Origin of the sequence: Streptomyces sp. NBC_01241, assembly GCF_041435435.1 — a bacterium.
In the GTDB taxonomy this organism is placed as follows: Bacteria; Actinomycetota; Actinomycetes; order Streptomycetales; family Streptomycetaceae; genus Streptomyces.
Window position 1 is genome coordinate 8,145,478 of record NZ_CP108494.1, and the last position, 57,671, is coordinate 8,203,148.

A 57,671-nucleotide genomic window follows, 5' to 3' on the forward strand; every position below is an offset into this window, starting at 1 on the left:
TCGTCGGTTTGGCTCAAGGCCATACAAAAAAGGGTGAAGGGTAGGCCCGCACACAAAGCCACGAGAAGGGGGTGCCGGGCACCCCACCGCTGCAACCGTGTGGGATGCTGCTGGCCGCCAAGAGCGCGATCGACGCCCCTGAATCCCTTCAGTACTGCCCGACGAATACTTGTCATGGCCGCGATCCTAAGGGCGGCCCGCAGGCATCGATACCAGGGACTGCCGCCTCGGGGAAGGTCATTCGGTTGAAGTCGCTTGGCGCCTGCCCTCAAGGGACGACTACCTTCGGGCACCCATGCCTCTGTGCTGCCCCGGCTGGCCTTTCCCGACCAGCCGGGGTCTTGCTTGGTTGGAGCTTCTCAGCCGATGATGGCGACAGGGGCGTCCCAGGCGTTGCGGTCGACTGTGATGGTGTAACCGCCCCGCGTTTCCTTGCTATTTACCATGTACTGGTGGCCGCGGCTGTGGTTGGTGTACTGAGCGGGGTTCCACGGCCAGTCGGTGGTGGTCGTGTTCTTTTTGTCCCACAGCGCGTACCAGAGGTTGCCTGGCAGGTCCGTCTTGTTCGGGGCGGTGGCGATGGCCTTGGCACTGGAGCTGCTGAAGCCGTAGAGGCCGCCACGGTAGGTTGAGTTCCGCAGCGTTTTGGTGAAGGAGCGCACGTAGGTGAGGGTGGCGTCGTTGCACGCCTTGTCGGTGATGTCGTACGACTCCATGTTCAGGTAGATCGGGCTGCCGGCTTTCATCCCGAGGGCTGATGCCTTGGCCACCGCGTCCTTCGCGTTACTCGCACCGAGGGAGGCTGCCGTGGAAGCGGTGAATCTTTCCGGGTTTGCGCTCTTCTGGCAGGGCGGCTGCGCGCCGACGTAGAGCGGTATGAGCTTCCAGCCGGTGGAGTTGACCGACTTCACCCAGGACTTGGTCAGGTTGGGCTGGGCACAGCCACGGTTCTTGCCGCCGATGTAGACAGCGGCGGCGCCGTAAAACTTCGTGTTCCACGCTTTCATCGCTGCGAGCGAGGGCGCAGTGCACGTATCGAACGCTCGACCGGTGTAGGTCTTCTGCGCAGGCCAAACGGTGGCCGCCATGGACGTCTGTGCTGCGATTCCGGCGCCCGCAGCGACGACGACACCCGTCGTCGCCCAGGCGATGTAGCGGCCTTTTTTGGACAGTCGATGACTGGACAATCCCCACCCCATTCGTATGGCAGCCTACGGCCGCCGTGAATCCGACGCGTCTGCAGAGGACAGCTTGCGCTACGCCGCAACTCGACCGCAGTACGGGTGCAGCGTCTGCGTAGTGGCGCGGCCTCCGCTTCGGATGCCCGAAGCGGATCGCAGAATAGCTGACGCCCGTATCGCGAAAGTGAGCAGCTTCGCGTGGGCTCGGTTGGCGGCTGCACCAATGCTGGCGCCGGTCCGTGTGCAATCCGACAGTCTTGATTCCGACAAGCGACTTGCCTAATGAACGGCCAGGAAATGCCACTCGTTCGGAGCGTACTTCGAGTTGGGGTGACGCAAGCCGAGGAGGATCCGGTCGTGCTCGTCCTGGAGGTAGAGGTGGACGCCGACGATGTGGAGCTCTGTCCCCGCCGGCGCCTCGTCGCGTGACAGATGGATGGTGTCCGGCGGGCCTTTGGCCGCAGGGTGCTCGGTCGCGTGACGGCGGACAAGGTCACCGAGGCCCGGACTCAGGCGCAGCCGGTCCAGCATGTCGGGGGTGAACCATCTGAGCAGCACGCCTTCTTGCAGGTCCACTGTGTCGGGATCACCGTTCCAGCGGCCCGCGTAGACCTGGATCGGAACGGCGAGCCCGTCCACGCTCGTCGCCTCTTCCATGGCATACGGCGTCAGATGCGGGACTTTCAGGCCGGGGGCTTCCTCGGCGAGCTCCCGCCGCAACGTCGCCTCCAGGCAGGGGTCGCCCGTCTCGCGGCCGCCGCCCAGGAGGGCGAACACTCCTGGCTCCCAGATGCCCTCGCGCTGATCCCTCAGATGAAGCAGATAGCGGCCGAGGTCGTCGGTTTTACCGACCATGAATGTGACCAGGTCGGCTCTGAGCTGGGGTGATGTGTTGCCCATCCGTACGCGACGTAGCAGGGGTGCTGGCGAGGGCTGACTCAAGGTCTTCAGCGTGACCTCCGAGGATGGCGCTGTAGCACTCTGCGGCTGGGCGGAGGCCGACGTCGGCTTCCAGAGCGTCAGATGGCTGTGTAGCCCTCAACGAATTTCGTTTGTCGATGAGTTCGGACGTCACCCGAGGGCCAGTGTGACTGTGAATGTCGGTGAGTTTCGATGTCACTCAGGTGCGCGAATACTGCTCCATCCCGGGCGACGGGGCCGTACGGACAGGAAGGACGGCTGGCTGTGGGCCTTGTCATAGCGACGTGGTTCAACCAGTCGGGCTGCCTCTATGGCCGGCGGTGGTGTCCGGAATCCGGTGTAAAGGGACGGGCGCGGTTCCGGCTTCATGGTGATGTGGGGCGATGGCACTGACATTCTGCGGCTGGTGCCGCTTGCAACACGTCTCTTGGTGTGGCACTCAACCGCGAGACGCGCGTAACTCGTGCGCGGGGTGTAGCGGCAGAGGTGGAGGACCGTCCGGTCTTTCCGGCTCGCGTGACGCGGCGGCGCGGCTTTACGAGCCTGTTTCGGGCGCACGGAGAGGCACCCGCCTGGTCGCGGTACTGGTGGCGCTTGCCCGGGCTGTCACGGGGGGAACCGCTCCGGGCGGAAGTCCGCAAGCATCTCATCTCTCTTCCCGCTGAGGATCTCCGAAGCAAGAAGCCGGCCGATGACCGGCCCGAGCGTGATGCCGCTGTGGGAAACGGCCTCGTAGTAACCCGGCACGGACGGCACCGCTCCCACCGAGGGGAATCCGTCGGCTGGGATGGGCCGGTCGGCTACCCGTGTCTGTGCGACGCGGGAGTTGCCGAGCTCGGGAACGACGTGCCGCGCCGATTCGTGGAGCCGCCGTGCGAGTTGCGCTGGATCTTCGCCTGTGTCGATGAGTGCGTCGATCTCGCGGCTGTGGAGGACCACCGAAGCGTCTCCGTCAGGACGGATCTCGATGTGAGGCGCGTGCATGGCCCGGTGAACCGGGACCTGAGCACAGCCGATCCGGGTGACGACGCCGGGTTCCCGGCGCATCGGCAAGTGCCGTGCGATGAGCCCGGCGATGTGGGAGGCGCTGGGGCCTGCTGCGTTCACGACGATGTTGACGTCGAGACAGCTCCCATCGGATAGCGCAACTGTCCGGATACTCCCGTCGTGAAGTTCCCCCACGATCATGGACAGCGAATGTTTACGCTGCGTGGGTGAGATCTTGGGCCGCCAGGGCCCTGGTCTCGATCGGGGTGACGTAGCCGTAGACCGGATGCTTGCGCAGACGGGTTCGGTTGTATTCGACCTCGATAAAGCGGAAGACGTCCGCGCGAGCAGCCTCGTGGGACTCCCAGACGGTGGTCCCGATCTCCGCTTTCAGCAAACCGAAAAAGCTTTCAGCCGCGGCGTTATCGTAACATGACCCGGTTCGTCCCATGCTCTGGCTCAGCTTCAACTCCCGTATCAGCTTGCGGTATTCACTCGACGTGTACTCCGATCCGCGATCCGAGTGTGCGATGCAGTCCTCCCTCAGGGCGCCGCGGCCGGCGGCCATCTTCAGGGCGCCGACAACAAGTTCGGCGCGATGGTGGTCGGCCATCGCGTACCCGATCACCTCGCGGGTCGCCAGATCGATGACCGTCGCCAGATACCACCAGCCGGCGAGTGTGGGCAGATATGTGATGTCCGAGACCAGTTTCGTGCCGGGCTCGGCGGCGGTGAAGTCCCTCCCGACCAGGTCCGGCGACGGGGCCGCCTTGGTGTCGGCCTTGGTCAGGCTGCGGCGCTTGCGGCGGGTGATCCCGCGGATGTCGCGCTCGCGCATGATCCGCTCGACCTTCTTCCGATTGATCCGCCTGCCCCCGCGTCGCAGTTTCGCGGTCACCCGCGGGGCCCCGTAAGCCCCACGGGAATCGGCGTGGATCTGCCGGATCTCCCCGGCGAGCTCGTCCTCGGCCGCCTGGCGCACCTCGGCGGCGGGCCGCGCGGCAAGCCAGACGTAATACGCCGATCGCGCCACCTTCAACGCCCGGCACAGCAGACTCACGCCGTAGCCGCCGGGATTGTCCTCGGATGCCTTCTCCGCGTCGATGAACCGGTAGCGCGCGGCTACTTCGTCTTCTGCCGCGCGAAGAAGGCGGTCGCTTTTCCCAGCACCTCGATCGTCTGTTCCTGCTCGCGGACCTTGCGTCGCAGCCGGACCAGTTCCTCACGCTCCGCGGTGGTCAACACCCCGGCCGGCCCCTCGCCCCGGTCGATCGCGGCCTGCTTCACCCAGCCCCGCAGCCCTTCGGAGCTCACCCCGAGCTCACGGGCCACCTCCGTCACCGTCCGCCCGGAGGAGCGGACCAGCCCGACCGCGTCCCGCTTGAACTCGGCCGTGTACCGCTTGCTCGTATTGCTCTTCTTGCTCACTACCTGGATCTGCTTCCTCCGGAACCTGTCGTCCCAGTATCAGGCTGTCCAGCTCCAGGGTGGAACTTCAGGGGTCCGTGGTCGCGGAGTTTCTCTTCTTTGGGGCGTTGGCGACGCAGGAGCGCCTGGTTGTGTGCCCACCAGGGTTCGTACTCCCCGTTCTCCTTCCGGCCGCGTCCAATCTCCCGGTAGACCGTCGAAACGCTCTTGCCGATCTCGGCGGCGATGACGACCGGGCTCCGCCCGGCGCGCAGACCGTCGGCGATGGCGATCCGGTCGTCCTGGGTCAGGAAGCGTGGCGAGATGGGAGGGTCAGGAATGATCATGCTTCCAGCATCGATGAACCAGTTGGACCCGCAGCTCACCGATACGCCCACTTGGCGGGCGGCCGCTGCCCCCTTCAGGCCCTTGCGCCGCAGCTCGAAGTACCGCCGTCTGGCCGACGACGGCATGCGATTGGCTCCTCCACGAGGCATGCGAACCATCTCCCCTTGGATGTTCGCAACCACCGATCGAATTCAAGGCGTGTATCCGGTCGTCTTCATCGACTGCGTGAACGTGAAGGTCAGGGATGGGCAGGTCGCCAACCGGCCCGTCTACATGGCCTTGGCCGTGACGGCGGAGGGGCATCGGGACATCCTGGGCCTGTGGGTCGGCGACGGCGGCGAGGGCGCCAAGTACTGGCTGCAGGTCCTTACCGAGATCAAGAACCGGGGCGCCCGTGATGTGCTGATGCTGGTCTGCGACGGCCTGACCGGTCTTCCGGACGCGGTCAACACGGTCTGGCCTGCGACGATCGTGCAAACGTGCGTGGTTCACCTCCTGCGGAACAGCTTCCGTTACGCGGCCAGGCAGGACTGGGAGAAGATCGCGAAGGCGCTCAAGCCCATCTACACCGCGCCGACCGAGGACGCCGCCCTGGAACGCTTCATGGAGTTCAATGAGGCCTGGGGAAGGAAATACCCGGCGATCGTGCGGCTGTGGGAAAGCGCCTGGGCGGAGTTCGTCCCCTTCCTCCAGTTCGATATTGAGATCCGGAAAATCGTGTGCACCACCAACGCAATCGAGTCCGTCAACGCCCGTATCCGCAAGGCCGTGAGGGCCCGCGGGCACTTCCCCACTGAACAGGCCGCGCTCAAGTGCGTCTACCTCGCGGTGATGAGCCTGGACCCCAAGGGCACCGGAAGCAAGCGCTGGACCATGCGCTGGAAAGCCGCACTCCAAGCCTTCGACATCACCTTCGACGGCCGGCTCACTGCCGGACGCCGGTAGAAACAATCAACCGAGTCCCACCGTTCGCTGTACAGACCCTGCCTCCTCGCTGGTTCTTCCTATGTCCTGAAGACAACTGGGGAGGTTGGTTAATACGAACGGGACAGTGGAGGAGAGGGTCCGAACGAGTGACGCGGGGACTCGTGGGGCGGTCGGTAAAGTCGTGGATCAGTGCGGATGCGTTGACGGGCTCCGGCTGCCCGTCGAGGCCATGGGCCTCAGCGCTCAGGAGCTTGGCGCGCAGCGTCGGGGACCTCACGTCGGCGAACGGCAGCCACCGGGCGCCGGAGACCTCCTCGTCCTGCAGCGCGAGCAGCGGCGGTTGCCCTGTGACGAGGTAGAACGCGAAGCGGAAGTCGATGTGCTGGTGGGCGGGCTCGCCCTTGGCCGGGTTGGCGTCGATGTCGTGGACGTCGATGTCGATCGGAGCACCGAGGACCTGTGGGGTCAGGCACAGGTCCTCGGGGCGGAGCCCGGTTTCCTCGCACACTTCCCGCAGGGCCGCAGCCAGAAGGGTCCGGTCATCCTCGACGTGGCCACCTGGAGCGAGTAGCTTCCGCGATGCCTTGTGGCCGATGTGCAGGACGCGTCGATCACGGTCGATCACCGCGGCGCTGCACGTGATGTGTCCGGGGAACGTTGCGCGGCTGGTGGGTTCGGCCTCGGAGTCGAGCGCGGCGACGAGCGGCTCGAGTTGCTCCCGCTCTGCGGGGTGGTGCTCCAGGTATTCCTTGAGGAGGTTGCGGATGTCGGATCGGGCGGGCGGCATGGCGGCACCTTTCATGTGGCGGATGCAGGCTCCGACGGGCTCGGTGGGAGACGGGCGGTGGGGGTCGCTGCGCGGAATGGCGATGGTGATGCGATCTGATGCTGGGCGGGGCATCAGGCGGCGCCTCGGACGGCGTCGGGTGCGCGGGCGCCGGCGGTGTGCAGGACACGCACCGGTGAGCACCACAGGATTACGAACGGTGCACAGAGCAGGCAGGAGATCGCGCCGAGGGTGGGGCGCAGTCCGACGAGGGTGCCGAATGCCCCGGCGAGGAGCGCGGCGAGGGGGCGCAGGCCGAAGGCGAGCCATGCACCGGTTGCCTGGGCGCGGCCCTGCAGATGGTCGGGGCAGAGCTCTTGGCGGACGCTGCGCTGCAGTCCGCCGTGTGCAACGGCGGCACAGGTCTGGATGAGCATTCCGGCGCCGATGGCGATCTGTCCGGTGGCGCCGGGGCCGACGATGAGCAGGGGTATCTGGGCGGCTGGGTTGAGGGCCAGGGCGGTGAGCATGACGGGCCCGGCTCCCCAGCGTCGCTCCAGGGGTCTCCACAGGACGGCACCGAGGAACCCGCCGACCCCGCCGACCCCCATGACGATGCCGAGCACAGCGGGACTCCAGTCCAATTCACGCAAAAGGTACAGAGACCAGAGTGCTGAGCTGGCGGCGAGGGCGAAGGACGTGGTGGCGTTGGACAGAACGATGGACCGAACGAGGGGCGCTCTGAGGGTGTAGTCGAGGCCTTCGCGGATCTCCGTCCACTGGCTGGTGCCCGCGGGCCGAGGCGCCGGTTCGGGTTCAGGGTTGCGGATGCGGAGCAGGCAGAAGGCGCAGATCAGGTAGGAGACCGCGTCCAGTGCGATCGCGCGGGCGGCGCCCAGCAGGGTGACCAGGAGGCCGCCCAGGTTGTTCCCGGCCAGGTCGGCGAGCGAGTTGGTCGCGCCGAGTTTGGAGTTTCCTTCCTTGAGCTGCTCCCCGCGCAGCAGTGTCGGGAGGTAGCTGATCGAGGCGTTGCTGCCGATCACCTGGAACGCGGAGACGAGGAACGCGACCGCGTACAGCTGTCCCAGGGTGATCTCGGCGACCAAGTGGGCGAGGGGGATGCTGGTCAGGGTGACGGCGCACAGGACATCGCAGCTGATGATGATCGGCCGCTTGCGGTAGCGGTCGGCGAGGACGCCGGCGTGGAGGGAAAGCAGCAGCGGGGGCAGCTTCCCCGCGACGGCGATTAGTGCCACGTGCATGGTCGAGGCGTGCAGGTCCACCACGGCGATGACCGAGATGCCGATGGTGGTGATTCCGAAACCGGCAACCGTGACGGCCTGCCCACCCCAGTAGCGTCGGAAGTCCGCGTGCCGCCACAGGCTGGCAGCGGGAGCAGCGGCGTTCACTGCGGGCCGCCCTTCACCGGGTTCGGTGCCGGGGCGTGCCCGTGCTGCGAGGGAACGGCAGGCGCGGTGGCCCCGTATTGGGCGGCCTGGGCGGTGAACATCGACCGGTAGATGCCGTCAGGCCGGGCCATGAGCTGCTCGTGGGTGCCTTCTTCGGCTACTCGGCCCTGGTCGAGGACGTAAATGCGGTCGGCGTTGGCCGTGGCTGCGAGGCGGTGTGTCACGAGTACGACCGCGTGGCCTTCTTCCGCGAGTGACCACAGGCCTTCGAACGCGGCGATCTCCGCGTGCGGGTCGAGCGCCGAGGTCGGCTCGTCGACCAGGAGGAAGGGGGCCCCTCGGTACAGGCTTCGCGCCGTGCCGAGTTTCTGCCACTGCCCGCCCGACAGTTGGACACCGCGCTCGTAGCCCTTGTAGACGATGGAGTCCCAGCCGTGGCGCAAGCCCTCGATCAGCTTGAGGACGCCGACTGATAGCGCGGCGGACTTCACCCGGTCCATGTCGCGGCCGCGGTCGCCGGCGCCGATCGCCACGTTCGCGGCCGCGGTCATCTCCCAGCGAGGGAAGTCCTGCGCGAGCAGCCCCACCATGGCGAAGATGTCGGCCCGGTTGGCGTCGCGGAGCTCGACCTGGTCGCTGCCGTCGGCGTCCTGCCACCACACGTTGCCGTCGCGGGGCAGTAGCAGTCCGGACAGCACCTTGGTCAGGGTTGTCTTGCCGGACCCGTTCGCGCCGACCAACGCGGTCACCTCGCCGCGGCGCACCCTCAAGCTGACGTTCTGCAACGCGGGGGAGTCGGCCCCGGGGTAGGTGTACGACACGTTGTCCACGCGGACCTGATGGGTGCGTGCCGGCAGCGGAGTGCCGATGGTGGGGATGGCGTTCTCGGTGGCCAGGGCGATGGCGCCTTCGGTGTCGGTGAGGAACAGCAGCTCCTCGTAGAGCCGGTTGACCCGCTGGACCAACGAGGTCAACCGGGCGGTCGATGCGCGGATCGCGAGGACCGCGGTGCCGCCGACAGCGAGCGGCAGTGAGCCGTCGGCCATCAGCCACCACAGAACTCCGTAGCAGGCCAACGACGCGATGCCCGCAAACCCGCCGGCGACCAGGTCTGTGGAGGCCTGCGCGCGGGCCAGGCGCCGCTGCTCCGCCTCGGTCTGGCGGGACATCTCCTCGTAGCTGGACAGCAGCTTGGTGCCGGCGCCGTGCACGCGAATCTCTCCTTGCGCGTGCGGGCGGGTCAGAAAGCCCAGGAGCGAGGCGATGGCCCGCCGGTGATCGATCCAGTGCAGCTTCGAGATGTACTCGCGGCGTGCGGAGCTGACCGCGCCCCACCCCTTGGGCAGGGCGATCACCAGCAGCATCGGCAGCAGCATCCAGTGCAGCGACGCCAATACGGCCGCGGCAGCCACCATCGCGATGAGGACGTTGCCGACCCCTACCGACAGCATCAGCATGCTGCGGGCCGAGTCCGTGCCGAACCGGCCCGCCTCCAGCACACGTTGCACCTCGGGACGCTCGGTCGCCTCCAGCTCGACCCGGGTGACGGCCGCGTAGTAGCGCGCGGAGACCGCCCGCTCCACCTGTGGCTCCAGCCGTCCGGACATCGCCGTCGACCACGCCATCAGCAACGCCGCGATCACCGCGGTCGCCGCCAGCACTGTCAGGGACGGCAGGGCTTCGCGCAGCTTGTCCGCCGTCGGGCCCTCCGCGAACAGATTCGTGAGCACGCTGTTGACCGCAACCAGTCCCCACGCCGCGGTCACTCCTTGCCCGAGCTGCGCGGCCACCACGCCTGCCATCGCCCGCCGATCCGTCTGCCAGCCGGTACGGAGCACCAGGGCGACCATGCGCGGCAACGCGGCCGCCATGTGCCGGAACGAGAGCCTGGTCAGCGGGCCCTCGTGACGTACGTAGGACTGGTCGTAGCGCAGCCGTCCCCCGTATAGCTCGCGCTCCGCGTTCGAGATCGTGTCCTTCGCCGGCGTGGTCTTTGCGTCCTGGGGGGTATTGCGGCGTGGGCCGGTGCGTGTCAACGTCGCTCCTTCCTGACGGTCGTGGCGGCATCGTCGGGTTCAACGACCCCACCGAGTTTTCGAACACGTGTCTTTCGGCCGAGTTTCGAATCCCGGTTCCATGCGGCTGTTGAAAGGTGTGGGATGCATGGGCCCTTGTGCCGCAAGAGGCGTTCCATGAGTGGGTGTTGGCCGAAACGCCGTCGGTCGCAATGCGCAGGGGCGCGGTCCGGGGACGGGATCAGAGGGCGTGAGCCTTCGGTCTGCTCTGCGCATGGCTGACCGGACCGTGGCGCGAGGGGGCGCCACGCCCTACGAGGTGGGTCGGTTCAGTTCAGGAGGGTGGTCAGTTCGTCATGCCTCCCGGACACGGAAAGTCGCCGCCGGAAAAGGGCGTCCGTTGACCTGGAGGGCGATCGAATACGCACCCGGCGTGAGCTCCACAGTGGCAGTGGAGCGCAGCACGTGGTCCTTGGCGAGTGGCCGTTTCTCGCCCGGCTTGCCGGTGCTGCGCAGAAGGAAGTACACCTTCTCGCGCGGCTTGCCGGTCCGCGTCGTCGAAGAGATCACGAACATCACGTGCACCGGGACGGGCCGGGTGATGGTGAGAGTGGCGGAGAAGCTGAGCGTGTCGCCGTCGACGAGCTCGGTGCGCTCCAGGACGAGAGGCGTCAGCTCGACCAGCGCGTCGGGCGCGTAACCGAGGAAGGCGTAGGCATCCGGCCGGCCCTTCTTCAACCTGCTCCGAAGGGCCTGCCTGGCGATGAACGCGAAGTGCTTGTCGGGAACGAGACCAGAGACCTTCCAGCGCTGAAGTGTGGCCAGCACCAGATCCGGCTGCGTCACGGACAGGTCGTGCAGATGGTTGGCGACTGACGTGCGGACGTAGGTGCTGGAGTCGCCGTAGAGCTGCTCGAGGACAGGCAGCGCCACGTCGTCAGGCAGGGAGATGCGCGGGGCACAGGGCAGCAGAGGGCGGGTGGCCTCGGTCAGTGGCCTTTAGTTGGCGGCCGTAGCCGTCGTACGTGATACCTGATTCCAGGTAGGTGGCCTTGGTGCCGTCGTGGCTCTTCAGCGTGGCAATCGCGGTTGCATCGCCCTTGACGGGGGCGGAGCCGTACGCGCCTGCGTCGTAGGCGGTACGGACATCTGAGAGGACATCCTCTGCTCGGTCGGTCTTGGCGTCGCACGCCTTGGTGACCGTCTCCTTCCGAGTGAAGAGGTTGAGTAGGTTGGCGTCCGTCGCCTCCGGGTAAGTGGTGCGGGTGCACCGGTCATCAGCTGCGTCCGGATCTTGGTTCGCTGTGTCTGGGGCCCGCGTGTGTGGCGATCGTCGCGTGAGTGCTTTCGTCCGCCTCCATGACGTGGGCGATGCGCACGCCCTCCCCGCGCTGCCTCACCTCCTGGATCACGACCCGGCCCGGGAACCTGTTCGACAAGCGGCGTGAGCATCTGGGTGAACTCATCGCGGCCTGCCCCGAGATGACCACCTTGGGCGGACTCGTGCACGACTTCGCCCAGCTCATGGGCGAGCGCCGCGGAGGCGACCTCGACGCCTGGATCGCCGACGTCCGGAAGGCCCAGCTACCCCAGCCGGCACCCTTCCTCACCGGCCTCGAGCAAGACCACGACGCGGCCGTGGCGGGGCTCACGCTTCCGTACAACAACGGTCCGACCGAGGGGTGTGAACGCCAAAACGAAGCTCATCGCGAGGCAGATGTACGGCAGAGCAGGATTCGACCTCCTCCGTCACCGCATCCTCCTTGGCTGATTTCACCCTCCGTCACCACCGAATGCGAGACAGGGCCGAACGTTTTACAGTTCCGCCTGTCGGCGCTGATGGCGTGGTGTGTTCTGATAACGGCCGACAGGATCCGGTGCAGAGACCGGCCATGCCGACGACCCGTGCCGCTCCCTTTCGGGCGGCGGAATGCCGTCGGCTTGGCTGCTGCGGCAGCGAGCGGGTGCCGCCGTCAGGGCTTGATCGCCTTCACCTTCGTGTCGACGCCGTTCACCCGCACGGTGACTTTCCTCTGGTTCCGCGCCCGGTCGGCCACGATCTTGTAGGACGTGACCTTCCCGTCCCGCCACTCACAGCTGACCTCGTAGCCGCCACGGGCACGGAGCCCGGTGAAGGAACCCTCGGCCTTCCATACGTCCGGCAGGGCGGGCAGCAGGTGGATGACGCCGTCGTGGCTCTGCAGGAGCATCTCCGCCACGGCGCCCGAGATGCCGAAGTTGCCGTCCATCTGGAAGGGCGGGTGGTTGCAGAACATGTTGGGCAGCGTGTTGTAGGCCAGCAGTCCGCGCAGCATGATCTGGGCGCGATGCCCGTCACCGAGGCGAGCGAAGAGGGCTGCCCGCCAGGGCCAGGTCCACGAGCGGCGGCTGTCGCCCGACACCGTCGCGGCCGTGAACGGGACGCCTTCCTTCTCACCGCACCGTGCCTTGAGCGAGACGAGGGCGGCAGCCGCGAAGTCGGGCGTCTTCGGGGTGATCTGGCGGCCCGGGTAGACCGCGAAGAGGTGCGAAGTGTGGCGGTGGATGTCGCTCGGGTCGTCACGGTCGGTCTGCCACTCCTGCAGCTGACCCCACTTGCCGATCTTGTTCGGGGCGAGGCGCGCCTGCATGTCCGCGACCTTGGCCCGGTAAGCGGGATCCGCCTCGACCACCGCCTCGCAGTCGAGGTAGTTCTGGAACAGGTCCCAGATCATCTGCTGGTCGTGCATGACGCCGTCCTCACGCGGCCCGTGCTCGGGGGACCAGCCGTTCGGCGCGACGAGGAGTCCGTCCTCGCGCTCCTTGAGATGGTCCTCCCAGAACTCGCAGATCTCCTTGATCATCGGGTAGGCGACGGTGCGGAGGTAGACCAGGTCCTGGGTGAACGCCCAGTGCTCGTACAGATGCTGCGCGTACCAGGCGCTCGCGGGAATGTTCCACTCCCAAGCGTTGCCGCCGAAGATGCTCTGGCTGGTGCGGGCGGTCCAGCCACGCGTGTCCTTGCCGAAGGCGTTGCGGGTAGCCACGCGGCTGGGCACCGCCACCTGCTCGATGAACCCGACGAGTGCCTCGTGGCACTCCGGCAGGTTCGTCGTTTCGGCTCCCCAGTAGTTCATCTGGACATTGATGTTGGTGTGGTAGTCGGAGGCCCACGGCGGCTGGTTGCTGTCGTTCCAGAGGCCCTGGAGGTTGGCGGGCAGGCCCTTCGGGCGAGAGGAACTGATCAGCAGGTATCGGCCGTAGTCGAACATCGTCTGTTCGAGTGTCGGGTCCTGCCCGCCCGCCGCGTAACGCGCCAGTCGGGCGTCGGTCGGCAGAGCGACGACGGTGGCGTCGGAGGTGCCCCAGGCGACCGAGACGCGGTTCATGAGGGCGCGCATCTTGGCGGTGTGCTCGTCGCGCAGCTCGTCGTAGGACCGGGCGGCCGCCTTGTCGAGCGTCCTGACGACGACCGGTTCCGGATCGGCACCGCGCCACCCGGCGGCGGCATCGAGCTTGTAGTCGGTGCGGGCGTCGAGGAGCAGGGTCAGGGTCGTGCAGCCGCTGAACCGGAGCACCGACCCGTCGGCGCGGAAGTCGCCGTCGGTGTGCACGGTCCGGACGGTGCACGCGTGCTTGAGGCCGTTGCCCATGACACCGCTGAAGGCGAGCCGCCGGGCGTCGGCGTCAACGGTCGTCGGGGCCTTGTCCTGTGCGGACGTCAGCGAGATCTCTCCGGAGAGTCCCCGGGCGCTGTCCGACGTGTACCGGAAGACCACGACGTCCGCGGACCGGCTGGCGAAGGCCTCCCGCAGGACGCGCCGTCCGGGCGCGCCGAAGCGGGTGACGTGGACACCCTCGACGAAGTCGAGGGTGCGCTGGTAGTCGACGACCGCGCGCTGCGTGCGCGTGTCGAAGCCCGTGCCTTCCAGCGCGATCTCCCCGATCTGGAATCCGGTGGAGGATGCGCCGGGGGTCAGGGTGAGCCGGTAGATGCGGTAGGCCGTGCTGTTGGTGATCTGGAAGGTCCGGGTCTCGCCGCGGTCGGCGAAGGGGGCATTGGGGTTCTGCGTGTCGAGGGTCACCCAGGCACGCCCGTCCTGCGACGCCTCGAGCGCCCATCGCCGGGGGTCGTCCTGCGGACGGTCCGGGGCCGCCGTCAGCGCGTACGAGGTAACGACGACCGCGCGGGGCAGGTCGGCCTGCCAGACGACCGCCGGTGCAGCGGCGTCTACCCGCCAGACCGTGGCCGCATCGCTGTCCACCGAACTCGAGATGTCCATCGCCCGGGACCCGGTCCCGGCACCGGACCCCTCGGAGTGCCCGCTCGGCGACGACAGGTACATCGAACCGCCCCCGCCCAGGTCAACGCCGGACAGACCGATCTCGCTCACCTGGAAGTGGCTGACCCCTGCCTTGGGGACGAAGTCGAACCGGTAGAAGCGGTAGGCGGCGGTGTCGGCGCAGGTGAATTCCTTCTTCTGGCCACGGCTCTCGAAGGGCGTCGCCAGGGTGTGTCTGTCCAGCGTGGTCCAGGTGGCGCCGTCGGCGGAACCGGAGAACGTCCACTCCTGCGGGTCGCGCTGCGGCACATCGCCTGCACTCGTCAGACTGTAGGACGCGACCGCGACGGGGTCCGGGAGCTGGACCTGCCACTGCACCTTCGAGCCAGGCCCCTCGATGCACCACTTCGTGCTCGAGTCACCGTCGTACGTCTTGTCGACACCCTCCGACGAGGAGGTGCGGTACGGTCCCCCCGGGGCCGTGACCTTCGAACGGGAAGCGAAGGTGACGACGACGTCACCGAAGTTCCGGTACGAGCCGAACCCGGTCATGCCCGTGTCGAAGTCGCCGTCCCAGTTGTTGACTCCGCCCCACAGGCTCTGCTCGTTGAACTGGATGCGCTCCTCGTAGGGATCGGCGAAGAGCATGGCGCCGAGCCGGCCGTTGCCGATCGGCAGGGCCTGCGACTGCCAGTCCATGGCGGGGACGGGATACTTCAGCGCCTTGCGCGACAGGGTCGGCCACTGGATGGCCGCCGACGCGTCGGTCCCTGCGGCGACGGCCTGTCCCGCAGGGGTTCCGCCGGTCAGTTGAGCGATCAGAGGTGCAAGGGCGAGGGCACCGCCGAACTTGAGGATGCTTCGTCGCTGCGGTTGGGATTCATTGATCACGGTGAGATCTCCTGCACTATTCATCGGCTCTTTAACGGAGAGATGGACAGCAGCATCGACATCCATCGAGGGCGCGGTCATCCTTGCCTGAACATAGATCGGATGTCTAGAGGTGTGCGCCACTGAATCACCTCGTACCGTCCGTCGCCTGCCGCGGCGGCGTGACGCGCCTTCCATGCGAGTCGCCCCGAGGCTGCCATGTCGTGTCAAGCCGCTTGAGGAAGCTCTTCCACATCCGGCTGATTCCTGGGTTCGAGGATCTTGAAGAGATAGCGTCAGATGGAGACTGAGCAATTCCAGACGATGCCCCGGCGCGTCCTGGACGCGCGGGTGCCGTTCGTGTGGGTGACCGCGGACGAGGCGTACGGGCAGGTCAACCGGCTGCGGTACTGGCTGGAGCACCCCGATCCGAACGTGCCGGCGACCAAGGTGGACGACACCGTCATCACCGCCCGGGGCGCCGAAGCCCGGGGCGACGTGCCGGCGGTCGGTCCGCCGCGGCAGGCGTGGAAGCGCCTGTCCGCCGGCCCGGGCGCCCGCGGGCAGCGGATCTACGGCTGGGCCCGGGTGCCGATCCGGATCTGGCGGAAGAACGGCTTCGGCCACTGGGTGCTGGTCCGCTGCAGTGACCAGCGCAGATGATGGGTCGGGTTGAGGATCAGTCCGATTAGGCGGCGGATCTCCGGGATGGAAAGCGGGATCAGACGGGTTTGTCCAAGATCGCTGCCCCCTTTGACGGCTTCCGAGCACGGACGGCGGTCAGTACGGCGAGCGCGGCCCGACTCCTCTCAGCGCTCGCAGGCCGAGCAGGACCGAGGGTCCCGCAGTACCTGCTCCGGAGTCTGTTGCTTCACGAGGGCGAGCCCGACACCTGCACCTGCATGCCGTGCGGCGTTCCGCCGGCGAAAGGGCGCGATGGCCCGCCACCGCGCCACTGGCTGCACGTCGGGCAGCAGGAGTGACCACCTCATGCCGGGAGGCCTGCCGCTCACGTGGGCGGGCCGTCGCGCCATTTCGGAACAGCCTCTTGACACGCAGATGCCCGACAGGTTTTCTGTGGCCACTCGATCGAATGCGTCTCTTTGTGTTTGATTTTGTTGTCAAGCTGCTGCTCAACTGCCCTGGCACCCGGCCTTACCTCGATATCGGCCAGCAAACCGGCACCGGCGCCCTCAGGAGCGCCACCCTCACCCGCCGAGGGGCCTTCCATGGCCGTTAAGCCTCGCACCTCGCCCTGACCTTCCATCACTCCGCCCTCCTCGGCACCCGCCTGACTCTGAACTTGCACATGAGCCAGGCAGCAGAGCGTCGAGCTGTACCCGCCGTTCTGGACACCCGCCTGATCAACGAATCCATCAACTCGTAACCCTCCTCCGCTCGTTCCGAAGCCCTCAGGACAGGTCATTCATGATGCGCCCACCATCCATTCGAACTGCCCTCCGTGCCGCTGGCATATTCCTCGTCGGCGTACTCCTCAGTTTCCTAGCGGTGCCTGTCGCGGCCGGCCAGGGGGCGTCAGCAACGGTCGTACGGGTGACCGACTTCGGCGCGGACCCGACCGGGCGATCGGACAGCGCCGCCGCCGTGGCCGCCGCGTTGAGACATGCCAAGTCGGTCGACGGCCCGGTCCGCGTGCTCTTCCCCCACGGCAAGTACCACCTCTATCCCGAGCAGGCCGAATCGCGGGAGCTCTACATCTCCAATACCGCCGGCGCCGACGAGCGCTACCGCAACAAGCGGATCGGCCTCCTCATCGAGGACATGAAGGATGTCGTGATCGACGGGAACGGATCACACCTGCAATTCCACGGGCTGATGAGCGCCTTCGCCGTCATCCGGTCGCAGCACGTCACCGCGACGAACTTCAGCTTCGACTACACGACCCCGAAGGTCATCGACGCCACGGTGGCCGAAACGGGCACCGCCAACGGCAAGGCCTACCGGATCCTCGACGTCCCGCCGGGGACGCTTTACCGCGTCGCGGACAACCACGTGACCTGGCTCGGTGAGACCAGCCCGGCGACCGGCCAGCCCTACTGGAGCGGCGTCGACGGGATGCAGTACTCCCAGACCCACGACCCCAAAGCGCAGCGCACCTGGCGCGGCGGAAACCCGCTTTTCGGGAACGTGGCAGCGGTCACTGACCTCGGAGACAACCGCATCCGCATCGACTACCAGTCCTCCACCGCGCCGTCCGACCGGGGACTGGTCTACCAGATGCGGCAGACGGCTCGGGACACCGCGTCCGGGTTCATCTGGGAGTCGAGCGACGTGACTCTCCACGGGATCGCGGCCCGATACCTGCACGGCTTCGGCATCGTCGGCCAGTTGAGCGAGAACATCACCATCGACGGCAATGAGTTCCGCACCGACCCCGCCACCGGACGCACGACCGCGGGCTTCGCCGATTTCATCCAAATGTCCGGGATCAAGGGTGCCGTGACCATCACGAACAACACCTTCGACGGACCGCATGACGACCCCATTAACATCCACGGTACGTACGTCGAGGTGACCCAGCGGCTCGCGCCGGACAAGTTGGTGCTGTCCTATATGCATAGCGAGACGGCAGGCTTCCCCCAGTTCCATCCAGGCGACCAGGTCGAGTTCGTCGAGAAGCGCACCATGGCGGCCGTTCCCGGCGGCACCGCTACGGTCCGCAGCGTCGACGGACCGTCTGGTCAGGACCACGACAAACCCCTGACGACGATGACCGTGACATTCGACCGGGCGATCCCCGACGTCGTCACTGCGGGCGGTTTCGTCGCCGAGAACACCACGTACACGCCCTCGGCACGGATCGCCGGCAACACCTTCCGGAACGTACCGACCCGGGGAATCCTCGTCACGACGCGGCGACCCGTCGTCATCGAGGACAACATTTTCGACGGCATGTCCATGGCGAGCGTGTTCATCTCCTCCGATGCTTACCAGTGGTACGAGTCGGGGCCGGTGCGAGATGTGCGCATCCGGCGCAACACCTTCCTCCGACCGGCCAGCCCAGTGATCTTCGTTGAGCCGACAAACCAGGTACTCGACCCCAAGAACCCGGTGCACCAAGGGATCCGCGTCGAGCACAACGAGTTCCGTATCGGCAACGTCGAACTGGTGAATGCCAAAAGCGTCCGCGGCGTCACGTTCCTCGGCAACCACGTCAAACGCCTCGACCGCGACCAGCTCGTCGCCGTGCAGGCCAACAACCCGTGTCCCGCTGTGGGCGCCACGGTGCGGGTCCGCGCCGTCGCGGCCGACGAACCCCACACCTCGTCCCTGTTCCGCTTCCGCGGCTCGAGTGACGTCCTCATCCAGGACAACCGGTACGACAACGGACTGAATCTGCGGGCCGACCTTGAGACGACGCAAGCCGACCAGGTCACCGTCGACGGGGACGACATCCGGATCGGGCAGGACAACATCCGTCCGGTGGTTGAGGCGCCGAAGTTCCGATCGAGCAAGCCGCGGGTGCTGAAGGTCGCACCAGACGGTACAGCGACGGCGGTCGCCGCGGGCACCGCGGAGGTGACAGCAATCATCAACACGGAGAACGGCCGACTCGTCTCCCGCGCCCTGACGATGACCGTCGGCGGCGATCCGGCATCACCTGAATGCGCCGTGACGCCCACCCTGTCCGACTCCTGGACCGTGCTGCGCGACACCCCCGGTAAGCGCGCGTTTCTGCCCGACGGGGCCCTGTCGCTCACCCCGACCGGCAGCAGTTTCCTCTGGGCCAACCAGAACTCGGCTCGCAACATCGTGCTGACCGACGTCGGCGGCGGCGAGGGGACGGCAACCGTGAAGATGGTCGGTAAGACCCAGCGCGGCTACATGGAGGCGGGCCTGCTGCTCTACCGCGGCGACAACGACTACATCGCTCTGCAGCGCAAGCACAACAACGGAACTCCCACCGTCACAGCCGTGACCGAGTCCGCCGGACAGCCGGAGGAGAGCCGGCGGATCGCCGACCCGGATCAGTCCGCGCTCTGGCTGCGACTGGCCCGTACCGGCGATACGGTCATTGCCTCCGTGTCGACAAACGGCGTGGACTTCACACCAATCGGATCACCGATCTCCGCGGCGTGGCTCGGGCAGGCCCGGTTCGGCGTCATGGCAGAGGTGGAGAATCCGGGACCCGACCAGCCGTTCGAGTTCCGCGACGCAACCATCAGCGGGAAGCAGGTGCCCTTCATGGATTAGCCGCCGGCACTCCCCGCTCCGCCGCCAGTCAGACGCCGTTCGTCCAGTAGCTGCGTTGGTGCGACGCCGGCCCTCCCGCGGAGGGCCGGCGTCGCACCAACAACACGCCGAGAATCGGGGCGAGGACAACCAGCGCGACTCCCACGAGCGGAACGAACCGAAGGGTGAGCTGTACTGAGATTTGTGGAGTCCCCTCTGATGTCAGGGTTACTACCAAGGGCATCGACGTCACCATCGACTTCACGGACGCCGGCACCAAGAAGCACACGAACACCTGGCAGAAGCTGCTCGACGACGGCAGCGACGGAGATCCGGCGGCGGGACCTGCCGCGGACCCTGACGACAGGAGTGTGGCCACGGCGGCCCCAGGTGCGTGCACGGGGCGGCGTCATCGCAAACCCGGCCTCGTCCTCGAAGGCGGTCCAGGCGTCGAGCGCCGCCGCGGCGCTTCTACCCGCGGCGACACCTCCTTCTTCCACAACTCCACCGCATGTTCGTCCCGTTCCAGAGCCCTGCGAGCCGGCGCCTGCCATGACCAGCCATGCCCTTTCAGCAGCCGCCACACAGTCGCCACCGACACATTCACCCGGAAACGGCGGGCGATCACCGCTTGAACCCGGCCCAAGGTCAACACCGTTGCGTTAGCGCCGTGAGCGGCCATTGAGGCCGTGGTCGAAGAACGCGACGGTGGTGTGGACGGTGTAGTTCTGGGCCTTCTGGGGGTGCTGTCCGGCGTTCGGGCCGTACTTGCTGGTGGGGTTCTTGCGTGTGCGGGCCTTCACTCGTTGCCGTCGGTGGGCGGGCAGGAGGGCGTCCAGGGCCGCGTGGCCGATCCTGCCGACCAGGTCGACGAGGGTGTTGGGGAAGATTCCATGGCCGGCAGTGACGGTGTCGGTTGCGGCGGCCAACAGGACGGTGAAACTGATCCGTTCCATGGGTACTTCCGGCCGACCGGTCAGGGCGTCGTCGCCGGTGCGGATCAGAGCCTGGTAGGCGGTGAGCAGGGCGTAGACCTCCTGGTCGAGGCCATCGATGCTGAGGGAGCGCAGGACGCGGCCGTCAAGCATCGTGGCCTTGATCGAAAAATACGTAGTTTCCGCCTGCCACCTGCGGTGATAGAGATCAACGAGCTCGGCGGCCGGATAACGGACGGGGTCCAGCAGGTTGGTGATCAGCCGCCACCGCTCGGTGCGGACGGTGCCATCGGCCAAGGTGACGATGAGGGTCGCCTCGATCACACGTACCGGCAGCAGTACCCGCAGGACACCGTAGCCGGTGCGGGCGATGTAGGAGCCGTCGCCCAGGTGCTCGGCGGGGGTGGGGACGCGGCGGGCCCCGGAGCGCACCAGGAACCGCGCCCCGCTCTGATGGACGGCATCAAGGAACTCGCTGCCGTCGAAGGCCGCGTCGGCCAGCAGGAGCATCGTCTTGTCCAGGGCGGTCAGAAGCCGCTTGGCATAGGGGAGTTCGCCCTCGGACTCCGGTCCGAAGGCGGCGGCTATGAGCGCGCGGGTGCCGCACTCGACCAGGGCCAGCAGCCGCAGGAGCGGATAGCCGAACTCCAGACCCTCCCCGGCCCGTTTGGGGTAGCGCCAGGTGAGCGTCTCGTCGTCGGGGGTGTGCAGCAGGGTCCCGTCGACGGCCACCGTGCGCAGGCCCCGGTAGAAGGACCCGTCCTGCCCGGGGCGGGCGACGGGCCCGGCCAGCGTCTCGAACAGACGCCGCAGAGGTGCGGCCCCCACCCTGCGCCTGGCCCGCGTCAGCGACGAGGCCGCGGGACGCGCCAGGGCCAGCGGGGTCAGGGCGGCGGTCAGCTTGGACCACACCGTGCGGTACGAGCGGTGTTCGAACAGTGCGAGAGCGAGCACGAAGTACACCACCACCCGAAGAGGCAGCAGCCGCAGGCGCTTCTCGCGCCGGCCGGTCTCCTCCAGCACCGCGTCCACCAGCGCAAAGTCCACGACCTGGGTCAACTCTCCCAGATGACCCGGCGCGAACACACCCCGGGCTGTCTCGATCGTGGACGTGATGACAGACTTCTCCTGCAACGGGACCCCTGACCTTGATCGACTTTCTTCGCCGATCGTTGATCTATCGGGTGGTCCCGTTGCGCTGTTCAGCAGGGCTTGACGTACAGCTCAGGGGCCAAACGCAACGGTGTTGTAGTACAGGCAGCCGATGGGGTCCCCCAGCGCGGATCCTGGCGAAGGTCCGCCTCGTTCAGGCCAATATCAAGAAAGTCGTTGCAAATGACTCCAAGTGACACAAACAGGATCACGAGATACTAGGGGCCGTTTGCTCCGGTACCTCCGCACACCGAATTCCGCCTTTCCCGTATCGGAGGTCCCGTTCTGTGGCTGAGAGCCCAGCGGCCGGAATTCGTGAATCTACCGGGCATGAATATCCATGGTGACGTTCCATCAAAAGGTTGCTCCGCTGGGTGCTGCTGTATGTCAATCGGTGGCTCGCTGCCTCGCTGCAGCACCCGGACGGTACCTTGTAACAACGAGACCGTGGAACGTGGCATTGCCCCGCAGGGCTCACCGGTCATTCGAACTCCTCGAAGCCACCCTCCTCGGACAGTCCGTTCCGCGAGCCGCCGCCGCGCTCGCAGCGCCGTTCCAGCGGCCGCAAGCCCGGAGCCCAGCCGGGACACCCGGGCAGCAACCTGGAGCAGGTCGCAGACCCGGACGAGAACATCTGGCATCGGCCCGCCTCGTGCGAAGGCTGCGGTGAGGCACTCGGGGCGGACGCTTCGCCGGCCGGCTTCTTCACCAACAACCAGGGCGAGCAGGACATCCGCATGGTCAAAGTCCAGATGAAGACCAGCGGCGGTTGGCGCACCCTCACGGATCACCGGGGAGCTCGCCGTAAATCTTGAAGTGGTACTCCGGCGCGCCCGACCAGCATCAGCAAGGCGGCGTGGCGTTCCTCGCCGATTGCCCGGCCAATTGCTATGGCGGGTTTGTGACATGGAAGAAATCCGCCACGCTCAATCAGTTGCCTCGGTCGGTGCTGAGCCCGAAAGTATCTGCTGATACGGCAAGGACTTCTTTGTCGCGACGAGCAGGAGGCACTCATGCATCCCCCTCGCCATATTCACGGCGAAACCGTAAGAACGGCATCTCAGGAGGCCTGGCGATGAGGCGTTTTGGGCGCCGACTGGCCACCGCGGTCACCGGCATCACCGTCCTCGGAATGGTCATGTCGACCGCCTCGGCCAATGCCGCCGACCCAACCCCGGCTCCGTCTTCCCCTGCTGCCCTCAACCAGATCCAGCCCACTTCGGTCGACGGCAACCTTCTCCGCGCTGCCGCCGGAACTCGGGCAAAGGTGTCACTGACGCTGGTGACCGGCGACAAGGTGCAGATCGGTGTCACCGCGGATGGGAAGCCGGTCGTCCACGAGATCGAGCCGGCGGCGCGGCCCGGGCACGAGTCGGTTCTCTTCCAGACCATCACCAGGAACGGCCAGGCCTACGTCATACCGGACGACGCATTGCCGCTGCTCCGTGCCGACCTGCTGGACTGGGAGCTCTTCAACCTCGCCAAGCTGGCGGATTGGGCGGCCGAGGGTAGGACCGGTGAGGTCCCGGTGATCGCCGAGTACACCGAGAAGACCAACGCCCGGACGGCGGCGGCCGTCGCCGGTATCACAGCCAAAACCGTTCTGCCGAGCATCAACGCCCGCTCGATGACCATCAAGGGCAACGGCCAGTGGTGGCGAGAGGTACGAGAGAAGGACACCGGCAAGTCCGTCTCCGCCGCCCGGGCGACAGGCCCGCTGGCCGGGGTGGAAAAGGTGTGGCTCAACGAGCTGACGAGGATCCAGCTCGACAAGTCCGTACCGCAGATCGGCGCGCCCGCCGCCTGGAGCCGCGGCTATGACGGTTCAAACGTGAAGGTCGCTGTGCTGGACAGCGGCATCGATGCCACCCACCCCGATCTCGCCGGCCAGATCGCCGAGGCGGTTGACTTCACCGACAGCCCGAACGGGACGGTGGACGGACACGGACACGGTACCCATGTGGCGTCCACGATCGCCGGCACCGGCAAGGCCTCCGACGGGCTGCGCCGCGGTGTGGCACCGGGTGCGAAGCTCGGCATCGGCAGGATCTGCGACGCCGACGGAAGGTGCGCCGGCGACGCGGTCATTGCCGGCATGGAATGGGCCGCCAAGTCCGGTTACCGCGTGGTGAACATGAGTATCGGAGGCCAGGCCACCAACGGAACGGACGCGCTGAGCAAGTCGGTCAACGAGCTCAGCCGTACCTACGGCACCCTGTTCGTCATCGCTGCGGGCAACAACGGCCCGGGCTCCCAGACGGTCGGGTCGCCGGGTGCCGCCGACGAGGCGCTGACGGTCGCGGCCGTGGACAAGAGCGACCAGATGGCCCCCTTCTCCAGCCGCGGACCTCGCCTCGGGGACGGCGCGGCCAAGCCGGACATCGCGGCTCCGGGCGTCGCCATCACCGCCGCCCGGGCCAAGGGCACCGCGATGGGCACGACCGTGGGCGACTACTACACGACCGCCAGCGGCACTTCCATGGCCACCCCCCATATGGCCGGCGCCGCGGCGATCATCGCCCAGCAGCACCCGGACTTCACCGGGCGGCAGATCAAGGCGCTGCTGATGGGCACCGCCAAGGACCTCGGGCACGACGTGTACGCGCAGGGCGCCGGCCGGGTGGACGTGGCCCGGGCGATCGATCCGAAGATCATCCCGGACGGGAGCCTGAACTTCGGCCGATCCGAATACCCGCACTCGCCGGTGTCCAGGACGGTCACCTACAGCAACTGGACCGACGAGCCGATCACGCTGACGCTTTCCCCCTCGGCCTCCTCCTCGGGCAAGCCCGCACCGGCGGGGCTGTTCACGCTCAGCGCCGACGAGGTGACCGTGCCCGCCAAGGGGTCGGCCGACGTGACGGTGACCATGGACGGCAGGGTGGTGGACGGTGCCGGACAGTACGGCAGATACGCAGGCGCCCTGACCGCCAAGGACAGCACGGGGACGACGCTGGGATCGTCGCGGATCTCGGCGGTCCTGGAGCCGATCCGTCACGACCTGACCATCAAGGTCATTCCTCCGGCCGGCGCCACCGACATCCGGTACGGCAACGCGCTGATCGTCCCGATGGACGAGGACAAGCTGAACCTTTACGAGGACCCGGTGGTGGCACCGGGTGGTGAGACGATCAAGGCCAGGGTCTTCGCCGGCACTGTCGCGGCGGCCCTCACGGTGATGTGGCGGGACGCGGCCGGTGAGCTGCAGCAGGCCCTGCCGATGGCACCGCAGGTGCAGGTCACCGGGGCGACCACGGTGGAGCTGGACCTGCGGAAGGCTAAGCCGGTCAGGGTGAACGCCGCGGAGCCGACGGAGACATACCGCGCGGTCTTCAAACTCCAGCGGACCTCCGTGGACGGCAATTGGGGACTTTCCGCAGGCATGGCCAGCGACTACGGTCCCGGTGAACCGAACTGGTGGGTACTGCCGACCAGCGAGGTGAGCGTCGGCACGCTCTCCTTCAACAGCCAGCATGTCCTGGTACCGCCGTCCGTGACGATGAAGGTCACGGGAAACGGTGCCTCCTTCCACCTGGACGCCCGCTACGCGAAGCCGGACACTTCCATCCAGGGCGGGACCCAGCAATGGACAGAAAACGGAAGGAAGTTGAACCGCTTCGTGCGGTTGACGATCCCCCGACTGCCCACCAACGGGAAGAAGCCCGTGGTCTACGCCGGCACCGGCTCGGCCGAGGAGCTCGCCAAGATCGACGCGACGGGTGCGCTGGTACTGGTGCGGCCAACCGACATCTGCAAGACGACCTGCAACTTCACCGCACTCCGTGAGCGAGTGGCGGCGGCTGCCGCGGCGGGTGCGGTCGGGGTGCTGGTGGCCGGCGGGACCGATCGGGTCGCCCTGGAGTCGTACGGGACCCGGCTCTACAACTGCGAGAACGGTCCGGACAGCTGCCCGCCGGTCGAGCCGTACGCAGCGTTGCCGATCGTGTCCGTACCCCCGGCCGAGGCTGCCACGCTGATCCAGCGGATCGGGGGCGGGGCGAAGCCCGGCGTCAAGGTCGAACTCGGCGGCAACAGCGAGGTGTCGAAGAGCTACGCGCTGGCGTTCAACACGAGCGGTCGGGTCCCCGCCAGCCTGCCGTACCGGGTCCTGCCCGAGCAGCTCGACCGTGTCGACCACCGTATCCACGCTGACCGGCCCGGGGTGACTACCTGGCTCGGCTGGAACCGCAACACCGACGCCGGCCCGGTTGCAGTGGACATGGACCTGCCCAGGCCGGCCAGCCAGCGGCAGCTCACCACGTGGGTCGGGCCGCGGGACGACAACGCGGTCGACACATTCGAGATGGCCACCAGGGATTACGTCGCGCCGTCCGTGGCGAGCATGACGGGCCCGAGCGAAATTCGGGACCTGGCGCTCGACAGGAAGAACACGATCGACTGGAACGCGGGTCCGTCCCTGCCCGGCGCGGTGCCCCAGGTCCGCAGCAAGTCGGGCTTCACCAACAACACCGGCCTGCCGTGCGCCGGCTGCCGGGAGGCCGACCGTTTCTGGCCGACCATGTACCTGACCAGCAGCGGAGGCGGTCGCCAGGCCATGATCGGCGTCGAAAACGACATCGCGGGCGCCGCCGGGTTCTTCTATGGGGTACAAGCCTGTACCACCTGCGACGTCAGCCTGTTCAACAAGGACGGCGACGAACTCGAGCAACGGCTCGTCCCGGTCAAGTTCGTCTTCCAGCTCGGTGAGCCCGGCAACGCGCCGGCCCTGGTGTCGGGGAGCAAGCGGTGATGACCGAAGCGAGGAAGGAGACTGGTCCGATGAACGCGACCGCGCCGTCGAGGTGGCGCCGGACAGTGAATCTGGCGTCGCTGGCAGCCGTAGCGGTGCTTGCGGCGGCGGGTTGCACGGCTACTGCTGACGTCATCACGTACGACCTGCCTGCGCAATCGGCCCGCTACTCGTTCGAGGCGGAAACCAACGGGGTCAAGACCGTGTGGGAGTACACGTCCGACCGGCCGACCAAGCCTGACACGCCGACCTCGCAGCCGTGCATCGCGGACGTCGTCGTCAAGGATCCAGGTTCGTGCCGTCCGGAGCCGTTGATCTTCCTGCGGTACGACCTGGGCCTGGATCTGGACAACACCGCCAAGGCCGGCGGCCTCCACCCCATCACCGTCACCGGCTACTACCAGGATCGGCTCAGCAAACCACCGACCGTGACCGAGGTGCGGGTCGAGGCCAGCGTCGACGGCGGCAAGACCTGGAAGCCGGCAATCACCGCCCAGGCCGGCGGGCAGAACACGTTCACCGCGCGAATCCAGCACCCGAAGCGTGGCGAGGCTCCCGGAGGAGTCGGACTGCGGATCAGCGCGACCGACAGCGCGGGGGACACCGTCAAGCAGACCATCCCCAAGGCGTACCAACTGCGCTGAGATGAACCGATGAAACGTTGAACCGGCCACGGCCGGGGCGAAACGCGAGTTTCGCCCCGGCCGTCTCTCGTGCACTCGGCGAAGCCCTCGCCGCATGCGGGCAGGGCCAACGATCGCAGACCGTTCGCCAGTAACTGCCCCGCTCCGTCGGTTCACCCCGTCGGTTCAACCCGTTGGCCCGCTCCCGCCTGTACCCGATGAAGTCGGCCCTGTCGCGCGGGGCCGGCAGACCCAGCAGTCCAGATCGTGGGCACGCGCCGCACTCCGGCCCAGCGCCCGCTCGTCCAGGGCCGCCAGGGCACGGCGAGCTGTGGAGCCGGAGGCCAGGGCACCGAACACCGGGGCCTGGTGGAGCTGCAGCTGCTCGGCCTCGAGCAGGTTCGCCGCCCCAGCACCATCGCGCAGGCCACGCCCACCAGGAACTCGGCACGGTCGCGTCAGGCACCGCTCCCGCCCGGCAGCACCCGCCCGAGCACGGCGGTCAGCCCGAGCCGGTCCGCACACGCCCTCAGCAGCACGGCCCCGCGTGCCCGATCAGCCCGCTTCCCGTCGGCAGCTACAGGCAGCCGTCGGTTTGCTAAACGGCCATCAGGGAATCAGACCCAACTGAACAGCCAGGGCCGACAAGCAGGCGGAGGAGCACCATGCTGTCAGACGTGCTGGGACTAGCTCCCGCAGAGTCGGAGATCTACGGCACGCTCATCTCGGTAGCGTCTGCCACTCCCGCCGAACTCGCCGGGTCCGTCGGCCGCGATGCCCGCCAGGTCGAGCGCATCCTCGGCATGCTCGAAGGCCGGGGACTCGCCACGCGCGGCCTCGGGGACACCACCCGGTTTGTGGCCTCCCCACCGGCGGCGGCGCTGCGGGCGCTCCTGGTCCAGCGACAGAACGACCTCAGGCTGGCGGAACTCGAACTCGACTCCCTCGACGAAATCTACCGTGCGGCCGCCGCTAGGCGCGGCGTCGGAGACGTCATCGATGTGATCCACGGCACCGAGACCATCCGCGAGCGCCTCGGACAAATGCAACTCGGCGCACAGAAAGAAATCATGAACCTCGTCAAGGCGCCGGTCTTTTCGGTCGGCAACATGACCGACGGCGCGGCCATCGCGCGCGGAGTCCGTTACCGCGTGATACTCGAACGCGCGATGCTCGACGAGGGAGCCCCGTCGTTCGACGAGATCGTCCAGGCACGGGCCGCAGGAGAGGAGGTCCGAATCACTGAGACAGTGCCACTGAAACTCTTCATCGTGGACCGCGAGTTCGCCGTTGTTCCACTCCTCGGTTCGGCCGATGCCGCAAAGGCGGGAGCCCTGTTCGTGCACGCGAGCACCCTGCTCGACGCGCTGATAGCACTCTTCGAGTCCGAATGGGGGAAAGCTACGCAGTTTGTCACCTCTGCAGGTGCTTTGCAGAACGCGCCCGCCATCGATGATCTGGATGCACAAATCCTCAGCCTGTCGCTGGCCGGTCTCACCGACAAAGCGATCGCCGCCCAACTGCACAGTTCCCTGCGGACGGTGCAGCGCCGGATCCGGCACCTGATGGACGTCGCGAAGGTGCAGAATCGCATGCAGTTGGGCTTCCAGGCGGCACGGCTGGGCTGGCTCGAAGCCGAGTGAGCCGACAACGGGACCAGGGCCCCGGCGTTCGGTCCGGATGTCCGGGTTCGGCATGGTTGGTGATGGTGGCGCCCCGAACGCAGACGAACACGGGCCTTGTGGATCACGAAGGTGTCTACGCCTCAGGATCTGCAAGGGTGCCGTGTTCGTTCCGCCATCATCCCCCATCACTGTTGCGTCCCGTGCCCCGGCCCGACCCCGGAGCCCTGATGAAGTGCGGGACTTCATTACCGAGTTGGCGCGGGTGCCCGATCCTCGTGCCCGGCAGGGCGGGAGGTTCAATCTGTCAATCCTCTCGGTTAGTGGAGTCCTCCTCTTTTGAACTCAACACCGTTGCGTTAGCGCCGTGAGCGGCTATTGAGGCCGTGGTCGAAGAGCGCGACGGTGGTGCGGACGGTGTAGTTCTGGGCCTTCTGGGGGTGCTGTCCGGCGTTCGGTCCGTACTTGCTGGTGGGGGTTCTTGCGGGTGCGGGCCTTCACTCGTTGCCGTCGGTGGGCGGGCAGGAGGGCGTCCAGGGCCGCTTGGCCGATCGTGCCGACCAGGTCGACGAGGGTGTTGGGGAAGATTCCATGGCCGGCGGTGACGGTGTCGGTTGCGGCGGCCAACAGGACGGTGAAACTGATCCGTTCCATGGGTACTTCCGGCCGACCGGTCAGGGCGTCGTCGCCGGTGCGGATCAGAGCCTGGTAGGCGGTGAGCAGGGCGTAGACCTCCTGCAACGGGACCCCCTGACCTTGATCGACTTTCTTCGCCGATCGTTGATCTATCGGGTGGTCCCGTTGCGCTGTTCAGCAGGGCTTGACGTACAGCTCAGGGGCCAACGCAACGGTGTTGGGCCCAAGGTCCATCGCTGATCTCCGAAGCCATGGGCGGCGGGGCCCTTGCCCAGTTCCTCCTCCGGCACCGCAAATTTGGGCATCCGATACCCTCGGCACCTTCGCCGGCCCAGTGGAACGCAGGGCCTCCCGACCACCTCCCGCCACGTTCCCGAGCGGTGAGGACCTCCGGTGCCCTGCCCGCAGAGGCCGGTTCGGTGCTGACCGTCACTGCCCTCACGAGGCGCTGGTCCCGGGGCGGGTTTGCCGTGCCATCGGGGTAGCCAACGCCAGAGGAGCGAATATCCGCTCATGTTTCATGTTTATCCCGTTTTACAGCGCTGGAGCGGAGCGGTACGGCAGCCACCCGGCGAGCCACCGGGGCTCACCGGGTGCGCTGTGGTCATGCTCATGGGGAGGACCGGTGGCCGACCGCGCGGGCGCGGTTGACCTGCAGCCACCGGCCTCCGACAGACTGGCAGCGGTACGGCTCAGTGAGGCAGACCGACGGCCCGTTCGCCGCTGCGGCGTTGCTGGATGACGACGGCCACGACCAGCAGTGCGCCCTGGGCGACGTTCTGCCAGAAGGAGTTGATGCCTTCGACGGTGAGTCCGTTCTCGAGGCAGCCGAGCAGGGCGACCGCGAGCAGGGTGCCACCGATTCCGCCCTTGCCGCCCTTGAGGGCGCAGCCGCCGAGAGCCGCGGCGGTGATGGCCTTGAGCTCCAGGCCCTCACTGCCGGACGTCGGCTGGCCCGAGCCGGTCCGGGCCGTCAGCAGGATGCCTGCCACTGCAGCGACCACACCGATGAGCGCGTAGACGGCGACCAGGTACTTGTTGATGCTGATGCCGGCCAGCCGGGCGGCGGTGTCGTTGCCGCCGATCGCGTAGAGGTTGCGGCCGATGTCGGTGTACTTGAGCAGCAGGTGCACAGCGGCGGCGACGATGACGAGAAGCCAGACCATCACCGGCAGCCCGACGATCTTGCCGCGGCCGAGGAAGATGAAGGCGTCGTTGTTGAGGACGTAGCCTTGCGCCCGGCCGTCCGACAGCAGCTGGGCAAGTCCCTTGTACGCGGCCAGTCCTGCCAGGGTGGCGATGGTGGGGTTGACCCGGCCGTAGACGATGATCAGGCCGTTGGCCAGGCCGATGAGGACACCGATGCCGACGGCGGCCGCCATGCCGGCGAACGCGTTGGAGCCGACGCTTGTGAAGGCCATGGCGCTGATGACCGAGGCAACGCCGGTCTGTGAGCCTACGGAGATGTCGAGGCCGCCGCAGATGATTACCACGGTCTGCACGATGGCGAGCAGTCCGGTGATGGTGGCGGCCTGGGCGATCACCTGCATGTTGGACAGGCTCAGGTAGTTGTCGTTGAGGATTCCGAAGAGCACCAGGACGAGCACGAGTGCGCCGATGAGGCTGATGTTCTGGCCGCCGATACCGACGAGGAACTCCGCCCTGCCGGTCTTGCGGCCGTGGTCGGCTGGTTCCTTCACGGCCGGGGAAGGGGTGCTGGTGAGAGTCATGAGGTGGCTCCAGAAGTGCTGGTGCGGCCGATGTCGTCGGCCATCGCGAGGGCGAGGATGGATTCTTCGGTGGCTTCGTCGTGGCTGAGTTCGCCGGTGATCCGGCCGCCCTGCATCACCACGACTCGGTCCGCGAGACCGAGGAGCTCCGGGAGTTCGGAGGAGATGACCAGCAGAGCGACGCCCTCATTGGCCAAGTCGGCGATGATCTGGTAGATCTCGGCCTTGGCGCCGACGTCGATGCCGCGCGTCGGCTCGTCCAGGATCAGCACCTTCGGCTTTCGCGCCAGCCAGCGCGCCAGGACGACCTTCTGCTGATTGCCGCCGGACAGCTTGTGGACCTCGTGGTTGATCGAGGGGGTGCGCACCCGGAGCCGGTCGGCGTAGTGCTGGGCGAGTTCACGCTCAGCCGGCCGCCTGACGAAGCGGAAGCGACGCAGCCGGTCCAGTACGACCAGTGAAGTGTTGTCCCGGACGGACTGTTGCAGGAAGAGGGCCTGTGCCTTGCGTTCCTCCGGCGCGAGTCCGAGCCCGGCCTGGATCACTTCGCCGGGATGGCCGCTGCGCAAGGGCTTGCCGTCGAGGGTGACGGTGCCGCTGCGGACCGGCTGATCGCCGGCGAGTGCCAGCGCCAGCTCCGAGCGTCCCGCTCCGATGAGTCCTGCCAGGCCGACGACTTCGCCCGCCCGGACCTGGAGCGAAATGTTCTGCACGTCGTCCGTGGTGAGGTTCTTGACGTCGAGCACGAGACGGTCAGTGGCCGTGCGCTGTCGCACGAACATGGTGGACAGGTCGCGCCCCACCATCAGGCGGACCAGCTCTCTTTCGTTCGTCGTGCTTGCCTGCTGCACACCGACCAGGCCGCCGTCGCGCAGTACGGCGATGCGGTCGGCGAGCTGGAAGATCTCCTGCATGCGGTGGGAGACGTAGACGATCGCGATGCCCTGGTCGCGCAGTCGGCGGATCAGGGCGAACAACGCTTCCACCTCGTGCTCGGACAGGGAGGAGGTGGGCTCGTCGAAGGCGATCAGCCGCGCAGCCGTGTCGCCGGTCAGGGCGCGCATGATCTCGACCAACTGCCGCTGGGCAGACGTGAGCTGGTGTCCAGGGAGGTCGGGGTCGAGTGCGTCGGCGAAGCCCAGCCGCGCCAGGTCCGCCACGATCCGGCGACGCAGTTCCTGGCGGTCGAGCAGCCTTCCGCGCTTGCGGGGCAGTGAGCCGGCGTAGACGTTCTCGGCGACCGAGATGTGGGGGATGATCTCCGGTTCCTGCGGGATGATCCGGATTCCGGCGGCACGCGCGCGGGCGGGGGAGTCGAGTTCGGTCCGCTCGCCGGCCACGACGACATGGCCCTCGGTCGGCTGGTGATCGCCGGTGAGGATCTTGAGCAGGGTCGACTTTCCCGCACCGTTCTCGCCCATGAGCGCGGTGACCTGGCCGCCGGGGAAGTCGAGCGTGACGTCGGTGAGTGCCTGTACGGCACCGAATCGCTTGGTGATGCCCGTGACGCCGATGGAGTCGGGCGGCGGTGCGGCGTCGGGCCGACCGCCGGAAGGGCCGGAGTCACCGGTCGAATTGGGTGCTCGGGTCATGTGTCGGTTCACCTCGATGGCGTCGCGCAAGTGTGGTCAGGGGTGCCCGGGACCGCCCGAGGGCAGAGGACCGGGGCTGCCCACCGGTGGCTGCCGCCCTTCGCGACAGCCACCGGTGAGAGGGGATCAGCTGCAGGTGAGGCCGGCGCTCTTCCAGGAGTGCGAGTCGACCAAGGTGGTGGCGGCGAAGGCCTCCTGCGGGAAGTCCTTGCCGTGCTTGAGCTTGTCGTACATGGTCTGGACGGCCAGAGCGCCGACGTCCTTGCCGTTGATGAACAGCGCCGCCTTCATGCCGGACGGCTTGTCCGACTGCCACTCCTTGCACGCGAGGTAGGCGCCCAGGCCGACGCCGATGATGTTGGCGGGACTGGTCCCGGCGTTCTGCAGGGCCGTGACACCGCCCATCACGTTCTCGTCGTTGCAGCCCCAGACGACCCAGTTCTTGACCTTGGAGTTGGCGGTGATCGTCGCAGCGATCTTGTCCTGCGCTCCGGTGGGTGTGTTGTCGGTGGCCACGTTGATGGTCTTCACCCCCGGAACGGCCGCGTCGAAGGCCTTCTTGGAGGCGTTGACCCGGTCCCCGCAGACCGTGACGTCCTGCTTCCAGGCAGAGATGATGCGGGTGTCGGAGGCCTTCCAGCCCGCCTTCTTGAACTCGGAGGCCGCGCGCTTGCCGACCTCCTCGCCCATCTGGGCGCCGCTGAAGCCGACCCGGGGCACGAGATCGGCCTTGCCGCAGCTGGCCGGGTCGGGGCCGGTGGAGCAGATCTGGTCGTCGGATGTCAGCAGGGCGACCTTGCCGTCCTCGGCCGTGTGCACGACCTGGGGGCCCACAGCGGGGTCCGGGACGACGATGATGACGCCGTTGGTCTTCTGGGCGACGGCGGACTGGACCTCGCCCACCGTCTTGTTGGCGTCGTTGCCGAGATTGACGATCTTGAGGTCGATGCCGAGCTCGTCCGCCTTCGCCCTGGCTCCGGCGGCCTCGCCGACGAAGTACTCCTGGTCCCCCTGCTTCTGGAGATAGGTGAGGGAGATCTTGCCGTCCACCTTGCCGACGGGGTCCTGCCCGGCAGTCTCCTTGCCCGAGGAACACGCCGTGCTCACGCCGAGGGTGAGCAGGAGGCCGGTGGCGACGGCGACACGCCGCTGGAATGCAGAGGACATGGTGAAGCTCCTTTGTGCTGGCAGCGACCAGCGGAGAAGACGTGTTCAGTGGCCGTGCGGTGAGGCGAGCGAGATGGGCCGTCGAACGGCCCGGTGCGGATGTCCGGAAGAGAGGCACTGCCTCAACATCTACCAGAACGCAACAGATTCAAACGTGTATATGACACTGCTCATTGCGGGAGAGTGTCAAGCCTGTGGATGTGGGTGAGATGAGTCTGTGATGTTTCACCCGGGACGGGGTCTCGCTCATCGGTCTTGGCGGCCTTCGGCAGGGCGAGGCGGCCGCCGTGCTCCGCGCTGGCCCTGTGGTCGGGGGCCGCTGCAGAAGCGGCGCGCCGCGCCTGTCACCCGACGCCGAGGCGACGTCCGAGGCGAAGTTGACGGGCATCCCGCACCGATGGGCGGTGTGGCGATGCTGCCGTCCGCCAGACCCTTGTAGCACTCCTTGTTCCGGGAGGTGGCGGGTGTGAACAGGCCGTCGGCGAGCAACTTCTGCCAGGCGTTTGTGTACTTCTTGGTGTCGGCGCCCGTGAAGTCGATGGTGACGTCGGTGCCCTTGGTCCTGCAGGGCGCTGAGACCGTACTGCGCCTGGGATTTCACCGTTGGGCCGTCGAACGCACCATGCCCTGCTCGCCGGCTGCCGCCGCCTGCCCTGTTGCTACGAGCGCAAGGCCGAGCACTTCCTCGCCTTCTGGAGCATCGCCTGCACCCTCATCTGCTGCCGCAGGCTCGCCATATGAGATCACCTCTCAGTACAGGCCGATGCCAGCCTGGCTGTGATGCGCAGGCTGGGCTGCATGCGGCCAGACAGCGGACGTAGCGGGCGGATGTCGAGTAGTTGACGGGGCGTTGACTCATGGCGTCTGGTGGCCTACGTTGCAAACGGATGTCGGTTTCTGGGAGTTTCCGTTTCCTTCGCTGTTCCTCTTGCGTCACCTGAGCCCGGGCTCTCGCCAGATGGTGAGCAGTTCGCCCCATTTTCTACTGACTATGGGGATCATTGCCAAGGGGGAGCCCTCATGTTCGATTAGTCTTCAACAATCCCCAGTGCAGGTGAGGGAGAGACGCGGCCCCTCGCGCGCAGCCGCGGAAGCCTACTCCGGGGCGTCACCGGCGCGGCCGACCTGGTCGTCGTCTCCAGTGGTCTACTGATGGCCTGTTCCAGCTCGTTGGGCACTAAGAAGAAGGACGACGGCGCCAGCTTCTCCGGGGGCTCGGGCAATGTCGTCGGCAGCGCAGTGATGTTCGGGTCGAACTGCTCCGACCCGGCCGGCAAGTCCGCCTTGCCCACGCTGACTTCGGCGGCTTCAGCGTCGGCCAAGGCGGAGATCGACAACAACACGGTCGACCACAACACGTTCCAGCAGGGCATCACCAGCTACCTGCAAGGCACCCCGGGCGACCTGTTCACCTGGTTCGCCGGATATCGCATTCAGTACTTCGCCGCGCAATGCCTGGCCCAGCCGATCGACACGCGGCCGTGGCGGTGGCCCAGGCGGGACGACCGCCGCGCCGGCTGGTGAGATCGCCGCCGACCATCTCGGATCCGCGACACCGGCGTCACGACCGACGCGTGGCCCAGCCGCCGACATTGTCGATGGTCGGCAAAACAACCACTGCAACTGGATTGGCTACCCAATGAGGTCGCGGAAGAGGCGCCTCACGAAACGAAAGAGGTCACTGCCGATGAGCGGGAAGACAGGCGGCCCCAGGCGCCGCAATGTACTCATAGCGGGCCTCGCTGGTGCTGGCGTGACGCTGGTACCCGGCGGGCTGGCGAGTGCCGCATCGCGTGGAGAAGTAAAGAAGGCAACAGGGCGGCGCACCCTCAACCTCGACACAGACTGGGCATTCTGGCGCGACGATGTCCAGGGTGCGCAGCAGCTGTCCTTCGACGACTCCAAGTGGGCGGGTGTGACGATTCCGCACACCATGCGGCTGGAACGCAAGGAGCCAATTGTCTACAACGTCTTCGCCGGCATCGGCTGGTACCGCCGGTATCTTCGCATGGATCCCAGCGACAAAGACCGCCGGGTGACGGTCCGATTCGATGGCGTCCAGACAAACTGCGAAGTCTACCTCAACGGTGAAAAGCTCGTCGAACACCACGGCGGCTATCTCGGCTTCTCCGTCGACGTCAGCGACAAGCTTCACTGGGATCGCGACAATCTCCTCGCCGTGCGGGTTTCGAACCTCGACGATCCGCAGACGCCCCCTGGTAAACCCCGCGAACAGCTCGGGTTCCTCACCTACGGCGGCATCTACCGCAACGTCACGGTGCAGATAACCGGTCGCATCTACATCACGGATCCGCTGGAGGCCGACCGCGTCGCCGGCGGCGGGGTGTTTGTCACCTACCCGTACGCCGACGCCGAGCGGGCTGTCGTCCAAGCCAGGACCGGCGTGGTGAACAGTACTGATTCTTCTGCCGTCACAAGGCTGCAGTCGACGATCTACGATCCGCAAGGAGAGATCGTCGCCCGGGAGAGCCGGACCGCGACGATTGCGAGCGGCGCCAATCACGACTTCGAGCAGGGCCTGAAGGTGATCCGTCCCGACCTGTGGCACCCGGACAGCCCGCACCTGTACAAGCTGGTCAGCGAGGTCTTCCATCGTGACCAGGTGCTGGATACGCTCACCACGCGAATCGGTATTCGCCGCATCGAATACCGTGGGGACGGTTTCTATATCAACGGTGAGCGCCTCTACCTGCGCGGGGCGAACATCCACCAAAACTACGCCTACGTTGGTGACGCTGCGCCGGCTTCAATGAAGTGGCGTGAGGCTCTCAGGCTGAAGCTGGGCGGTTTCAACGCGGTACGTGCTGCTCATTATCCGCACGATCCGGCGTTTCTCGACGCCGCCGACGAGCTCGGGTTGCTCGTCGTCGCGTGCGCGCCTGGCTGGCAGTTCTGGAACGAGAGCGAGACGTTCGTCAATCGCACCTACGCGGACGCCGTGCAGATGATCCGCAGGGACCGCAACCGTCCGTCGATGATTCTCTGGGAAACCTCGCTGAACGAGACGCATTATCCAGAGTGGTGGTCAAAGAAAGTCACCGCGCTTGCCCACGCGGAAATTCCCAACGACCAGATGTTCACCGCGGCCGACTATGGTTTATGGGGAAAGAAATACTATGACGTGAACTACAAGGTCGTCAACTCGGACGGCTCGGATCCCGATCTGACCAAGCCCTTCTTCACACGGGAATGGGGCGACTGGGAGGGCCCCTGTCGGGTGGGCCGCGAAAGCGGCGAGGGTGCACTCGTCCGACAGGTGGAGACCAGGCAGCGATACCTCAACGGTCCCGGGTACTGGGACTGGGGCGGACTGGACGCCAACCCCCGGATCGGCGGCTACTTCCTTTGGGTTTTCGAGGACTACGGCACGAACTCGCCGTATCAGAAATCCGGGGTCGTGGACATCGACCGGTATCCGAAGTACTGCTACTACTGGCTCAAGGGGATGCAGTCGCCGAAGAACCCCAATCACGGTGGCCCGATGGTATTCATCGCCAGCAGTTACTCGGCAGCATCCAGCCGGGAGGTAACGGTCTTCAGTAACACCGACCACGTGAAGCTGTACCAGAACGGCACCCTTGTCGGCGAGAAGAGCCGGAACCAGAACGCGGGCACTGCCAAGAACATCGCTGCGAAAGACGGCAATCCTTATTACACCTTCTCGCTCGCCTCGTTCGTCGCAGGTGAGCTGAGAGCCGAGGGCTACATTGACGGCAAGCTGGCCACCATTCAGGTCGTGAAAACCCCCGGAGCCCCGCACCACATCCAGATCGAAATCGACGACGCGGGTATCTGGTCGGCACTACGGGACCTGCTTGCGTACTACCTGGGGGACGTGTCGCCGGCCGGGGTGAAGGCGGCTGCGGTGTTGGCCGATGACGTGCAACCCAACACGGTCGAATCGTTGATCGAGAAGGTAGGCGCGAAGCGTGGCAGTCCGCTGCCCGCTGGGGCGGCCGATACGCTTCGTCGTTACGCCCGTGCGCGCACGCGGATCCAGCCGGTGGCCGACGGCTCGGACCTGATCCCGGTGTTCATCAAAGTCGTTGACGTGAACGGCACCGTCATCCCGACGTCAACTGCGGAAATCAAGCTCGCTGTGACCGGAAAGGGCAGCCTCGTCGGCCACGACATCCCCCGCCTCGCAGTACAAACTCAGAAGGCTAGGGCCGGCATCGGCTACGCATTGCTCGCGGTGGACACGGCCCCAGGTGACATCACGCTCACCGCGACGGCCGACGGGCTGGAGTCCGGCAGTTACACGGTGGCGACAAGCCCCTATTCCGGCAGATACATGCCCGACGGCCGTCATCCCGAGTGGAAGGACATCTCGACGCTGGAGCCCCAAGGCGCGCTGAACATCGCTTTGAACAAGCCAACCACAGCCTCGAGCTTCCAAGAAGGCAACATCCCCGGCAACGCCGTCGATGACGACTCGGATTCCAAGTGGGTCGCGAGCGGTAACATCCCTGCATGGTGGCAGGTTGATCTCAGCCAGCCGTCGGACATTTCGGAGTTCCAGATCGTCTGGGAGTCCGACCAGGCAAACTACCAGTACGCCGTCCTCACGTCGGACGACGCGACGAACTGGACCAAGGTGGTCGACAAGGAGTCGAACACCACCAAGGGCGGCACGGTCAACCACAAGGTGTCCACCAAGGCGCGGTATGTGCGGGTGAACGTGCTGTCAGGCGGCGGGTGGTGGCCGAGCATTCGCGAGTTCCGCGTCGTTCCGCCAGGCGGCACGGGCGGGGGCCAACCGGCTGACCCTGGGCCAAAGATTCCCCGCGGTCAGATCAGCGAGGTGAGCGCCTCCAGTCATGCGAGCGGCTTCGAACCCGCCAGGGCGTTCGACGACGACATCACCTTCGGCACGGGATGGGTCGCCGCGTCGGCAACGCTGCCGCAGACGCTGACCGTGCAGTTGTCGGCTGCCCACAACCTGGCCGGCGCTCGCATCCACTGGGGCAAAGACAGCAGTTGGTACACGTACAACCTGCAAGTCTCCGGGGACGGGAATTCATGGACAACCGTGATTCCCGGGCTGACCCGCGGTGGCCAATACACGCTGCCGGAGACCTTCACCGCCGCAGGCGTACGTTACGTCCGCATCAACATCACCGACGTCGTCGGCGGCGGCGCGCAGTCGGTCGCGGGCATCGCGGAGGTGATCCTTTACGGCTTGCCGAGCTGACCAATGAGACAGAGTCGGGAACCTGTACTTCGCGGCTCGTTGATTTGGATGGATCGGGTGTCCCGGTGGTGTCCGGGGTGGGGCCGCGGGGTTTGGCTGGGTGTGTCGATGACTTCCCGGTTCCCGCGGCCTCGATCCCGCCGTGAGTGCGTGGTGACGCCTGCAGTTGAGAAGCGTCTTCCGCGCAAGGGCGGCACCAAGCAGTATTTCACCCGGATCACGATGGCCGGGGAGCTGACCAAGGAGGCCGTGATCGAGGCGCTGACGGAAGGGCCGTACGGCCGCTGCGTCTACCACAGCGACAACGACGTCCTGGACCACCAGGTGGTGAACCTGGAGTTCGACAACGCCGTGACCGCGTCATTCGTCCTGACCGCGTTCACCCCGCTGGAGAACCGGCACACGAAGATCTTCGGCACCCTCGGGCAGCTCACCGGAGACGGCCGCCGCATCGAGGTCTACGACTTCCTCGCCGAGCGCACCACCGTCGTGGACACCTCCCTCGACGCCCTGTAGGACGGCCGGCCCGAACTGATCGTCTCCGGGATCGACGCCAGCCTGGCGAGCCACCGCGTGGTGTTCGCCGCCGAGCGGGCCAGGCATGCCGGGACGGTCATCGAGCTCTGACCGCCGGCAGGCCCTGAAAGCGTCCGCCGGCTCTCCGCTACTCCGGCGGACCCACGTGAGGCGCCCGTCGTGATGCGCTCCGGGAGGACGGGGTGTCGTGATCACGAGAGCGACGGGTGAGAACCACCGCACCACCACCGTGAAGTTCGCACCCACATGAGAAGGAAGCATCACGTATGAATCTGAGACGAAAACTCATTGCACGTCTGATGGCCACGATCGCGGTCGGAGGCCTGCTGACTGCCGGACCGGTAGCGGTAGGCGCGGAGAGCGCGTCAGCGGCGGTCGGACCGGACCCTTCCAGCGGTGTCCAGGTGGACGCCGGGTACCTGCGCGTGGGGATGGACACCACCGGTCAGGTCACCAGCCTTGTCGACAGGCGCACCGGCCAGAATCACCTCGTGGCGGGGCACGGCTCTGCCCCCCTGGTCAGCCTGGTGGTCGGTGGGAAGCAGGTGAAGCCGACCGCGCTGACGCGGACCGGCAGCGTGCTGGCGTTCACGAACTCCGCGGCCGGCACCGAGGTCGACGTGGTGGTGCACGACCGTGCGTCGTATACGACGTTCACCGTCACGAAGGTCAAGGCGCCGCCCACCTCCGATGTGCAGACCCTGCTGTGGGGTCCGTTGGCGACCACGCTCACCGAAAGGCTCGGGGAGTCGGCCGGCCTCGCGAGCAACGGCGGCTTCACGGCGGGGATGAAGGTACTCAACGACCGCACCGAGGGCGGCTGGCCCCGCGATTACACCGGCATGGGCTGGCAGGACGAGGTAGACCTCAACTACTCCCACCTGCGGGTGTCAGATTCGGATCACCCACTGGAGCAGTGGGCCGTCGGCGGCCACACCCCCTGGGGGAACCTGCTGCGCGCCTTCACCTTCGACTACACCAAGCAGCGCCTGCGGATGAACGATTCCGGCTACAGGATCCCGGTCGGGCCGTTGCCCAGCGGCGGCAAGATCGTCGGGTCGGAGATCGCGCTGTACGGCACCACGCCGGATCTCGTGCCGACCGTGCTGTCGACGATCGCCAAGAACCAGAACCTTCCGTACCCGACGATCAACGGGCAGTGGCAGAAGACGGCGCAGGCGACCTCCAAGTCCATCCTGGTCCTGTCGGACCTCAACACCGGCAACGTCGGGGCGGCCGACCAGTTCGCCAAGGCCGCGGGCATCGACATGGTCTACTCGCTGCCCGGGGCTGACGGCCCCTGGCAATCGGCCGGGCACTACCAGTTCAATTCTCAATTCGGCAGCAGCGACGCCGCCGCAACCACTTTGGTGAGCACCTCCACGTCCAACGGCGTCGCGGTGGGCGCGCATACTCTGTCGAACTTCATCGACACGAACGACCCCTACATCAAGCCTTCGCCCAGCCCCGGCCTCGCACACGGACAGAGCACCAAGCTGACCCGGCCACTGGCCTCCGGCGACACCACGCTCTCCATGGCGAGCTGTGACCCGCTGGCCGCCGGTCTGCAGGGTAAGCGGCTGCTGATCGACAACGAGTTCCTGACCTACACCGGGTCCAGCACGGTCGGCGGCGAGTGCCAGGTGACCGGGCTGGCCCGGGGGCAGTGGTCATCGTCGACGGCTTCCCATTCCACCGGCGCCACCGCCTACCGGGTGCAGATGAACCAGTACGGCGGTGGCTACGGCAACCTGAACATCATCGACGACGTCGCCACCCGGTTCGCCACCATCTGGAACACCACCGGCATCACGGCGACCTCGTTCGACGGGCTGGAGTCCGCCTCGGACGCCGGCTGGGGCGCGTACGGTATGGCCCGCATGGTGAACGGGTCCTTCACGCAGCTGAACGCCAAGGACGGCTTCATCTCCGAGACCAGCCGTGAGGGTTCGAACGTCTGGGACGCCCTGTCCCGGGCCAGCTGGGGCGAAGTCGGCTCCACAAGCATGAGCCAGGTGTTCACCAACAACGCCTATTACCAGGCCAACTACCTGCCTGGGATGCTCGGCTGGATCGCGCTGCCGGGAAGCGCCAATCTGCGTACCGTCGAGGACAACCTCGCGCGGGGCGCGGGCCTGAACGCCGGCGCCGGATTCCAGACCTCCGTGTCCAGCCTGACCGGCGGCGGGCAGAACACGCCGGTGCTGCTGGACGCGGTCAAGCAGTGGGAGATGGCGCGCAACCTCGGAGCGTTCACCGCCTCCCAACGCGCGCTGTTCCGGGACCAGTCGACGCACTGGCACCTGTCCGTCGTCGTCCCCGGGAAGTCCTGGTCGCTCCAACGGCTCGACGCCAGCGGCAACCCCGTCGGTGCCGCGCAGTCCGTCGTGGCTCCCACCCCGGCGTTCACCACGAAGGGGCTGCCCGCGCTGGCCGCAGGACGCCTGTACGAGACGCGAGTAGCCACCAACAGCCCGGAAACCGTCCGCTACACGATCACTGCCGGCTCACTGCCGCCGGGCCTGCACCTCAACCCCGACACCGGCGGCATCACCGGCATCCCGGCGTCCTCGGCGGACACCACCTTCACCGTCACCGCAAAGGGCGGCCCCGGAGTCGCCGACGCCCAGGGCACCTTCACGACCGGCACCCTGGTTACCTCCCCAGAGGTGACGTTCTCGTCGAGCAACAGCTCCGTCGACCGCGGTGGCTCGCTGACTATGACCGCGTCCATATCCAACATCGGCACGACCACGATGCCCGGGACCGCGGCGACGATCTCGCTGCCGTCCGGCTGGACCACCTCCTCGGCGACAGTCAACGTCGGCTCGATCGCCGCCGGGGCCACCGCGGAGGCGTCATGGACGGTCAACGTCGCCTCGAACGCCGCCTACGGCCCGCAGACCAGCACGGTGTCAGTGGCCTACACCGGCGGCCCCGGCAACACCACGGCGTCGCTGGCCATACCGGTGGCGTACCCGCACCTGACCGTGGTCTCCGCGGACAGCCAGGAGACCGTCGGCGAGAACTCCCCGGCCACCAACGCCGTCGATGGTGACCCGGACACCTTCTGGCACACCCAGTGGTCCGGAACCGTCGCACCGATGCCGCACGAGATCACACTCGACCTCGGTAGCAACAAACCCGTGACCTGCCTGTACTACCTGCCGCGCCAGGACGGTCCCAACGGCCGCATCGCCAAGTACGAGGTGTACACCAGCAAGGACGGCACCACCTGGGGAGACCCGGTCGCCACCGGAACCTGGGCCAACACCTCCACGGAACAGAAGGCCTGCTTCACCCCGGTCGGCGCGCACTACATCCGGCTGCGCGCGCTCAGCGAAGTCAACGGCAATCCGTGGACCACGGCTGCTGAGATCAACGTCAGCCTCGCCGAAGACTGACGACTCACCCCGTCCCGGCAGGGCGCAGGCATCGTGCCCGCCCTGCCGGGCCTTTCACCCCAACCGAATAGCGTCCCCTACCGGGCACACACGACGGAGCGGATCCCGTGCCGGTCCGGGAGTTCGTACGCCGCGCTGCTTCGACGGCGGCCAGTCCCGGCTCCATGCCACCAGACCGCGCACGGCGGAATGGACTGGAGAGGGGTGAACGCGTACCTCGCCTTCTCCCGCACGGATCTGTCGGCGACGGTTGAAAACTGGCTCACGAACGGCGCATCAAAAGTGACCCGCTCCGCGAATCGGGCGTCGCCCTCGATGGTCGCCGACCTGAACCAGGAGCCGCCCTTGAAGGACTCGACCAGAGGAGAGGCGGGGTGGACAGTCCGAAGGCTACTGCCACCAGATGTTGGATGCGATCCGATACCTGGTCGCGGGCGGGAGTCTCGGTCCCTCCAGCGCATCCGCTACTCCGTTGCCGAGGGCGCCCTGCCGGCGGGCCTGTGACTGAACGCCGACACCGGCGGCATCACCAGCATCCCGACCACCGGCGCTGCCTCCACGTTCACTCGCACTGGCACCCCCGGAACACCGCACGCACGGCAGACCTTCACGGTAGCGGCCAGAAGCCCACCGCCCACCGCAGGGACGGCCCGCAAAGCCGGATGAGACGCCAGTCGAGACAGGGAACGACGCGGGCCAATCATCACATGCCCCTAACGACACGAACCCACCCCGGAAGACGACGACGGCCTGTACGACCCAAACGGGGTCGTACAGGCCGTCGTCATGCAGGTCCTGGATTTACCGGCGGTATCCGCTCAGCCGACATTGATCTCGGCAGCTGTGGTAAACGGATTGCCGTTGACTTCGCTGAGCGCGCGCAGCCGGATGTAGTGCGCGCCGACCGGGGTGAAGCAGGCCTTCTGTTCCGTGGAGGTGTTGGTCCAGGTTCCGGTGGCGACCGGGTCGCCCCAGGCGGTGCCGTCCTTGCTGGTGTACACCTCGTACTTGGCGATGCGGCCGTTGGCACCGTCCTGGCGTGGCAGGTAGTACAGACAGGACACGGTGTTGTCGCCGCCGAGGTTGAGCTGGATCTCGTGCGGCATCGGTGCGGTGGTGCCGGACCACTGGGTGTGCCAGAAGGTGCCCGGGTCGCCGTCGAGGACGTTGGCGGCCGGGGCGTTCTCGCCGGCGGTCTCCTGGCTGTCCGCGTAGGCAACCGACATCTTCGACTGCGGAAGGAGGACCGGCTGGGGCGGGATAACGATCCGCTCGTCGGCGACGGTCTGCGACCGGCCGCCCTGGACGAACTGCACGGTGGTGGTGAGCGGGTTCACCTGGCCGAGGGCGGCCGGCGCGGTGACGTCCCAGGTGAAGGTGGCCGATGCCCCGCCGGCGACCCGCACGGGGTCGGCCGCTGCCGCGTGCGGGGTGACCGTCCAGCCGTCGGGCGCAGCGAGCGCGGCGGTCACCTCGGTGGCCGGGGGCGCGTCGGCAGGCACGCTGACCGTCGTGGTCGCGGTGAAGGAGTGGCCGCCTGCGACCGTGCCGGGCACCTGGAGGGCGACTGTGGATCGGGGCGCGGCCGGCATGGCGTACTGCGCCTTGTCGTAGCGGGGGCTGTCGTTCTGCGCGACCTTCAGGGAGGAGGCGTAGCTGCCGTAGTTGGTGAGCTCGACCTTGCCGAGGCCGCCGGTGCTCCCGTCGATGTTCCACGCAGCGATGGCGATCCGGTTGTTCCCGTTCGGGTTGAGTATGCCGTTCGGGACCGGGAAGCTGTGCTGCGGGCCGAGGTAGTTGACGTAGTTGCCCATGTGCCAGCCGTTGACGTAGATCTCCGCGCGGTACTTGCGGGACGGGTCGTCGGTGATGGTGAGGCCGAGTGAGGTGTCCTGTCCCTTGGGGAGGTCCAGGGCGACGTCGGTGGCGTACCAGGAGACGCCGGGGGTGGTGTCGGTGGCGGGCAGGGTGGTCGGGGTCCAGTCGTCGGTCGGGTAGTGGGGCAGCATCCAGCCGGCGCGCTCGCCGTACAGGCCGCCGGTGGCCAGCGGGCCGCGCACGGTGTCGACCGGGGTCTCCCCGCCGCGTACGCCCTGCAGCCGCCAGGTGATGGTTTCCGGTGTGTCTCCCACCAGGGTGGCGCTGGTCAGGCCGCGGACGGTGCTGGAGTCGGACCGTCCCCAGTTCTCGTCGTGTCCCATGTTCACGGTGAGGACGGAGATGACGTTGTCGCTGCCGGTCTTCAGGACGCCGGCCGGGAAGGTGTAGGTCTTCTTGCCGTCGTCGGTGGAGCTGCCGAGGAAGGTGCCGTTGAGCCACACCGAGGAGGCTGCCGCCTTGCCGCTGCTCCGGGCGGCCAAGGTGATGCCGGTCGTCTTGCTGTCGCCGGTGAACCGGCCGCGATACCAGGTGGATCCCGTGTGGAAGCCGTAGTCGTCGGCGGACAGCACCGGAAGGGTGGCCGGAGTGGTGATCTTTGAGGTGGTCTTGTCGGCCACCTGCCAGGACGAGTCGTTGAAGCCGGGCTGCGATTCCGGCGACTCCTGGGCGTGCTTCCAGCCGGTGAGCGCGGGCACGGTGACCTCGGCGGCGGTGGGGAGCGTGGCGGTGAGGCCGCCGTCCTTCATCAGACTGGTGTGGACCTTCCGGCCGTTCCAGGTCAGGGAGGAGGTCGTGGACCAGACCTCGACCGAGCCGTCGGTGCCGGTGTCGCCGTTGAGGGCGAGGGTCGTGCCGTCGGACGAGGCGCCGCGCAGCAGGTGGGTGCCGCGGACCAGGACCGGGCCGGCCGCGGTGTCCTGTCGCCAGAAGGTCTTGGCGGTCGCGGTGTCGGCGAGCAGCAGTTGGAGCGGGTGGCCGCCGCCGCTGATCTGGACCTTGGTCAGGCCGGTGTGCCGGTAGTTGAGCCGCAGGTCGCCGGTGTCCGCGTCCCAGGTGGAGGTGACGCTGCCGCCGGTGGAGGTGACGGTGGGCTTCGTGCCGTAGTGCAGGACTGTCTCGCCGTCCGAGTCGTGGTCGCCGTAGAGGACCGCGACGTCGCGCCCGCCGATGGTGGCGTTCGTCATGATCTGCGAGGTGGAGTAGCGCAGCAGGTTGTTGCTGCCGAGGTCGTAGTTCGCGACGATGATCGAGGACTGCCGGCCGTTCAGCGTCAGCGACGTGCCCGGCTGCTGCGGGACGGTGTAACGTCCCCCCGCGCCGAGGTCGATCTTCAGGTGCGCGCTGTCGGTGCTGGTCGCGGTGGAGTCGGTGTGCCGCAGCACGTGGAACTGGGTACCGGTGTCGGGATTGGCCCGGGCGGTGTCGACGATCTTGGGATTGTCGGTCGGGACCGCGGGCAGGGCGTTGGTCTTGGTGAGCGGGGCGACGGCCTGTGTGAAGTAGCCGATCAGCTTTTCCTGGTTGTACTTCGGGTCGAGCTGGCGCGTCTCACGGATCGCGGCGCCGTAGTCGTAGGACGTGTAGTGGCTCATCATGCCCAGCCAGCCCCAGTTGGTGCCGCCGTAGGTCATGTAGATGTTCTGCATGGTCGCGCCGACCGCTATGTTCTGCTTGAAGAACACATCGGCGAACTTGTCGTTGACCATCTGCGCGCACTTGTCGTAGCCGGGGCCGGCCCACCAGTCGAACGCACCACCCTGGAACTCCATGGTGGCCACCGGCCTTCCGGCCGGGTGGTTGTAGCTGATGTCCGGGACGCCGTTCCAGTGCGACGGGTTGTCGCATTCGAAGCCCTGGGGGTAGGAATCGACCATGTCCACGTCCAAGGCGCCTGTGCCGGAGTTGAACGTGCCGTCGTTGTTACCGACCAACGGCACGCTGATGCCGTCCGCCCTGGCCTTGTCCTCCAGGTGCTTCATATACGCCCGGGCGCCCGCGCTGCTGTCGTAGAACTCGTTCTCGACCTGGTACTGGATCACCGTGCCGGTGCCGTTGGTGAGCTGGTGGCGGGCGAGGATGCGGTCGATCTGCGTCTGGTACTCGTCCGAGTACTTCAGCCACTCCGGGTCGGTGGTACGGGTCTCGCTGACCTTGTTGTGCAGCCAGGCGGGGAATCCGCCGCCGTCCACCTCGGCGTTGATGTACGGGCCGGGACGGGCTATCACGTAGATGCCGAGCTGGTCGGCCATGTCCAGCAGCTTGTCCACGTCACGCACGCCCGTGAAGTCGTAGACGCCGGGCGCGGGCGAGTGGTAACCCCAGTCGAAGTACACCGACACCGCGTTGAAGCCGGCCGCCTTCATCTTCTGCAGCACGTCCAGCCACAGGTCCTGGCTGGGCAGCCGGAAGTAGTGGAACTCACCGGACCACAGGTAGGTCCGCTTGCCGTCGATCTTGAACGAGTAGTCGTCGTACGTCACCGAATGCGCCGTACCCGCCGGGCTTGCGGACTGACTGGCCCGCGCGGCTATTGGCTGCGACGCCGCCGTCGCACCCGTGGCCACGCCCAGGCCGCCGAGTAGAGCGATGGCCGTACCGGTCGCCAGACAGCGGTGCAGGAGCCGGCGTCTTACGCCTCTCAAGCTCATGGGAACCTCCACTAGATGGGTCACAACACTGAAGCGCTCCCGCTTCGGTGCCGCGGAATCAGGAGCGATCAGAGTTCGTTGATGCGTCACGCCGGGAAACGCGACGCAAGATGGGGCACGGTCGGCGTGCGTGATGTCGCAGCCGCCGTGCCTTTTGTCGGCCGGCCTCCGGGCCGGGGAACACGGCCCGGAGGCCGGGCGGAGTGAAGAAGACGCCGAGACAGCACGTCAGGAGAAGGGCGGCGACGAGCGGGTTGAGAGGTCCCGCCTCACCGAGGCCTCAGTGGAGAGCCGAACGCCGAAGGGAACCGCCGGCGAGACGCCGGTGGTGAACAGCGCGCCCCGGAGAAGTTCGTGCTGGATCACGTATGCCGGCCCGCACACCCCGCAGCCGAGCAGCACAATCTGCCCCGATTGAACTGCGGTGAGACGACCGGCTCGAGCTGACCAGCCGCCTGCCGTGCGGCGGACTCGTCGAGGTCGGCCACTGCGGTGATACGAGGGCCGTGGCCGGGTCTGTGCGCCGTCGCGGCGAGGGTGTGGCGCTCCCCGCACCCGATCGCACCGATCCGCGGATTACCCACAGTTGCACACTCCCGTCGTCGCCATGGGCCTGCGGCCCAACACCTCCAGCGGATGAGTGGTCCGTGGTACATGAGGTGGACCCGTTGCGCGCAAATTGAAGCGCGGATCTGCGCTGATCTCAATACTTTCCAACAGATTCGCTCATGGAGCGTGACTCCTTTCAGCCGCCGCGTCTTCGGATGTGAGGTGCCGCTTCCTTGTCGGAATACTCGGGCGATCCACGGGAACGCCGTGCTCGCAGCACGCTCAGGGCCGATGGCGCGGCACGACCCGGTGGTCCGCTCCACAGGACCACGCCCGAATCCTCTGGTTATGGGTACCGGCGGATGTGCGGCCGCATTAGCTGAAAAGCATGCGTAGCAACCGGCTACCGCTCAGATCTGTCGATGTCGCGGCGCCCGGTCGGCCGCAGCGCGTGCTGGGAGTTGACGTTCAGCAACGGGCGTATGGGGTCCCACCCGAGTCTGCTGCTCTTGGTCAAGGGTGCGGTGACGGCACGTTTTCCGCGGCATGGGAACTCCCTGCGGCGAACCAGGCCGTAACCCTTCGCCCGTGAGAACCGAACGCTCTGGAGGCATCCTCAGCGCTCCCGGCGCGGATGCCGCCGACTTCCCCGCTCGAGGCGTGAGCTGAACTGATCGAAATGGCGCCCTATCGATCATCACAACGCACCGTATTGCCGGCGCGAAACCTTGACGTGATGAAGGCGTCTGCCTAACCTCAAGCCGTCTGAGCGAATCTGTTTGGTTTAGTTGGTTCAGTTGTGTTTCTGGCTGGCCTCTCACATCGCTCCACCTGACCAGTCGCCATCCACTTGGTGAGGGTGCCGTCCCCTAGGAGGCAAAATGTCATGCCCGCATCAGCAATTGCGCGGCGGCTTGGTAGGACTCCGCGGTTGTGTCGTAGCGGGTGGCGATGCCGCGTCACTGCTTCAAGCGATTCAAACGCCGCTCAACTATGTTGCGCCGCTTCCCGCCTGTGACGGTGAAGGCGTGCGGGCGAACGATGGCGTCGCAGACGAGGTGGATCTTGCTGGTCAGGCCCCCTCGGGAGCGTCCGAGGGCGGGGCGGCAGAGCCCCCTTTTTTGGACCCTGGGGGCGTGACGGTGTGCGCGGACGACGGTGGAGTCGACCGACACGAGCCAGTCGATGCCCGCGGCCTCGTCCGGCCTGGCCTGTGCTGCCTCGAGCATCCGCTCGAAAGTGCCGTCCAGGGCCCAGCGGCGGAAACGGAGGTGCAGCGTGGCCCACCGCCCGTGCCGCTCGGGCACATCCCGCCAGGCCGTGCCCGTCCGGAACTTCCCCACAATCCCGTTGACCACCGTGCGCTCGTCCAGCCGCTTCCTGCCCCGCAAGGACTCGGCCAGCAGCGGCCGGACGAACTCTCACCCGCCATCGGACAGCGCATGGCGACGTATCACCCGACCGTGATCCACCACGCAGGATCACTTGTGGAAACCGCCTAGGAGACAAGCCCATGTACACGCATAGAGAAGGCCAACGGATAGGTGGTGAAGGCAGCTTCGCGGCCGTCGTCGCCGTCCTGGCCGTGATCATGGCCGCTGTGGCGGCCCTGCTGGCCCCGGCCCGAGCGGGCGCGGCCGCGTTGCCGGGCACGTCGTTAGCGGTCAACGGTCAGGACTCGGGCCGGACCTTCGACGGGATCGGCGCGATCAGCGGCGGCGGTGGCAACACCCGGCTGCTGACCGACTACCCGGCCAAGCAGCGCAACGCGATCCTGGACTACCTCTTCAAGCCTGGTTACGGCGCCAACCTGCAGATGCTGAAGCTCGAGACCGGCGGGGACGGGAACACCACCTCCGGCGCCGAGCACACCATCGAGGAGACCCGGGGAGTGATCAACTGCGACGCGGGTTACGAGTTCTGGATCGCCCAGGAGGCGGTGAAGCGCAACCCCCACATCACGCTTACCGGGCTGACCTGGTCGGCACCGGGCTGGGTTGGATCGAACATGTACTCGCAGAACGGAATCCAGTTCCTTGTCGACTGGCTGGGCTGCGCCAAGCAGCGCGGTCTGACCGTCGCCTACATGGGTGGCTGGAACGAGCGCGGCGGCTGGAACACGACCTGGTGGAAGGACCTGCGGGCAGCCCTGGACGAGCACGGGTTCGGCGCGGTCAAGCTGGTGGCCTCGGATCAGGTCGAATCGTTCTCGGAGGTCGGCAGCGCCATGGCCCAGGACGCGGCCTTCGCCAAGGCCATCTCGGCCATCGGTGAGCACTACCCCTGCGGGTGGAACGGCCCCACGCCGATCCCCGAGTACCCCAACGTGGAAACGGACTGCCGCACCTCGCAGGCCACTCAGGCGCTGAACACGACGCTGTGGGCCAGCGAGCAGGGCTCGATGAACTACAACGCCGGCGGCCTGCCGATGGCACGGGCCAACAACATCGACTACGTCGACGGACGGATGACCGCGAGTGTCAACTGGCCCGTCGTCGCCTCGACCTACTCGGACGTCGCCTACGCCGACCAGGGACTGGTCATGGCCAACGAGCCGTGGTCGGGCTACTACGACGTCGGCCTGTCGACCTGGGTGACCGCGCACACGACGCAGTTCACGCAGCCGGGCTGGCAGTACCTGGACGGCGGGAGCGGCTATCTGGGGGACCAGACCTCCGACAAGGTCGGCAGCTACGTGACGCTGAAGTCGCCCAACGGCAGCGACTGGAGTTCCGTTGTGGAGACGACCCGGGCCACCGGCCCGCAGACGGTCAAGCTCACCGTCAGTGGCGGGCTGTCCACCCGGCCCGTGCACGTCTGGAGCACCAACCTGGTCTCCGGCGACCGTTCGCAGTGGTTCGTGCAGGGCAAGGAGCTCGTGCCCGACGCGAACGGCTCGGTGACGATGACCCTGCAGCCCAACTACATCTACTCGTTCACCACCACGACCGGGCAGCACAAGGGCAGCGCCGCGTCGCCGGCGAGCAAGCCGCTCCCGCTTCCCTACTCCGACTCGTTCGACAAGGGAACCCAGGGGCAGCAGGCCCGCTACCTGGCCAACATGGAGGGCGCGTTCACCGTCGAGCCGTGTGCGGACCGTGACGGCAAGTGCGTTCAGCTCGACACCCCGACCAAGCCGTTGGAGTGGAGCAACCGTCCGAACTCCTACCCGTACACGGTGCTCGGCGGCCAAGCCTGGAGCAACTACCAGGTGTCCGCCGACGTGCGCAACGCCCAGCCGGGCTCGGTCGGGATCCTGGGCCGCGAGCACAACTTGGACCCCGACCCGACGAAGGTGAACTTCTACTCGCTCACGCTCGGCGACACCGGCGCCTGGTCGATCAACCTCAGAAGCGGCTCAGGGAACGTCAAGTCGCTGGCCGGCGGAACCGTGGCCTCGGCCGCCGGGCTGAACACCTGGCACAACCTGGCGCTCACGTTCGACGGATCGCTGATCTACGCCTCGGTTGACGGCACTACGGTCGGCTCGGTAACGGACGCCACTCACTCCGCCGGCAAGGTCGGTCTCGTCGCCAGCGGTTACCTGGCCGGAGAGCAGTACGACAACGTGACGGTCAGCGCCCTGACCGATCTGGCCGTTCCGGTGGCACTGCCGGCAGGCGTGCACAGCCCGGGAGTGGTAACGAACATCGACTACTCCACGACCGGCAGCGCAGTGAACCAGTGGCAGTACAGCGGCACGTGGTCGTCCGGCGGCGGAAACACCTGGGACAACACCGTCGGCGACACCGCGAAGCTGACGTTCCAGGGGGACGGCGTCGCCCTTCAGTCCGTGACCAATCCCAGCAATGGCATCGTCAACGTGTCGGTCGACGGCGGTTCGCCCACCGCGGTCGACCTCTACAGCGCCAGCGGCGGCCTGACATCGGTGTTCACCCGCACCGGTCTCGACCCGACCAAGCAGCACACGATGGTCGTGACCGTCACCAACACGAAGAACGCCGCGTCCCACGGCACCTTCGCCTCCGTCGCCGGAGCCCTGGTAACCGCGCCCGGCAAGCCGGCCCCGACACCGGTACTCACCAAGCCGGCGGACCAGTCCACGATCCACCCCGGCCGAGTGCGGATCGAGGGCACCGCCACCGCGGGCGAGCTGATCACCGTCTCGGTGTCAGGTGTGCCGGCCTGCGTGAACCACCCCGCCGATCAGAACGGGAACTGGCACTGCGGCACGCGCATCAAATCCGGCCAGTCAGTACTCACCGCAGTCGGCGTCGATCCGGTATCCGGCTTGCTGTCGGCGCCTACCGCCCCGGTTCACGTGCTCGTCTCGAAGACTGGCTGAACTCCCGTAGCCGGGTCCTCGACGAGACGGGGGCCCGAGGCGGGCGGGATCGGGGATTGACGCGGTGACACTGCCGCGCTCCCTCTCCACCCTCCGCCCGTCGAACAGCACATGCTGCTCGACGGGCGGAAGTCTCACAAGACCTCGGAGCACCCGGCCACAGGCCGAGACCTCGGCATGCCGGCAGCTCAAGCCGACCGGACAGCGGCCGGATCGACAGCAAACCACACCTCGCCGGCCGCAAGTGAACGCCGAGGCCAAGCACCCGATATGTAAGTCCAACGGTTCTCGCAGGCAGTCCATGGTTGGCCACTGTGCCGCTCTCTATAACAGGAGACCTGTCCTGCTGAACGGTTGGGTTCACGGAGTTGCACGGGAGACAAAATCTCACGGAGGAGCCAATGGAAGAGCCAGACGGGCCGGCGCGCGTGGATTCGCTGAGCGCACCGACAGGGGTGCCGCGTCGTGCCGTGCTGCAGGGGGGTACGGCGGCGGTTGCCGTCGTCGTGGCCGGGTTCGGAGCGGTGGCGGCGGTTCCGGCGTCGGCGGCCGCTGGCCGGACGGTGGTGCTGCGGTCGTCGCGCCTGGAGGTGACACTCGACGCCGGTTTTCCGCGGGTGGTCGGCTACCGCTGGACGGCGACCGGGGACACACTCGGTGGCTCGGTAGACACCGCGACAACGGTCAGCATCAACGGTCAGGACTACGTCCCCAAGGTGGCCGTGCTCGCCAAGGGCGAGTCGGCGCGGTACCGGCTCACGGTCGCCGAACTGTCCGTGACGGTTGATCTCTGGTTCCGGCTGACCAAGGACGTCCTGCGAGTCAAGGCCGACAACATCGTGGAGAACGGCGCGGTCAAGGTTTCCACGTTCGGGTTGCCCGGACTCGGGTTCGTCTCCGTCTCGGCGGCGCAGGCGGGCAGGTTGTCGCACTGTGCCTTGGAATACGGGCTGGGCAAGCCGGCGCCCGCCGATGTCTTCACGACGGTGGCCGACGCCGCCGGCGACGGCAACTGGCACCGCACTTCCTACGCTCTCCTCGACACCGGCCGGCTGGCCGCTGCGGTGGAGTCCTGGACCTGCGCCGACGACCGGCTGCTGCATCGCACCAGCACCGGCCAGGACGGTGTGAAGCGCACCGAGCTGGCGAGCGGCGAGTGGGTGTACCGGGGTGCCGACGGCAAGGTGTTCGCGCTGCCCGAGGCGGCAGTGGTGGTCACTGCCGACCGCAACGGTGACGGGGTGGCGGACTGGCAGGACGCGGCGATCGCCTTCCGCGGCATCATGCGCGCCCCGCATGCCGCCGACTGGGCCCGGACCAAGGTCGTCCAGGGCATCGCCATCAATCTGGCGAGCCACGGGCACCAACCCTTCCTGACCGTGCTCGACGAGATCCGCCGGACCTCGCTGTACACCGACGGCCTGCCGCAGGCGATCCTGCTCAAGGGGTACCGCTCCGAAGGGCACGACAGCGGGCACATGGAATACGCGGCCCCGTACAACACCCGGGCCGGCGGGCGCGCGGACCTCCGTACGCTCACCGAGCGGGCCAAGGAGTGGAATGCCGAGATCGGGGTCCACATCAACGCCTGGGAGGCCTACCCGGAGTCGGCGAGCTTCCGCTGGGACCGCAGCAACGGACCGGGTGATCCGGGCTGGCGATGGATGGACCAGTCCTGGCACACCGATGTCGTGAAGGACCAGGCGACCGGGGCCTTCGCCGCGCGTTTCAAGAAACTGGTCAAGGACCTGCCCAAGCTGGGCTTCGTGTACTCCGACACGTACTGGACCGGGGGCTGGCACGCGGCCCGGCAAGCCGCCGTCATCACCGGACACGGACTGCCGCTGGGCGCCGAGGCGGACGGTCAGTTCGAGCGCGACAGTGTCTTTACCTACGCGGGCCAGACCAGCCAGGGAATCGGCTCCCGGATCATCCGCTTCATCCGCCACACCCAGCGTGATGCCTGGGAGCGCCATCCGCTGCTGCACGGTGCCGACAACACCCACTACCTGGGCTGGCAGCAGCAGAAGAACCTCAAGGCGTGGCTGAAGTCTACGTTCGTCACGAACCTGCCGACCAAGTTCCTCCAGCACTTCGAGATCACGCGGTGGACCGACAAGGAACTCGACCTCACCGACGGCGTACACGTCAGCACCGCCACCGGTGTCACCCGCATCACCTGGCACGGCCGGCTCCTCGGCGACGGCGACACCCTCTTCATCCCGTGGGACTTCGCGAAGGAGTCCGACCCACGGAAGATCTACCACTGGAACCCGACCGGTGGCACCACCACCTGGGAGCTGCCCGCGCACTGGGCCAAGGCAAGCAGCCTCCTGCTGTACCGGCTCACCGAGCAGGGCCGCGGCACTGCCAGCCGCGTCCCGGTCAAGGACGGCAAGGTCACGGTCGAAGCCGAGGCCCAGACCCCCTACGTCCTCTACCGCACCGAACCGGAGCTCCAGCCAGCTCCGCGCTACGGCTCGGGCGGCCTCCTCGCTCATCCCGCCTTCACGGGCCGGACCCTGGAAGGCTGGACGGCACGAGGCACCGCGCGCGTCACCGATGACGGCGACGGCCTGCCGTACCTGCGGATCGACGCCCCGGAAGAAGCCTCGGTGAGCCAGCGAGTGGAGGCCCTGCCGGCGGGTACATACGCAGCCTCGGTCTGGGTACGGGTCACCGGCTCCCGCAAGGCGGTGCTGTCCGTCACGGGCACCGGCGTCAAGGGCCGGGACGATGACGGACGTTCAGGTCCGGTGGCCGCCAACTGGACGGATTCCTCGCCACTGCGCTGCGTTCTGGGTAACGGCCGCCGCAGGGGCACGATGTTCCAGCGCATGCGCGTGCTGTTCACCGTCACCGGCACCGCGCGAGCCGCGGTGGAACTCACTCTGCGCGCCGACCCGGCCGCCACCGGCAACACGGTGGACTTCGCGGACGTGCGGCTCGTACCCCTGCCAGGTGCTGGCCCCGAGTTCGGCGGGCACTGGTACACGGAGGACTTCGAGCACGTCGACGAGGGCCTCGGCCCCTTCGTGCCCGCCTCCGGCGACGGTGAACGCAGCCATCTCTCGGAGACCCACAAGGGCTACACACGCGACACGATCAGCGGTCGCTACTCGCTCAAGACACTCAGCGAATCCGCGGGCATCGTCTATCGGACCCTGCCGCAGACTCTCCGTTTCCTGCCGAACCGCACCTACCGCGTCACGTTCGACTACCAGGCTGACCCCGGCTCGGACTACCGTGTCGTGCTCGGCCGGGACGGGGGCGCCCAGATCGACGAGGAGAAGCTGCTGCCGACGACGGACCGCAAACTCGACACACCGCCCCTGGCGGCGGACCCCACGCCTCCTGGGTGGAACGACAGCCTGCCGCCCCAGAACCCGGCGCCGCACCGTACCTATGTACGCACCTTCCGCTCGGGCCCGGCCTCCGATGGGGCCGTATGGCTCGGCATCAAGAGGGTCGCTGGCGACGCATTTGTCCTGGACAACCTCATAGTCGACGATCTCGGTGCGAGCGGGGCCTGACGAACGAGGACGGCCCCCGACGACGGCCCTGGCCCGGGGCGACGGACAGGACGCCCCCTCGATCATGTCCTTGTCGCCTGCCCGGCCGGGCAGTGTGCCGTGTTCAGGGGAGGCCAGACCTGAAGTTCCCCTCGTAGCGTGGAGTCCGTGACAGCAGGGGATGTTGGTTGTCATGGCGGAGGTCCGTGGTGCAGGCATCGGACCTGTGTTCTCCCATCGGCCGAGGCGATCACGCCTGGCTTCAGGGTCGCACGGAATGCGGTTCAGCTCAGTGGCCGGATCGCCGGGTCACTCACCTTCTGCCCACTCCTCGGGCGCCGCGTCGAGTAGCTCGGCGAGGCGGGCGCGGTCCGGCAGCGGGCCGTGGTCGCCGGTCACCCGCAGTGCGGCGCCCGCCGTCAGATGTCCCAGCCGCAGCGCCCGTACGGGTTCCTCGCCGCGCAGCAGCCCGGCGAGGAACCCGGCCGCGAACGCGTCACCGGCGCCCACCGGTTCGATGACTTCGACCCTGGGCGCGGGAACGGTATGGACCCTGGGGCCGTCGAAGGCGGTGGCGGCCCGTGCACCGTCCTTGACGACGAGGACGGGCGGTTGTGGCAGCAAGTCCCGTACGGCGAAGGCGTCGGCCAGTCCGTCTCCCCACAGGGCCTGTGCCTCGTCGAGGCCCACGAACGTGATGTCCGCCCGTCGGGCGAGCCCGAGCAGCACGGTGGCCGCCGCACCGTCCGCCCACAGAGCGGCCCGGTGGTTGACGTCGAAGCTCACGGGGCACGGGCGTTCAGCAATGTCGGGCTCGAGCAGCGCGGTGACCATGTCCCGGCAGCCTGCCGAGAGCGCCGGGGTGATGCCGCTCAGGTGGATGAGGCCTGCGGAGCGCACGGCGTCGTCGTCCAGGAGGTCCGGGGTCAGGGCCGAGGCGGCGGAGCCGCGCCGGTAGTAGTGGACCCGGGTGGCCTCGGTGCCGGGGTCCTTGACGAGGAGTCCGGTCGGGCGGTGCGGGTCGGTGCGTACGCCGCTGACATCGACACCGGATGCGGCCACCTCGGCGCGGATCCGGTGTCCGAACGGGTCGTCACCGAGCGCGGAGACCCAACGGGCGGGCACCCCGTGGTCGGCGAGGTACATCGCCACGTTGGACTCGGCACCCGCGATCCGGATCCCGAGCAGACCGGCGCCGTCCAGCGGGGCGGCGGGTTCGGGGATCAGCGCGGCCATGGTCTCACCGATACAGGTCACCGGTCCCGTCACCGGCCGCCGACCGGTTTCACGGGACGTGTGAATCGTCGTCACTCGGTTCTCCCGGGGTAGTAGGCACACGTGGGCAGGCCCCGGACGCCGACCCGGGTGGTGAAGACCGCACCGTCCAGCGGTCCGGGTGCAGCGAGACCGTGCCGCGCGCTGGTGACGTACAGGCTGTCCCCGTCGAGGCACAGCCCGGCGGGCTGCGTCGCAGGAATTCGGATCTGCCGGTCCAAGGTGCCGTCGGCGCGATAGCGGTGGACGGTGCCGGTGCCCCAGACCGCAGTCCACAGGGCGCCCTCGGCGTCCACCGTCATACCGTCGGGGCTGCCGCGGTCGAAGGTGGCGAAAGTGTCCGGCGTACCCGGCAGCCCGGTGTCCGGGTCGACCGGGTACCGGCGGATGATGCCCTTGGCACTGTCGGCGAGGTACATCACGGTGCCGTCCGCACAGAATGCCGGGCCGTTGGGAACGGTGAGGCCGTCCAGCACCCGGATCACCGTGCCCTCGTGGTCGACACGGTAGAGGGAGCCCGCGCCGTCCTCGGCGTCGTAAGCCATGCTGCCTGCCCAGAACCTGCCGTACGGATCGGCGGTCGCGTCGTTCATCCGCATGGCCGTGGCGGCCCCGTCCTCGGGGCGCGCGAGCCACTCGGTCCGCCCGTGCGCGGTGATCAGGCAGATACCGGTTCCGGCGGCCGCGATCCAGGTGCCGGGGCGTGCGTGGACGGGGGAGACCGCGCCCAGGGGCACGGACAGCCGGGCGAGTTGCGTCAGCGGAGCTGAGCGGTCCGTGGGTCCGGCCAGCAGCCGCCCGGTGAGGATGTCGACGAGGACGATGCCGTCGTCGACCGCGCGTATTCCTT

At 67.2% G+C, this 57,671-nt stretch carries 30 protein-coding genes and 7 pseudogenes (1 of these 37 running past the window's edge); 15 read left to right on the forward strand and 22 right to left on the reverse strand.

The window, feature by feature from the left end; translation table 11 throughout:
- Positions 1-359 precede the first annotated feature (359 nt).
- The 6 genes and pseudogenes from OG306_RS36960 to OG306_RS36985 all read right to left on the reverse strand — a co-directional run.
- Positions 360-1,187 (reverse strand): glycoside hydrolase domain-containing protein, encoded by an 828-nt coding sequence (locus OG306_RS36960; RefSeq protein ID WP_266750847.1) that lies wholly within the window; start codon positions 1,185-1,187, stop codon positions 360-362.
- A 273-nt stretch (positions 1,188-1,460) separates the two neighbouring features.
- Positions 1,461-2,036, reverse strand: coding sequence for an NUDIX domain-containing protein (locus OG306_RS36965; RefSeq protein ID WP_371666118.1), 576 nt, complete (start codon positions 2,034-2,036; stop codon positions 1,461-1,463).
- Positions 2,037-2,708: 672 nt separating this feature from the next.
- Positions 2,709-3,290 carry an NAD(P)/FAD-dependent oxidoreductase gene (locus OG306_RS36970; RefSeq protein WP_266750850.1) on the reverse strand — a complete coding sequence of 194 codons (582 nt, stop codon included), beginning with the start codon at positions 3,288-3,290 and terminating at the stop codon, positions 2,709-2,711.
- 13 nt (positions 3,291-3,303) lie between these two features.
- Positions 3,304-4,194: an IS3 family transposase gene (locus tag OG306_RS36975; protein ID WP_266752043.1), complete on the reverse strand. Its 891-nt coding sequence runs from the start codon at positions 4,192-4,194 to the stop codon at positions 3,304-3,306.
- A gap of 17 nt (positions 4,195-4,211) precedes the next feature.
- Positions 4,212-4,517 (reverse strand): transposase, encoded by a 306-nt coding sequence (locus OG306_RS36980; RefSeq protein ID WP_266744336.1) that lies wholly within the window; start codon positions 4,515-4,517, stop codon positions 4,212-4,214.
- Between the two features lie 83 nt (positions 4,518-4,600).
- Positions 4,601-4,993 (reverse strand): annotated as a pseudogene (locus OG306_RS36985) (helix-turn-helix domain-containing protein); the annotation flags it as partial.
- A 49-nt stretch (positions 4,994-5,042) separates the two neighbouring features.
- Between OG306_RS36985 and OG306_RS36990 the strand changes: the two are divergent.
- A pseudogene (locus tag OG306_RS36990) lies at positions 5,043-5,789 on the forward strand (IS256 family transposase); the annotation flags it as partial.
- On the opposite strand, the gene OG306_RS36995 reads toward OG306_RS36990, so the two are convergent.
- The 4 genes from OG306_RS36995 to OG306_RS37010 form a co-directional block, all read right to left on the reverse strand.
- Complete coding sequence (locus OG306_RS36995) at positions 5,770-6,558, reverse strand: NUDIX hydrolase (RefSeq protein ID WP_266750855.1); 789 nt, start codon at positions 6,556-6,558, stop codon at positions 5,770-5,772. The pseudogene OG306_RS36990 and the gene OG306_RS36995 sit on opposite strands and share 20 nt — an antisense overlap.
- 113 nt (positions 6,559-6,671) lie before the next feature.
- Positions 6,672-7,946, reverse strand: coding sequence for an MFS transporter (locus OG306_RS37000; RefSeq protein WP_266750857.1), 1,275 nt, complete (start codon positions 7,944-7,946; stop codon positions 6,672-6,674).
- The gene (locus tag OG306_RS37005; protein WP_266904566.1) at positions 7,943-9,982 is read right to left on the reverse strand and encodes an ABC transporter ATP-binding protein; all 2,040 of its coding nucleotides are present in this window, start codon (positions 9,980-9,982) and stop codon (positions 7,943-7,945) included. Before OG306_RS37005 ends, OG306_RS37000 begins: the two co-directional genes overlap by 4 nt.
- Positions 9,983-10,315: 333 nt before the next feature.
- Positions 10,316-10,894: a hypothetical protein gene (locus OG306_RS37010; RefSeq protein WP_266750860.1), complete on the reverse strand. Its 579-nt coding sequence runs from the start codon at positions 10,892-10,894 to the stop codon at positions 10,316-10,318.
- A gap of 450 nt (positions 10,895-11,344) precedes the next feature.
- On the opposite strand from OG306_RS37010, the pseudogene OG306_RS37015 reads away from it, so the two are divergent.
- Positions 11,345-11,732: pseudogene (locus OG306_RS37015) on the forward strand (transposase); the annotation flags it as partial.
- A 202-nt stretch (positions 11,733-11,934) separates the two neighbouring features.
- Here OG306_RS37015 and OG306_RS37020 read toward each other — a convergent pair.
- Positions 11,935-15,114: a glycosyl hydrolase family 95 catalytic domain-containing protein gene (locus tag OG306_RS37020; RefSeq protein WP_371666120.1), complete on the reverse strand. Its 3,180-nt coding sequence runs from the start codon at positions 15,112-15,114 to the stop codon at positions 11,935-11,937.
- A gap of 279 nt (positions 15,115-15,393) precedes the next feature.
- Here OG306_RS37020 and OG306_RS37025 point away from each other — a divergent pair, with 279 nt between their 5' ends.
- Both OG306_RS37025 and OG306_RS37030 read left to right on the forward strand, forming a co-directional pair.
- On the forward strand, positions 15,394-15,756 hold the full coding sequence (locus tag OG306_RS37025; RefSeq protein WP_266750863.1) for a hypothetical protein: 363 nt from the start codon (positions 15,394-15,396) through the stop codon (positions 15,754-15,756).
- Positions 15,757-16,647: 891 nt separating this feature from the next.
- A complete protein-coding gene (locus OG306_RS37030) occupies positions 16,648-19,308 on the forward strand; it encodes a DUF1349 domain-containing protein (protein ID WP_266750865.1) in 2,661 nt (886 codons plus the stop codon).
- Between the two features lie 293 nt (positions 19,309-19,601).
- On the opposite strand, the pseudogene OG306_RS37035 reads toward OG306_RS37030, so the two are convergent.
- Both OG306_RS37035 and OG306_RS37040 read right to left on the reverse strand, forming a co-directional pair.
- Positions 19,602-19,936 (reverse strand): annotated as a pseudogene (locus OG306_RS37035) (helix-turn-helix domain-containing protein); the annotation flags it as partial.
- Between the two features lie 13 nt (positions 19,937-19,949).
- Complete coding sequence (locus tag OG306_RS37040) at positions 19,950-21,356, reverse strand: IS4 family transposase (RefSeq protein WP_327258406.1); 1,407 nt, start codon at positions 21,354-21,356, stop codon at positions 19,950-19,952.
- A gap of 518 nt (positions 21,357-21,874) precedes the next feature.
- Here OG306_RS37040 and OG306_RS37045 point away from each other — a divergent pair.
- The 4 genes and pseudogenes from OG306_RS37045 to OG306_RS37060 all read left to right on the forward strand — a co-directional run.
- Positions 21,875-22,189, forward strand: a pseudogene (locus OG306_RS37045) (hypothetical protein); the annotation flags it as partial.
- Between the two features lie 260 nt (positions 22,190-22,449).
- Positions 22,450-26,124 (forward strand): S8 family peptidase, encoded by a 3,675-nt coding sequence (locus OG306_RS37050; RefSeq protein WP_266904556.1) that lies wholly within the window; start codon positions 22,450-22,452, stop codon positions 26,122-26,124.
- A gap of 29 nt (positions 26,125-26,153) precedes the next feature.
- Positions 26,154-26,768, forward strand: a complete 615-nt coding sequence (locus OG306_RS37055) for a hypothetical protein (protein WP_266750871.1) — start codon at positions 26,154-26,156, stop codon at positions 26,766-26,768.
- Positions 26,769-27,412: 644 nt separating this feature from the next.
- Entirely contained in the window at positions 27,413-28,390 is a 978-nt protein-coding gene (locus OG306_RS37060) for a helix-turn-helix domain-containing protein (protein WP_266750873.1), read from the forward strand.
- Between the two features lie 354 nt (positions 28,391-28,744).
- On the opposite strand, the gene OG306_RS37065 is transcribed toward OG306_RS37060, so the two are convergent.
- The 5 genes and pseudogenes from OG306_RS37065 to OG306_RS37080 form a co-directional block, all read right to left on the reverse strand.
- Positions 28,745-29,110 (reverse strand): hypothetical protein, encoded by a 366-nt coding sequence (locus OG306_RS37065; RefSeq protein WP_266904554.1) that lies wholly within the window; start codon positions 29,108-29,110, stop codon positions 28,745-28,747.
- Positions 29,111-29,229: 119 nt separating this feature from the next.
- A pseudogene (locus OG306_RS41015) lies at positions 29,230-29,365 on the reverse strand (IS630 family transposase); the annotation flags it as partial.
- Positions 29,366-29,697: 332 nt separating this feature from the next.
- Complete coding sequence (locus OG306_RS37070) at positions 29,698-30,735, reverse strand: ABC transporter permease (protein WP_266750876.1); 1,038 nt, start codon at positions 30,733-30,735, stop codon at positions 29,698-29,700.
- Positions 30,732-32,327, reverse strand: a complete 1,596-nt coding sequence (locus tag OG306_RS37075) for a sugar ABC transporter ATP-binding protein (protein WP_266904552.1) — start codon at positions 32,325-32,327, stop codon at positions 30,732-30,734. Before OG306_RS37075 ends, OG306_RS37070 begins: the two co-directional genes overlap by 4 nt.
- Before the next feature lie 126 nt (positions 32,328-32,453).
- Positions 32,454-33,494 (reverse strand): substrate-binding domain-containing protein, encoded by a 1,041-nt coding sequence (locus OG306_RS37080; RefSeq protein WP_266750879.1) that lies wholly within the window; start codon positions 33,492-33,494, stop codon positions 32,454-32,456.
- Between the two features lie 589 nt (positions 33,495-34,083).
- On the opposite strand from OG306_RS37080, the pseudogene OG306_RS37085 reads away from it, so the two are divergent.
- From OG306_RS37085 to OG306_RS37105, 5 genes and pseudogenes are all read left to right on the forward strand, one after another.
- A pseudogene (locus OG306_RS37085) lies at positions 34,084-34,235 on the forward strand (IS5/IS1182 family transposase); the annotation flags it as partial.
- A 411-nt stretch (positions 34,236-34,646) separates the two neighbouring features.
- Complete coding sequence (locus OG306_RS37090) at positions 34,647-35,018, forward strand: hypothetical protein (RefSeq protein WP_266750880.1); 372 nt, start codon at positions 34,647-34,649, stop codon at positions 35,016-35,018.
- A gap of 229 nt (positions 35,019-35,247) precedes the next feature.
- Entirely contained in the window at positions 35,248-38,709 is a 3,462-nt protein-coding gene (locus tag OG306_RS37095) for a glycoside hydrolase family 2 protein (protein ID WP_266750882.1), read from the forward strand.
- Between the two features lie 153 nt (positions 38,710-38,862).
- A complete protein-coding gene (locus OG306_RS37100) occupies positions 38,863-39,225 on the forward strand; it encodes a hypothetical protein (RefSeq protein WP_266750883.1) in 363 nt (120 codons plus the stop codon).
- A 287-nt stretch (positions 39,226-39,512) separates the two neighbouring features.
- Complete coding sequence (locus tag OG306_RS37105) at positions 39,513-42,650, forward strand: discoidin domain-containing protein (protein WP_266750885.1); 3,138 nt, start codon at positions 39,513-39,515, stop codon at positions 42,648-42,650.
- Positions 42,651-43,468: 818 nt separating this feature from the next.
- Here the strand turns inward: OG306_RS37105 and OG306_RS37110 are convergent.
- A complete protein-coding gene (locus OG306_RS37110; RefSeq protein ID WP_266750887.1) occupies positions 43,469-47,179 on the reverse strand; it encodes a beta-galactosidase in 3,711 nt (1,236 codons plus the stop codon).
- Positions 47,180-48,687: 1,508 nt separating this feature from the next.
- Positions 48,688-49,134 carry an IS5 family transposase gene (locus tag OG306_RS37115; protein ID WP_323184067.1) on the reverse strand — a complete coding sequence of 149 codons (447 nt, stop codon included), beginning with the start codon at positions 49,132-49,134 and terminating at the stop codon, positions 48,688-48,690.
- 107 nt (positions 49,135-49,241) lie between these two features.
- Between OG306_RS37115 and OG306_RS37120 the strand changes: the two genes are divergently transcribed.
- Together OG306_RS37120 and OG306_RS37125 are read left to right on the forward strand one after the other, a co-directional pair.
- Positions 49,242-52,034 carry a LamG-like jellyroll fold domain-containing protein gene (locus OG306_RS37120; RefSeq protein ID WP_266750888.1) on the forward strand — a complete coding sequence of 931 codons (2,793 nt, stop codon included), beginning with the start codon at positions 49,242-49,244 and terminating at the stop codon, positions 52,032-52,034.
- 401 nt (positions 52,035-52,435) lie between these two features.
- On the forward strand, positions 52,436-55,567 hold the full coding sequence (locus tag OG306_RS37125; RefSeq protein WP_266750889.1) for an endo-alpha-N-acetylgalactosaminidase family protein: 3,132 nt from the start codon (positions 52,436-52,438) through the stop codon (positions 55,565-55,567).
- 288 nt (positions 55,568-55,855) lie between these two features.
- On the opposite strand, the gene OG306_RS37130 is transcribed toward OG306_RS37125, so the two are convergent.
- Positions 55,856-56,857 carry a sugar kinase gene (locus tag OG306_RS37130; protein WP_371666121.1) on the reverse strand — a complete coding sequence of 334 codons (1,002 nt, stop codon included), beginning with the start codon at positions 56,855-56,857 and terminating at the stop codon, positions 55,856-55,858.
- Positions 56,854-57,671, reverse strand: the 3' portion of a protein-coding gene (locus tag OG306_RS37135) for an SMP-30/gluconolactonase/LRE family protein (protein ID WP_266750892.1). Its footprint extends 52 nt past the window's final position; 818 of the gene's 870 nt are visible here — the last part of the coding sequence; its start codon lies beyond the right edge, outside the window; its stop codon occupies positions 56,854-56,856. Before OG306_RS37135 ends, OG306_RS37130 begins: the two co-directional genes overlap by 4 nt.

Coding starts and splice junctions, on each gene's coding strand:
- OG306_RS36965 (WP_371666118.1), bottom strand. CDS start 2,036: ATGGTCGGTAAAACCGACGACCTCGGCCGCTATCTGCTTCATCTGAGG.
- OG306_RS36970 (WP_266750850.1), bottom strand. CDS start 3,290: ATGATCGTGGGGGAACTTCACGACGGGAGTATCCGGACAGTTGCGCTA.
- OG306_RS36995 (WP_266750855.1), bottom strand. CDS start 6,558: ATGCCGCCCGCCCGATCCGACATCCGCAACCTCCTCAAGGAATACCTG.
- OG306_RS37025 (WP_266750863.1), top strand. CDS start 15,394: ATGGAGACTGAGCAATTCCAGACGATGCCCCGGCGCGTCCTGGACGCG.
- OG306_RS37050 (WP_266904556.1), top strand. CDS start 22,450: ATGAGGCGTTTTGGGCGCCGACTGGCCACCGCGGTCACCGGCATCACC.
- OG306_RS37055 (WP_266750871.1), top strand. CDS start 26,154: ATGAACGCGACCGCGCCGTCGAGGTGGCGCCGGACAGTGAATCTGGCG.
- OG306_RS37060 (WP_266750873.1), top strand. CDS start 27,413: ATGCTGTCAGACGTGCTGGGACTAGCTCCCGCAGAGTCGGAGATCTAC.
- OG306_RS37070 (WP_266750876.1), bottom strand. CDS start 30,735: ATGACTCTCACCAGCACCCCTTCCCCGGCCGTGAAGGAACCAGCCGAC.
- OG306_RS37075 (WP_266904552.1), bottom strand. CDS start 32,327: ATGACCCGAGCACCCAATTCGACCGGTGACTCCGGCCCTTCCGGCGGT.
- OG306_RS37080 (WP_266750879.1), bottom strand. CDS start 33,494: ATGTCCTCTGCATTCCAGCGGCGTGTCGCCGTCGCCACCGGCCTCCTG.
- OG306_RS37090 (WP_266750880.1), top strand. CDS start 34,647: ATGGCCTGTTCCAGCTCGTTGGGCACTAAGAAGAAGGACGACGGCGCC.
- OG306_RS37105 (WP_266750885.1), top strand. CDS start 39,513: ATGAATCTGAGACGAAAACTCATTGCACGTCTGATGGCCACGATCGCG.
- OG306_RS37110 (WP_266750887.1), bottom strand. CDS start 47,179: ATGAGCTTGAGAGGCGTAAGACGCCGGCTCCTGCACCGCTGTCTGGCG.
- OG306_RS37120 (WP_266750888.1), top strand. CDS start 49,242: ATGTACACGCATAGAGAAGGCCAACGGATAGGTGGTGAAGGCAGCTTC.
- OG306_RS37125 (WP_266750889.1), top strand. CDS start 52,436: ATGGAAGAGCCAGACGGGCCGGCGCGCGTGGATTCGCTGAGCGCACCG.